Here is a 52141-nt window from a genome sequence, read left to right as displayed (position 1 = left end):
GAGTCAAGCATAACTTCTTGTAAATCAGGATTTTGCACTGACTTAAATAATTTGGAGAATATGTCTTTATCACACCAGTCTTTAAAACGTTTATGTATTGATCTATATTTACCATAATAAAATGGTAACATTCTCCATTGACAGCCTGTACGTAATACATAAAATACTGCTTCAATAAACAATCTTAATTTGTCTTCATCATTGGTATGTATACCTTTTTGTGATTTTAAGAATGATAAAATACTTGACCAGAATACTTCTTTTATATGATAATGCATTTGCTAAACCCTTGATATTTACTGTCTTTCAACTTTTAAATAACAACGGTTTAGCTATTTTCAATCTAATTTATATTTTTTGTGCACAGAACCTAGATTATTGTTAGTATATTTATATAAGTGTGCTGATATATTTAATTTAGTAGAGTTTGGTTTTGTTAAATTTCTCAGAAAAAGAGTTAAAATATTTATTAGAAAATACACCAGATGGGATTCATATCATCGATCAAAAAGGCGATCTTATATTTTTTAGTGAGTCTTTTAAGGATAATCTTGGTTATAATCAAGATGAAATGCTAGATTTGAATGTAGTTGATTGGGATCCATTTGCTCCTAGTAAACAGCTTAACTCTTTGATTTTGGATTTAATTGATAATCCAGAGATATTTATTTCAAAACATAAGAGAAAAGATGGTTCATTAATAGATGTTGAGATAAATGCTAAAGGTGTTATTATTGATAATAAGAAATATCTTTTTGCCTCTCAGAGAACTATTCATGCTAGAAATTCGACACAAGTAGATTTGGCAAATAAGCTCTTAAGTAGAGAAAAAGCTAAATATAAGACCATCCTAGAGTTAGCATCTGATGGTGTTTTTATTATGGATTTTGAGGGTAGGCTTCTTGATTATAGTAAAAAGGCCCAAGATCTTTTAGGATATTCTGATGATGAAATGAAGGACTTAAGTGTCTATGATTGGGATAAGAATATTACTAGAGAAGAGTATACTCAAATTATTTTAGCATTAAAAGAAAGCCCTATAGAAATAGAGAGGATACATACTAGAAAAGATGGTTCTAAATATATCGCTTTTATAACTGCAAATATTATAAATATTAAAGATCAAGAGCTACTTTATGCTTCAGCTAGAGATATAACGACACAGAAAGAAAACCAAAGAGTAATTATTGAACAAAATGAGCAGTTAGAGGCTATATTTCAAACAGCATTAGGTGGTATTAGTCTGTTAAGTTTAGATGGTAAGTATGAATTTGTTAATAATAAATATTGTGAGATGCTAGAGTATTCTAGTAAAGAAATATTAGATAAAAGTACATTTGATTTTACGGATATAGAATCTTTAGATGAATATAAGAATGTATTTAATGAAGTAAGCAAAAAATCAATATATGAAGATTTTGAAAGAGTTTGTGTAACTAAATTAGGAAAATTAAGAAGATTAAGATCATCAATTGCTCTAATGCCCAACAATAGACAACTTCTAATGACAACGGTTGATAATACAGAGCTTTTTAATGCAATGAATATTATTAGAAAACAGACATATACTGATGATTTAACAAAACTTAATAACAAAAGATCATATAATGAGCATATTAAAGAAAACTTAAAACTATATGCTAGATATGAAATACCATTTTCTATGATTATCTTTGATATAGATTTTTTTAAGAGAATTAATGATGACTATGGACATTTAATAGGTGATAAAGTACTTACTGAGTTAGGTAGTTTAATAGCATCGAACATTCGAGGAACTGATACGGCATTTAGAATTGGTGGTGAAGAGTTTGCGCTAATTTTAAAAAATACTTCTTTGAGTAATGCAGTTATTGTAGCAGATAAGCTTAGGAGAGCAGTTAAGCAAGAATTAAATACTATCAAAGATCAAACTATAACTATAAGTTTAGGTGTCACTCAAGTTATAAATGAAGATACCACTGATAGTATTTATACTAGAGCTGATAAATGCCTTTATAATGCAAAAAGAAATGGTAGAAATTGTGTTGTAGCATCTGACTAAAACCTTAGAATCAATTATGAATTCTACTTGTTATATTTGATTACAAACCCACAGCCATATATAAACTATATTTGGTTAGGCTTAATTAAGCCTAAATAATAGTTTACATTTAATTATAAAAAATATAACTTTAAATTATATATATTAGGTTTTAAGAGGGGTCGTGTGGGATTAAATATTGCAATACTTGAGACTTCAAGCTCTGAGTTAAAAGAAAAGTTAAGTGAATTTACTCTTAGAGAATTTTCAAAGTCAGATGATGTCTCTAGAGATTTTGAAGAAATAGATGCTTTTGTAATTGACTATAATAATGAATCAGCTGATCCAGATATTTCAGAGATTATTGAGATTGTTAAAAAAATTAGATCAAGTGTATATGGTTATCTAAAACCTGTATTTTGTAATACTCACGATTTGACTAATTATACAATAGAAGAATTTACAGATGCTAAAGGGGTGGTCAAGTTTATTGAAACTATTAACCAAGAAATAGCTAATATAGAACAAGTTATCAAAAATATAAATAATGTAGTAAATGATTGGCAAGCTCGATTTTTGGTGTATCTATGTACGCGAAAAGCAGCTAGAGACTTAACTCCATATAAAAATAACTCTAAAGAAACATGCTATAGTTATCCAGTTTTAGATGTATTTATCCAAGATGATGATTTTAACTATATTGACTGGATAAATGAGCTTAAAAACTTAGGTATTGTTAAATTTAAAAAATTAATAAAATCATTTTTATATTGTTCTAAATGTACATCGACGCATACATTATTCTCTAAGAGGTGCCCAGAGTGTCATAGTGAAGATATAATTTTTGGAGCTGATAGTAAGCTGCCAGAAAGCTATTCTTGTAGAGTTTGTGAAAGCATATTTGTTAAGCCAGAGTTTGTCTCAGAATGTGTAGAATGTGGTACGGTAGTATCTATAGAGCAGATGCGCAGACATAACGTTATCGAGTATACACTTACTAGTAATGCTGAGCATCATATAAAAGAGAATTTATTAAATTATTCGGTACCGGTATATGATGAAATAAATTATATTGTTCCAGAGTTTTTTTACAGCTTAGTTGATTGGGCATACTCTATGCAAAATAGAGACCCTGCGTACGAGTTTTCACTAATACATATTAATATATTTGATTATATTGGAGCTAATGATATTGAAGCTATATCTAAGGCACTAAAGGAAGTATTACGAAAAACGGACATGCTCACTAGAATGTCTCAATCTGATATATGGCTATGGCTACCAGGAACTAACGTTGAAGGTGCTGAGGTAGTTGTAAAAATGATTAAAGATACTCACCTATCTGAAAAAGATAAAATTGAGGATCTAATCAATATAGACGTTTTTCATTCTAAATCATTGGAGAATTTCTCTACTACAGAAAAGCTTCTACAAGGTTCGTCAGCGAAAGAATAATTATATTTCTCAAGGTTTTATTCTATCATTTATAAATGATTATATGTTTATTGTCATATGCATTTATATTTAGGAAAAGTTCATTACTTGACTAAATAGCTATAGTTGAAAAAAATTTAACCCATGTTTAGTGTAAAATATATTGTCTGTTGTATCTGTCGAAATTATAATCAAAATAATAATTACATTGAAATCTATCTCAGATTTTAAATTTTCTATAAAAGATTTTTTATGATGTATATGAAGAAATATACGAGTAGGCTAAATATCTAAAATAGCTGTAGTCAGTCAACTAACTTAGAGAGGGTTGCTATGAGCAAATCAATAGTTACAGAAGGAAAAGCAAATATAGTAAGCATAGACCTAAAGAAATCTATGAATAATCTTAAGTATAAATTAGCTACTTTTAGGCTTGATAATAGGCTTCTTAAAGAATTCTCAGATAAACTTCTTAAAAAACCAAAACCACATTTTGATACTGATGATTTTAAAGAGTATTTATCAAGTAATGGTATATTATTTGATGATTTATCTAGTGAAGATGTAACTAAACTTATAATTACTTACCAAAAAGAAAATTTAAAAAGGTAATAAAATTAAATAATTTATTTTTTATTATTTTTTACTACCTCAACAGGGCCATGATCATCACAGTGATCGCCATGAGGGTGGTGAAGTCTACCATCTACAATATAATCAATATGATCACCATGAGGAACAGCTTCGTGTCCGCAGTTTGGTCCATGAACATGATCACAGCATTCATCTTTGATAGGTTTGCACCCCTCTGGATTCTTTTCTGATACTTCTAAAGTATGCTCGTCATAGTGGCCTTCATGTTTGTGGTGCAGATGTCCATCGTGTAAGTAATCATAATGATCGCCATGCTTTACTTTTGTATGACCACAGCCATCTTTATGTTCATGATCGTGATTTTTATGAATTTTACATTTGCTCATAATGCTTCTCCTTTTATCTTATTAAATAATATCTCTATTTTTATTTTAACAGCTTTTGTCTTAAACCTTCAAATAAATAGATAGTTGCTGCTTGAGCAACATTTAAAGATTCAATATCACTAAGTGTAGGGATCATAGTTTTTTCACCAACTGAAAAATCTTGGATACCATTAGCCTCTTCGCCTAAAATTAGTACACTATTTTTTAGCTTAAAGTTCTCATCATAGCAAGAGATACCTTCATGAGGAGTAGTTAACCAAATTTGATGATTTTTAATTTTTGAAATATTTTTTAGCTCCTTAAGATCGTCAATGTAGTTAAAGTTTAAGCCAAACTGAGCTCCCATTCCCGCTCTGATTGCTTTAGGGTTAAATGGATCTACAGTTCCATTAACAAGAACTACTTCTGTTAACCCGACAGCTATTGCTGTACGCAATATCGTTCCAATATTCCCTGGATCTTGGATTCTATCTAAAACTAATATGAAATCATCATTAAACGTAAGATTATTAAACCCTTTTTTATAGGCTAAGATCAAAACTCCCTGTGAATTTTGAGTTTGTGAGAGCTCACTGATATCTTTTTCAGAAACGATGTATTTTTTATCTATAGGGTATGAGTCGCTATCTGATTTTTCAGTCACTATTATTGTATGTATATCTGAAGATGGAAGTCTTTGGATAGCTTCTTGACAACATCTTAGACCTTCTATCACATAGTAGGAAGATTTTTTTCTACCTTGAGATGTATGGAGTTTTTTTATTTCTTTATGTAGCTTTTGTGTAAGAGTTCTCATTAAAATTACGTAATATAAACTATTGTCTATATTCTATGTTTTTTATAATGATCTTTAAATAAGAAAAATATCTATTTTTGATATATGTAAAAAGACATGTTATGTTAAGTAGCTACTAGTACTAAGAAATATGACATTTATGCAAAGAAAAAAAGGGGCGTATGCTCCAGTATTTTATCCTGCAATTATTTTAGCTTCGATACTAGCATTATTAGGTATTATCTTTCCAAAAGATTTTGCTAACTATATGTCGATTGTTCAAAACCTAATTTTAGAAAAATTTGGCTGGGCATATATCTTAGCTATGAGTATTTTTGTTTGCTTATGTTTAATTTTAATGTTTGGTAGATTTGGTGATATTAAACTTGGTCAAGAGCATGATTTACCTGAGTATAGTAATATATCTTGGTTTGCGATGCTCTTTGCAGCTGGTATGGGTATAGGTTTGATGTTTTATGGTGTAGCAGAACCATTAAAACATTTTTTATCTCCACCAAGTATCTCTAATGACCAATTGGAAATAGTTAAGCAAGCAATGAATACTACATTTTTTCATTGGGGTATAGAAGCCTGGTCTGTATACGTCATAGTAGGGCTATCTCTGGCATATTTTGCCTATAGGCATGATCTGCCTCTATTACCTCGATCTGTTCTTTATCTTATATTGTGAGATAAAATCTATGGCCCTTTAGGTCATGCGATAGATGTATTTGCAATTCTAGGGACATTGTTTGGGGTTGCAACTTCACTTGGTTTTGGAGCTATGCAAATAAGTTCAGGAATCAGTTTCTTAACAGGACTTCCTGATACTATAAATATGCAAGTAATCTATATTATATTCATTGTTGCATTAGCAACACTATCTGTAGCATTAGGTCTTGATAAAGGTATTAAATTTCTAAGTAACTTTAATATAGTATTAGCAGTGTTATTGTTGGTTTTTATATTATTTCTTGGCAATACAACAGGACTGATACAAGATTATGTTCAGAATATAGGGTATTATTTAAGTACTTTGGTTAATCAAACCTTTAACTTATACGCTTATAATAAAGAAAGTCAAGAGTGGTTAAGAAGTTGGACTTTATTTGGGCTGGTGGATAGCTTGGTCTCCTTTTGTTGGTATGTTTATCGCCAAAGTCTCTAAAGGGAGAACTATTCGACAGCTTACTATAGGAGTTTTGTTTATCCTACAGGTTTTACATTTTTATGGATGACTATATTTGGTAACTCAGCTATTAATATTGTTATGAACTTTAATGCTCAAAATCTTATAGATGCGGCTAATAATAATATTCCAGTTGCTCTTTTTGAGTTTTTTCAGTATTTTCCTTTCTCTACACTACTTTCAATTCTAGCAGTATTCTTGATAGTTACATTCTTTGTCACATCTGCAGATAGTGGAGCATTAGTTATAGATATCTTAGCTACAGGAAATGCTAAAAAATCAATAACTATGCATCGTATTGCTTGGTCAGTTTTATGTGGGTTATTGGCTATCTCACTTATTTTTGCTGTTTACAATCAGCAACTATAATTAGTGCATTTCCCTTATTATTTATCCTGTTTTTAATGTCTATTTCATTAATTAAATCATTAAGATTAGACTATCTAAGACTCAAAAGTATTGAAACACACTCTACAGTTGTACAGTATGTAAAAGCAAATACCTCTTGGCAAAAAAGGTTAGAAGCTATAGCTTATAAACCATCAAAAGATCAAGCTATTAGTTTTTTACAAAAAGATGTTACAACCGCTATTATAGAGGTTGCAGATGAGATGGAAAAAAATGGTATAGATACTCAAGTTTTAAGAGACCATGATAATATACAGCTGACTATATCGATAGAAGATAGTGAGGACTTTGTTTATAGCGTGATTCTAAGAACTTATCAATCTAAAAATAATACTACATATAATAGAGTAGAGGTTTTACTAAGCCATGGTGGGCAATATTATGACATTATGGGATATTCAAAAGATCAAGTAATCGCTGATATTGTTAACCAGTATGATAAGCATTTACATTATTTACATTTATCTGTAGCAGATAAAGATATTGTTAATTAATAACAACATAACTGAGATTTAGTATCCAAGCAAAGCTTATCCATATAAGATATGGTATAAGTAAGTATCCAGCAGTTTTACTGATATTATTAAATATTCTAATATTCCAAGCTAGGAAAATCCACAATATAGTCATCTCTAATAATGCTAACCCTAGTTCGTGCCAACAGAAAAATATAAAACTCCATAAAAAATTAAGCCCTAGTTGGATAGCATAAACAATAAAAGCTTTTTCTCTAAGTTGTCCTTTTAAAAACACTAACCATCCTGAGATAGCAATCATTATATATAAAATGCTCCATACTGGCGCAAATAACCAATTAGGTGGTGCAAAAGAAGGGCTATTTAGGTTCTCAAACCAAGTTGGTATATTATGTGCGGTTAAGGCACCAACTAGCATACCGATTCCTAAGATTATAACTATAAATATAGCTAATGATATATAGTCCTTAAGACCTATATTGTTATTCATTTTTGCTCCTATATTTGCTAAAAAACCTTTTAATATCTTCTAAATATTGTAGATTAGAATATACTTTTGCAAAAGTTTGTATAATAATTATTAACAATATTTAATACATAGAGGTGTTAGAGTGCTTAAAACAAAAAGTTTAACTCCAAAAGAGTACGAGATTATAATCAACAAAGATACTGAGCAGCCATTTACAGGTAGATATAATGATTTAGATCAAAAGGGTGTATATATCTGTAGAAATTGTGCGACACCTTTATTTAAAGCTGATAGTAAGTTTATTTCAACTTGTGGTTGGCCTAGTTATGATATTCATATAGGTAATAATGTCAAAGAACTTCCTGATGCTGATGGTAGAAGAACTGAGATTCTATGTAATTCATGTGATGGACATTTGGGACATATTTTTCATGGTGAAAACTACACAAGTTTAAACACGCGTTACTGTGTTAACTCTGCATCTGTTGATTTTATTGCTAATGAGAATTTTGGCGAAACTGAAGAAATAATTGTTGCAGCAGGATGCTTTTGGGGCGTTGAATATTATATGAAAAAACTTGATGGAGTTTTATTTGCTGAGTCAGGTTACTGTGGTGGAGATCAACCGTACCCTAATTATAAAGAAGTTTGCAATGGTAATACGGGATATTTAGAAGTTGTTAGGATAATTTTTGATAGATCTAAACTTACTTTAGAGTCATTGCTTAAACATTTCTTTGAAATTCATGATTTTGAGCAAACTGATGGTCAAGGTCCTGATATTGGAGAACAGTATAAATCTGCTATATTTTATTATGATGACAAGCAAAAGCAAATTGCGGAAGATGTAAAAGATATTTTAACTGAGAAGGGATATAAGGTAGCTACAGAAATTAGAGAAATGAAGCCTTATTATGTAGCTGAAGATTATCATCTAGATTATTATATGAAGCAAGGAACACTACCTTACTGTCACACACATAAGAAAATATTCTAATTAAGCTTTTACTGGAAATAATCTATTTTTAATCACCATAAAAATAAGTATAGATAAAATTACAAATCCTAATTGTTGCACAGGAATTTCTATCATTAAGTTAGAAACAGATGAAAAACTAATAAGAAACCCAGCAAAACCAGCTGCTATGAATCTTAGTAATCTTACAATGGCATTCCCGGCTGCAAAACCTTCTTTTAACAAATCAATAGCTTTTGTTGTTGTGATAATGTTTATTAAAGAAAAGCTTACTGTTGCAAAGGCATTTAAAATAATAAAGAGATAAATATTATTAAGGTAAGTTGAGCTTATAATATTAGCAATTAATATTACAATTACAGAAGCATAGCCCATAAAAATAAAATATTTTTCATTAGAAGAATTTATTTTATTTTTTATATAATAACTAGCTAATACAACACCGCAGATATTTAGGGCAAAAAGTATACAGAATCGAATATATCCTAATTTATAATATCCAATAATCAAATTAGAAGATGAGCTAATGAAGCTAAAAAATGCCCCAAAGCAAAGACCACTAGCTACTGAGGTTATTATAAATGGAGGATTTATTAAATGTTTAAAATAAACTTTGAAACTATATGGTAAGCTCTTTGATCTGTTTTTTGACATAAGAGTTTCAGGTATTGCAAATGATATTATAAGTAGGATAATTCCATAGATAGTTAAAAAGTGAAAAATATCTTGCCATCTTCCTGTTGTATATATAATTATACTTCCAATAATTGGGGCAACTATTGGAGCTATCATAAATATCATAGCCATCGTAGCCATCGTAGCCATCATTTTTATGAGTTTCTGTCCTCTATAGCAATCTTTTAGTATAGCAGATGCAGCTATAGAAGCAGGAGAGTCTCCTAAGCCTTGCATAAATCTCATAAATATCAACATATCGAAATCATGGGTGAACGAGCATAATATAGTACTTAGTATATATATAAGCATCCCAATGATAAGTATGTTTTTTCTTCCAAACCTATCTGATAATGCTCCCCAAAAAACCATACCGACACCAAAACCGATAAGGTAAGTTGAGATTGTAATAGATAGAATGCTAACATCTACTTGAAAGAAACTACTAATACTTCCAAATGCAGGAATATATGTGTCAGTAGCAAAAGGTGGTAATGCAACAAAGATTACCACAAAGAAAACAAGGTATTTACTACCTTTTCTTAGCTGGTACATTTTTAATATTAATTATTTAATAATTTAGAGAATATTATTATAGCAAATAAATTTGTTTTATAATTTTTAAATTTAGGATTTCAAAAAAGTTGAATATTAGATAAGTTTAGAGTTATTAAGCTTGGCTTGAAGTAGTAGCTGTCGTTGCTGTTGCTTTATTATCGCTCGCTTTTTTAGCCTTATCTATTGCTTGTTGGATGTTTGAGGCACTTGTATAACCACCTATTACAGTAGTGTTATCAGCATTAGCGCCTTTAAGCGGAGCAATTACAAGGAAAGGAGTTCCTTGGATATCAAGGTCTTTGAAGCCCATTTCTAAAGTAGATTTTAAATGTGCTGCTATCTTATTATCTTTAATAGCTTTTTTAACAGCATCAAGCTTAGCTCCAGCTTGTGTAGCTACTTTATTTACAGTTGAATCTGTTAGTTTACCTTCATCTTCTCCCGTAGCAAATATACCATTATGATACTTAACATAAGTGTCTGCACCATATAGTTTATATATAGCAGTACCGACTTCAGCAGCGTACTCTGATGCAGGAGATCTTTGACCAAAGATAGGGAATTCACCAAAGACGACTTGAGTATCACTATTATCTTTCATGATTTTCTCAATTTCAGGAGCTAGCTTTGAGCAGTACATACATTGATAATCAAAGAACTCATATACCACAACATTTGGATTTTTAACATCAGACTTAGGAGTTAAATCAGAGTTGTACATACTATCTTTTATTTTTAGGAAGCTGTCTACTCTTTTTTGGCTCATTTCAGTCATCATCGCTTGACGAAGTGAATCCATATTGCTTTTTATATCTTGCTCGGAGATTTCTGGCTTCTTAGCTTTCATAGCATCTTCAAATCCTGCTATTACTCGATCTTTATATATGCCGTAGCTTTTTAAATTTGGATCTTGAGCGATACTAGAACCCATGCCGTAACCAATAGTGTAGCTAGCATTAGATTTAACATTATCGTTAGTTGTATCAGTTGTTTTTTGAGTAGTTGTTGCTACTGTAGAACCAGAGCCTGTGTTAGTGCTAGCAGCTGAAGAAGCACTATTGCCACTATCATTAGAACAAGCAACCAAACTAGTTGTAATTGCCGCTACAGCTAGCGCTTTTAAAAGTTTTTTCTTAGTCATTTTTTACTCCTTTAGCTTCAATTACTTACTTTGAGTTTTTTTGTGCAGCCATAGCTTGTTTTTGGAAAGCCATCATAGCACTTTGCATTTGTTGAGGAGTTAGTTTTGGTTTTTTTGCATTAATGCCATCTTTTAAACCATCAATAATTTGTTGATTATCAGCAGTAACATTATTTTGTTGCATTTGAGCCTGTAGAGTCTTAGCCATTGTATATCCGACTGAGTAACTTATGTTAGATTTTGTATCTGTTGCTGCAAAACTAGAACTAATCAAAGCTCCAGCTACTAATGGAGCTACAAGTAGAGTCTTAGTTAATTTCATTATTGATATTCTCCTTTGTTTTTATAAAAGTATTCTCTAGCAATTCTAACAAACAATACATAAATCACAATCATTTATGTTCTTTTTGAGCTAATCTTTGTTGTTTGTCTATAGCCCAGTCAAGGTGTTCTAATAATAATAGGTTATTACTAAACTGATCTTTTTTAGTTATTAAGGCTTGGATATTTCTTTCACTATATGGCGAATTCCCTATTGCAATAGCAATATTTCTCATCCATGCATCATAGCCTATTCTACGAATAGCTGATCCTAGAGTATATTTATCAAAATCATCTTGTGTCCATGAAAATAGTTCTAGTAAAGGCTTATTTACCAAAAAATCTCTTTGTTGGAAATCTTTTTCGGTCGTTGTTGGCGTATCATCATTAAATGGACAAACTAGTTGACAATCGTCACAGCCATATATTCTAGTTCCTATTTTATCTCTAAGCTCTAGTGGTATGGCATTTTTATTCTCAATTGTTAAATATGAAATGCACTTGCGAGAGTCAATCATTTTTCCTGGTTGTATGGCTCCTGTAGGGCAAAGCTTGATACATGCTTGGCACTTTCCACATGAGTCAACGTGTTTAGTTTGATTAGGAAGGTTAGATAGGTCTAAATTACTATATATAACACCAATGAAAAAGAACGATCCTTGAGTCTTGTTCATTAACATTGAGCTTTTACCTTGCCAACCAAGACCAGCTTTTTCAGCTAAAGGTCGCTCTAATACAGGAGCACTATCTGTAAATACTCTAAACTGGTGACCACCTGTTAGCTCATCAATATATTGCCCTAATTTTTGTAACTTTTTTTTCATTACTTTATGGTAGTCTCTACCGTGAGCATATATTGAAATATCAGCAATATTATCTATAGCTCTTAATTTTTTGACTTCAGATTTTATTGATACTGGTCGATTAAGATAGTTTAGTGTAGCAACTATAACACTATTTGTACCAGGAACTAACTCGTCAGGAATATATCTTTTTGAACCATGCTTAACCATATAATCAAGATCTGCATGGTATCCCTTTTCTATCCATTGATTATAGTATGGTATATATTCAGAAAGATCACAGTCAGCTTTTGAGATTGATGATAAGTTTAACTCGTTAAGGGCGTAGTCTTTAACTTTCTGCCACTGTTGTAAAGAAAGTTCAAGCTTCATAATTAGCTGTCAGTACGTTTGATGTCCCAAAGTTTTTCTAAAGCATATAGGTTTCTAGTTTCTTCAAGCATTATATGAGCTACAATATCACCAGTATCTACTAAGATCCAGTCAGATTTATTGTCCCCTTCAATACCTAGTATAGATACCTTGTTTTTTTTAAGTTCTTGTTCAAGATTTTTAGAAAGGGCCTTAGCATGAGTAGTTGATGAGGCTGTACAAATTACAACTTTGTCCATCATATCTGTTAGATGTTCTACATCTATAGTTTGGATGTCTAATCCTTTTAGATCATCTAGTGCTTCTGTCACAATATGTAATCTTTGATCCGTTGTCATAAATTTAAATTAGTTTTAAGTTCTATAATTTTGATCTAAGATTATAACACAAGTTATAACTGAAGTTACGCACTAAACATAAATTTGAGCATAAAGACAAAGTATTATATGCAAGGCAGGTTTTTATTAGCATAGCAGTAGCTATGGTGATAAAGTTCTAACGCAGTCAGATGACACTTAGATTTTTGTCCTTTGGATGATATAATTTGCATTAAATAACGTCGTCACCAAGATTTGAAGCTACTAGTAGCTCTTGATCTTGTTTCCTAGTTCTTTAACGCAACTTATAACACTCAAAATATATTTAGTGCGTAACTTCAGTTATAATAAAATAATGGTATCATTATCTAAGTTAAGATTTTAGGAGTAAAGGCTATGAATAGGAAAAGCTTATTTTTATTTTTATTACTAGTAATTCTGGTGGCTATTGGTTTGTTTTTGTTTTATAGATTTGCTCAATGGTATGAACAACTACTTGGATCAATTTTCTCTTATATTGTTATGGTCAGTTTAGCTTTATTTATATTTACACCATTTAGATATATAAAAGATAAAAAGGCAAATATAAATGTATTTAGCTATATTAAATACCTAGGCGTTACAGTGTTAGTGCTAGTTAAATTTGTAGTTAATGTATTAAAGGAAATTGTTCTAACATTTAGCTATATAGTCTCAAGAATCTTTACAAACAAAAGTTTTTCTCAGCCCAAAAAAGAATCTTCTGAAAAAATAGATCAAGAGTTACCACAAGAATAAATGCAATATACATCTGAACAACAAAAGATTATTAATCATAATATAAAAAAGCATGCCTTAGTTTCAGCAGTTGCTGGTAGTGGTAAGACACAAACACTTATTGCTAGAATTGAGCATCTAATATCTAAAGGAATCAATCCTAACAAAATATTAGTATTAATGTACAACAAATCTGCGCAACTTGACTTTGCAAATAGACTTAAAAAAGTCCTTAGGCCCGAAATATCTAGATCAATCAATGTGCGAACTATGCATTCTCTAGGTAATAGCTTTTTACAAGCTTTTGCCAAGGCAGGTTATGTTAATATAGAAAAAATTCTTAAAGAATACGAAGTTGATAATATTATTCAAAAATTATTAAAACTATATCAAAAAGAATTTAAAATAACTAAAGATATTGATAATGAAAGGGTAGAGAATTTTAAAGAGTATATTTCATTACTTAAATCTGACCTTACTTTGAATAATCAAAGAATAAAAGATCTAAGTGCAAAAGAAAAAAAGCTTCTAGATAAGGTTTTTGTCGAGTTTAATAAAGAGTGTGAAACGCAAAAGGCAATAACATATGATGATATGATATATTTGCCAGCAAAGTTATTTGAAAAAGATAGCTCAAGTGTAGCTCGGGCAAATAATTTATATTCGTATATTATCATTGATGAGTATCAAGACATAAATCAAGCACAGCAATTTTTTCTAAAATGCTTAGTTGGTGATAATACCTATGTAATGGCTGTTGGTGATGTTGATCAAACTATCTATCAGTGGCGTGGTTCAACACCTTACTATATGTTAGAAGGTTTTAAAAAAGATTTTAAAAATGTAACACAATATCAGTTATCTTATACTTTTCGCTACGGCGATTTAGTATCTCTTATGGCAAACAATATTATTACTAATAATAAGAAGCGTCATAATAATCTCTGTATAACTTATCCTAAATTAGAAGATAAAACTACAGATATTAGTATCTTGGATAATACTGACAAGGTTGTTTTAAAGTTAAAAGCTTTGATTGATAGTGGTGTAAGAGCAGATCAGATTGCAATATTAGTTCGTAAATATAATTCAACCACAGTTTTTGAGCTAAGTTGTTTGTATAATGATTTGGCTTATAATGTTGTTGCAGATAAAAATATTTTTAGTGAGAATCTTTTTAAAGCAATATATGGTTATTTGATGCTGTTTAATAAGGGGTATGGTTTTGAAAAACATACTATAGAGCAGCGTGTTGAGTTTATAAAATCAATGCTAGATTATCCATCGCTGTATCTAAAAAAAGATGCTAAGCAAAAATTAGCTCAAGAAATAGCTAAAGATGTTTCTCAAGCAATGAGTTTAATAGCAGACCTTACACAAACAGTGGATAAGCCTTTTAAAGAAAAAAATATATTAGCAGTTTCAAGTAGTTGGAGAGCTATTTTTAACAACACTAAGATAAAAAGATCTGAACGTGCAATAAACTTTATTTTGGAAAATCTAGATTTAGAAAAGCAAATTTCTAAAGTATCTGGAGAGACACACTCAAGTAAATCAAAACTTCAAATCATAGATGGTATAGCTAGTTTTGCAAAAAGTAAAAAAAACTCTTTAGTTGAATTTATCGAGCTACTACATAACCTTTATCTTAAATCTAATCAGCAAGATAGTAATGATCCAGATCAAATCCAGATAATGTCAATGCATAGAGCAAAAGGTCTTGAGTGGGACTATGTGGTAGTTCATGATGTTACAGAGGGTGGTTTTTTTGGTGATAAGAATACTAAGGTTTCAGATGATGTTATTGAAGAGGAGAGAAGGCTTTTTTATGTTGCTATTACTAGGGTCAAAAAACACTTATTCATAGTTTCTGCTGATGATATCAGCAGGTTGTCTGCATGGTATCAAATTAAGAAGAACTCTTATCCAAAAGATTTAAAATGTAAAAATAGTCTAAGATTTCTCTATGAAGGGAATTTGGTTGAAAGTGAGAGTTATTTAGAGAATTTTGGCTCTTTAGAAAATACTGATATAAAAAATAAAATTATAAAAAAATATCATCAAAAAGTTTCAAACCTTTAGTTAAGTTGAAGGCTGTAAATTAGCTTCATAATCATTGGTTTTATCTTCTTGTAGCTTAGGTTTAGGTTCTTTAGTATTTGGATCAAAAGGTTTTTCTGATATTTGTAAAGATGGCTTAGATATTAGTTTCCCATCTTTCATTTTTCCTATCCAGCTGCCATCTTTTGCTGTTTCTGGCTTAAAATCTTTCATAATTTCAAGATACTTTTTCCAGCATTCTGCTTTGTATGTGACTTTTTGTCCATTATTTATAACTTTTTTAACCCAGGTTTTACCTTTATCTGTAGATACCTCATATGTCATAAGACAATAGCTTGAAGGTTTAGGCATAGCTGCAATTTCAGCCGCTTTTTTTGCTTCTTCTTGTTTTTTTATAACCGATTGATGATAGAAATAATACCCTGTCGAGGATATTAATATCAATATGATTAATATGATAAAGATAACTATACTTTTCTTTCTTATATTCTTCTTTTTCTTCATTTTAAGATCTTAAAATAACGATATAGTCAAGATTATATATGTAATTATGGGTAAATGCGATCAGTAGAGTTTATTTTATTTAGTAAAATAGTTTATAATATTGTCTGTTTTATTTATTTTAATTAAGAAACCTATAGGGATATCTTTGAAGGTAAATCATGATTACTACTAAAGAGTTACGTAATAAATTTATAAATTATTTTAAAGCTAAAAAACATTCGCATCAACCAAGTTCATCATTGATTCCATTTGGTGATGAAACTCTACTTTTTACAAATGCAGGAATGGTACAGTTTAAAGATGTTTTTCTTGGAGCTGAGAAAAAAGATTTTTCTCGTGCAGTGACTGTACAAAAATGTTTAAGGGCTGGCGGTAAGCACAATGATTTAGACAATGTTGGTTATACTGCAAGGCATCATACATTCTTTGAGATGTTAGGTAATTTTAGCTTTGGAGATTATTTCAAAAAAGAAGCTATTGAGTTTGCTTGGGAATTTCTAACTAAAGAAATTAAACTACCTTCTGATAAGCTATGGGTAACTATATATGCTACAGATGAAGAGGCTTTTGATGTTTGGCATAATGATATTGGCTTGCCTAAAGAGAGAATCATTCGTATAGACAGTACTGATAATTTTTGGTCAATGGGAGATACAGGTCCATGTGGGCCATGTACAGAAATTTTTTATGATCATGGAGAGGATGTCCCTGGAGGTTTACCAGGAACTCCTGAAGAAGATGGTGATAGATATATTGAAATATGGAATATTGTATTTATGCAATATAATCGCCATATTGATGGTAGCACTACGGATTTACCACGACCGTCAGTGGATACGGGAATGGGGCTTGAGAGAATAGCAGCTGTTTTACAGGGGGTTCACAATAACTATGAAATAGATCTTTTTCAAGCACTAATTAAAAAGGCTCAGCAGATTACAAATGCGAATAGTAGCAGCTTAGCATCATTGAAGGTTATTGCAGATCATATCCGTTCATGCGCATTTTTAATTGCTGACGGCGTTTTGCCATCTAATGAAGGTAGAGGATATGTTTTACGCAGGATTATTCGTCGTGCAATCCGTCATGGTAATAAGCTTGGTGCAAATGATGTCTTTTTTTATAAGCTTGTTGATGAGTTAATTTCTCAAATGGGTGAAGCTTATCCGCAATTAATTCAAAAAAGAGATCTTATAGAAAAAACTTTAATTAAAGAAGAAGAGCTTTTCTTAAAAACTATCGAGAATGGCATAAAAATATTTGAGTCAGAAATAGAAAGTTTGAAAGGTAATATCATCTCTGGTGATGTTGCCTTTAAACTTTACGACACTTATGGCTTTCCTTTAGATTTAACTGCTGATATGGCAAGAGAAAATGGCTTGAAAGTTGATGAGGCTACTTTTCAAAAGCTAATGCAAAAACAAAAGCAAAGATCAAAAGATGCTGGTAAGTTTAATATTGATTATAATAATCTTATTAGCTCTCAAATCAAATCTGAATTCAAGGGATACTCAACTCTAATAGAGGATGCAAAGGTTCTTGAGATTTATCAAGAAGGAAATGCTGTAGATAGTTTAACAGAACATGAAGAAGCTGTTATTATTCTTGATAAAACTCCTTTTTATGCGGAATCTGGTGGCCAAATTGGTGATAAAGGCATTCTTGAAGGAGTTGGTGTAGAGTTTATTGTTGAAGATGTACAAAAATCTGGTAATGCCATTTTACATATAGGTAAACTTTCTAAGGGAACTCTTCGAGTAAATGATGAGATAACTGCAAGAGTAAATGACCAGCAAAGATTGGCTATCGCAGCAAATCATAGTGCAACACACTTATTACATAAAGCTTTGAAAATTGTATTAGGAAATCATGCAGAGCAAAAAGGATCTTTAGTTGATGAAAGAAAACTAAGGTTTGATTTTACTCATGATAAGGCTATTTCTAGAGAGCAAATTCAACAGCTTGAAACTTTGGTAAATAGGCAAATTAGAATGAACTATCCTGTTAATACGATAGAAACATCACAAGACAAAGCTAAAAATATGGGCGCAGAAGCTCTTTTTGGTGAGAAGTATGGAGATATCGTTAGAGTTATATCAATGGGTGACTTCTCAATAGAGTTTTGTGGAGGTACTCATGTAAGTCGCACAGGAGATATTGGTTTATTTAAGATCGTTTCAGAAGGTGGTATCGCTTCTGGTGTTAGAAGAATAGAAGCAATAACTACACAACAGGCTATTGATTATACTTTTGAAGTTGAAAATAAAGTTGTAGCTATTAAAGACTCTTTGAAAGCAAATGATAGTAATGTTTTTGATAAGCTCAAATCATTATTAGAGCAAGTTAAAAACCAAGAAAGACAGATTGCTAAATTAAAAAAAGATTTATTATCTGGGTCAAGCAATGATATCAAAGAGCAAAAGTATGGTGATAAAACTGTTGTTATTGCTAATATTGAAGGTGTAGATGTTAAGACTTTACGTGAAAAAATAGATGATTATAAATCTAAAGATGATAAGATAGTTGTTGTTTTAAGTACGATAAACTCTAATAAAGTTCAGTTTGTAATTGGCGTAAGTAAAGCTCTAACCTCACTAATTAAAGCCGGAGATATTGCGAAAGAGCTTAGTAGTCATATTGATGGTAAAGGTGGAGGGCGCTCTGATATGGCTCAGGGTGGTGGTAATAACTATGCAAATATTGATACTGCTTTGGCTGAGGTTGAAAAATTTATTTGTAAATATATAAAAGAGTAGTATTTTGAAAATAGCACGTAGATATTTATCAATATTGTTAGGTATATCTTTTTGTAGCCTTGGCTTTGCTAATGGCATAGTATCTGACTATAGTACTACAATTAAACAAGCTATAAAAAACTCACCACAGTATAAATATATTGGTTATCAGCTAGATTCTCAACAAATGGATCCAGCTATTCAATTAGGTAAGTTATTACCAAAAATAGATATTGGAGGATCAATAACTGCAGGAGACATATTACAAAATAAAGGAAATGATGGAGGAGATCTAGGATCTGGCCGTTTTAATGGGATAGAAGGTTTACTTACATTAACTCAACCACTGTATGATTATGGAGCATATAAAGATTTACAATCAGCACAAGAGACTGCTCAATTTGCTCAACAAGACTATAGAACTAATTATCAACAGTTTTTATATGATGTTAGTTATGCTTATTTTAATCTGGCAAAAGCTATAAAAAATGTTCAGTATAATTCCTATAACCTAAAATCCAACAAACAAAGCTATAATGAGCTTCAAAATAAATATGATTCAGGGGTTGCTGATATTGCAGATTATGAAACAGCAAAAGCTAACTACTATATAGCACAAGCTGATTATGCAGCAGCAAAAAGAGAACAAAAAGTTGCTCGAGCTCAGTTGCGTAAGTTTACAAATAATGAAGATGATATTGTCTTATATAGCAATAAGTTTAAAATAAAAAATCCATCACCAGAGACAGAAGAGGGATGGGAGGAACTTGCAATGCGAAGTAATCCTTCATACCTTGGTTCTATGCATACTAAAGAGAGTAAATATTATAATTACCAGTCAGTAACAGGTACCTTCATGCCTAAAGTTAACTTTGAAATTAAGTACTCTCCTGGGTTTAATGAGGTAAGCTCATTAGGTAACCCAGTTTTTGATTTTGAGCTACCTTCACAGGGTACAGTTAATGCTTTTTATTTTGGGCTAAATCTAACTTGGAATATATTTGCCGGTGGTACCAACTATGCACAACTTAAAAAGGCAGCATATGATTACCAGTCTTCTGAATTTGATATGATCCAAACAGGCAGGGTTGCTGAGAATGATGCAATGTATGCATTTAGATTTGTTCAGTTAAAAAGAAAAGAGGTTATGAACCTTCGTAAAGGTGTTGTAGCAGCTAAAATAGCTTATGAGAAATATAAACAAAGATATGAGCAAGGTACAACAACAATTACACAGTATTTCATACTATTGAATGATTATTATAAAAGATTAATTCAGTTAAATAATGCTGAGTTTGATTATGTTATGGGATTTTTAAGTCTTTATAAAACAGCTGGTATCTTAACAGCAAGTACAGTACAAGACTTTAATAACTGGCTAATCTTGGATCAAAACGTGGAGCTATAAAAAAATGCATATATCTACAAAGTTGACTTGTTTTACACAAGATAGGGATACAAACTCTTTACCTATATTTTTAATTAAAAAAGAGAAGTTTACTGATTGGTTAAGAGAACAAAGCAGTTTTTTACAAAATTTTGTAAGGCAGTTTGATAGTAAGAAAACAGTTTTAATGATTCCAGATTTAGATGGCAATATTAATAAAGTCATTTGTTTGGTTTCAAAATCTATGTTTAGTATTGCGGATTTACCTGGACAGTTACCAAAAGGTAGTTATCATATAGAGTATTCAGATATTAAAGATTTAAATTTATATTATACTGCATTTGCATTAGCAAGTTATAAATTTGAAAGATATAAGTCAAAAGCATCTGATGTAGAAGTAAAACTATTTTTGCCTCAAGAATATCAACACATTTTAATAACTGCAGAAGCAAATTATCTTGTCAGAGATATGATAACAACCCCGGCTGAAGATATGGGACCAGCTGACATTTCAGCAGTCATAAAACAACTAGCTAATCAGTTTAATGCTAAGTTTGATGAAATTGTTGGTGAAGATCTTGCCAATCAAGGTTATATGGGAGTATATACTGTAGGTAAAGGTAGTCATCGCCCACCACGTTTAGTTAGATTAAATTGGGGCGATGAAAAGCATCCTAAAATATCAATTGTTGGAAAGGGTGTTGCTTTTGATACTGGTGGGGTAGATGTTAAACCTGCAGCAGGAATGCTTCTTATGCATAAAGATATGGGCGGATCTGCAAATGCTATAGGTCTAGCATATATGATAATGAAATATAATCTACCTGTGAATTTAAGCCTAGTAATTCCGACAGTTGAAAATGCTATTGATGCTAAATCATATAGACCTAGTGATATAATTAAAATGAAAAATGGTACTACGGTACAAGTAACAAATACAGATGCAGAAGGTAGACTTATATTAGTTGAGCCTTTACATGATGAAGCTCAGAAGAGACCTGATTATTTGATAGATTTTTCAACCTTGACTGGTGCTGCTAGAGTTGCCGTTGGTACAGAGATATCAGCATTTTTCTGTAATAATGATGAAGTTGCCAATGAGGTTTATAAGTATGGTGAATCTATGCAGGATTACGTTTGGAGATTACCTTTAGCAGATTGTTATAGAAAAAGCCTAAAAACAGAATTTGCAGATATTTCTCACTGTGATTTATCACCATTTGCAGGAGCGGTAAAAGCAGCTTTATTTATGGAGCATTTTGTTGGAGAAGACGATAGCGCACCAACTTGGATCCATTTTGATATGATGGCATGGAATCCTTCTAGCACACCTGGCAAACCTAAAGGTGGCGAGATGATGGCCGCTAGAGCCATGTTTGAATTACTTAAAAATAAATATGAATCTAGCCTATAGTTAGGTTTAGGCTCGTAAAATCTCTTAATATTTATCTTAAAAAAATAGTGATTACTTATTTACTTAAATATATTTCAAACTGTATACTTTAATAATTATGACATAAATTTTATTAGAATATGCAACAGTCAGTATTAGAGCAGCTTAAAAAAGTTACTATGGTAGTAGCAGATACAGGTGATTTTGAATTAATAAAAAAATATAAGCCAGTTGATGCAACTACAAATCCTAGTCTAATTTTGAAAGCTGTAAAGGATAAGAAGTACTCTGATTTAGCAAAACAAACTATTCAGAGTGTTAAAGAAAAAAATCCAAATTTAAATATTAATGAACTAGTCAAAGAAATATTGATAGAAATATTAGTTACATTTGGAGTTAAGATTCTAGAAGTTATTGATGGTAAAGTATCTAGTGAGGTAGATGCTAGAGTATCTTTCAATGCAGCAGAAACGATTGATTATGCTAGAAAAATTATAGCAAAATACGAAGATAAAGGTATTAGTAAAGATCGTGTGCTAATAAAAATAGCAGCTACTTGGGAAGGTATAAAAGCAGCTAAGATTTTGCAAAAAGAAGGTATAAACTGTAATCTGACTCTAATTTTTGATAAAGCTCAAGCTCAAGCCTGTGCAGAAGCTGGAGTTTACTTGATATCTCCATTTGTTGGTAGAATCACAGATTGGCAAATTAAAGAAAATAATTTAGCAGGATTCCCCGATATTAAAGATGATGATGGTGTTAATTCTGTTAAGGCTATCTATAACTTTTACAAAACACATGGCTTTAAGACTATTGTTATGGGTGCAAGTTTTAGAAATGCTGAACAAGTTATAGCTTTAGCGGGGTGTGATGCTTTAACAATTTCTCCAGCCTTACTAGAAGATTTGGAGCAGAGAAAAGAGCCTCTTGAAATAGCGCTAAATGGTGCTTTAGATGTTTCAACACAAGATCCAGAACTTACAGAGTCAAAATTCCGCTGGTTACTTAATGAAAGTGCTATGGCAACTCATAAGCTAGCGGAAGGTATTAGACAGTTTGCAAAAGATACGATCGAGCTAGAAAGTATTATTAAACAAAACTTATAACAAGGAGCTTTGTATGAGAAAAGTTTTATTATCATCAATACTAACTTCAATTCTTATTGCACCGGCATTTAGTGCAATTCCAGTAAATGATTCTAATAATGATGGCCAGATTGATGGTGCAGAATTAGCTCAAACTCCTAATCTAAAAAAAGATTTAAGATATAAGGGTGATTCTCAGTCACAACGACATAGTAACGTAGAAGTGGCTGAAAAAGAAGATCAAGATTTAAAAACTCATACAATGGGAATGCATAGAAAGTATCAAAGTCCTTATACTCAAGCACATGAGTCTTCAGACTCACAATTTGGTAAGGTTGATTATAGTAAAGTTCACCATAAAAAATCTAAAAAAGAAGACTCTGAAGATAACAATCCAAATTTAGCAAACCTTACGACACCAGAGCAAAGCAATTTGTCAGTATCTGATAAAGATAATGCACTAAATAGACAGATGATGCTAAATGGTCCTCAAGGAGGTATACAAAACAATCAACCTCCTGGAATTGGTGGAACTAGCGCTAATTATTAGTCGTATCACTTTAAACATTCTTTGCATAGTTTCTTTAAATATACTAAAATCTACTAGTTAAAATATTCTACTGCAGTTAGGTTTTGTTATGATTTTTCAATATGATAATTTTCAAATATTAGAAGTTAATGGTGTAGATACTAAAAAGTTTCTACAAGGGTTAGTTACAGCGGATCTAAACATATTAACTCAGGATAATAATATCCTATTAACAGTTTTTGCAAATTTAAAAGGACGTATTATCTCACTATGTTTTGCTAAGTATATTGCTGATGATAAATTATTACTTTCTGTTGAAGAGGGAGTTGTTGATGGATTATTAGCATGGTTAAAAAAATATGGTATGTTCTCAAAAGTTACTTTTTCTCTAAATGAGGATTATTCACTATTTTTTACAAAAAATGGTTTTTTAAATCATGATATTTTAGAAAAAAATAGCTTAAGCTCTAATACTAGTTTTGAGCAAGTACAGAAAGAAAATATTATTAATAAACTAGCTACTATAAATTCTCAAAACTTTGAAAAGCTTTTACCTGCTGAGTTAGAGTTAGACAATGTTGAAAATGTCGTTTGCTATACTAAAGGTTGCTATATGGGTCAAGAAGTAATAGCAAGGATGCACTATAAAGCTAAGCTTAAAAAAGAGCTTGCAGTAATAAGGTCTCAATCTAATATTATTGAAACTGACCTAAAAGATGAAAACAATAAACCTTTAGCAAATATTATAAATAAGGTGTTTACTAATGGTGAATGTTATATGCTTGTGGTTTTCCATAAAGAAGCAACAGAGCAGCAGTATCAGCTGAATAATGGGCAAACTATAGTTAAATGCTAGACTATCTAAATCCTCAGCAACAAGAAGCTGTTAGATATACTAGTACACCATTATTAGTATTAGCTGGAGCAGGTAGTGGTAAAACTAGTGTTATTATTGAGAAGATTTCTTATCTTATAGAGGAGTTGCTATATCCTGCAAAAAGTATTTTGGCTGTTACATTTACAAATAAAGCAGCTAAGGAAATGCAAGAAAGAGTTAAATCCCGTTTAGATAAGGAAAAATCAAAAGGTCTTGTTATATCAACATTTCACTCATTAGGTTTATCTATTTTAAAAAGACACTTTTCAGAGCTTGGATATAAGAAAAATTTTACACTTTTTGATAGTCATGATTCAGCAACGCTAATCTATGATATTGCGTATGACCAGTATCAATTACCTAAGCAAAATACAGGGTTTATTCAATCAAAAATATCATTTTGGAAATCTGCTTTATTAACACCTGATGAAGTTCAAGCTAAAGATGATTTAGAAGAGCAAGCAGCATTTGTTTATAGAGAATATCAAAAGTATTTAAGATCATATAATTCATTTGATTTTGATGATTTGATATTCCAACCTATTCAGTTATTTAGAAATAATCATAATATCCAAAAATTATGGTCTGATAAGTTTAGATATATATTGATTGATGAATACCAAGATACTAATGAGTCACAATATCAGCTTTTAAAATATCTAACTCAGAATAAGAATAAATTTACAGTAGTTGGAGATGATGATCAGTCAATATATGCTTGGAGAGGTTCACGTCCGGAAAATTTACGTCATTTGCAGGAAGATTTTCCAAATCTTAAAGTTATAAAGTTAGAACAAAACTATCGCTCAACTGGTAGAATTTTGAATGTTGCAAATAAGCTAATAGAGAATAACAGTCACATTTTTGAGAAAAAACTATGGTCTGCAAAAACATATGGTGAGCAAATAAAAATAATTAGTTTGATAAATGATGAAGATGAAGCTCAATTTATTGCAAGTGATATCTTTTTTGATAGGGTGAAAACTAACTCTAGAAATTCTGATTATGCAATTTTGATCAGAAGTAATTATCAAGCTTATCTTTTGGAAAGGTATATGCAGATGCATAAGATTCCATATACTATAAGTGGTGGAAGCTCATTTTTCTCAAAAACGGAGATCAAAGATATTATTTCTTATCTGAGGTTAATAGTTAACCCTGATGATGACAGAGCATTTTTACGTGTGGTCAATACTCCTAAAAGAGAAGTTGGTAGTGCTACGATTCATAAGTTAGGTGAATATGCTAGTGAGCATCATTGTAGTTTTTTCCATACTTTAAGTAATTTGGAACCTTTTGAAATACGTGAATTTACAAAAAAGAAATTACTAAGCTTTAAAAATTTAATACTTAATACACAGCAAGAGATTGTTTCAAGTATTTCAGAAATAGAGTTAAAAAAAATCTTACATGCATTTATTGATAATATTTCTTATAGACAATGGTTGATTGATTCTAGCTCATCTGAGAAGCAAGCAGAATTTAGATATGCAAATGTGTTAGAAGTATTAAACTGGCTTATTAATCAGTTAGATGAATCATATAATGGACTTGAATCATTATCTTCCGTGCTAAATAAGATGCTTTTGATAGATATCTTAGATAGAGATAATGAGGATAAAAATGATAATCAAGTTCAGATAATAACTATGCATGCTTCAAAAGGGCTTGAGTTTAGAAAGGTCTATATAATGGGTATGGAAGAGGGAATATTACCTCATCAACAAAGTATAGAGGAAGAGTCAATAGAAGATGAACGTCGTCTTGCCTATGTAGCCATTACAAGAGCTAAAGAAAATCTAACTATAACTATGACTAAACATCGTAAAAAGTTTGGAGAGAAACAAGTTTCAACGCCTAGTAGATTCATCGATGAACTACCAGAAACAGATTTATATTGGGTTGGTACAGAAAAAGAGTGTGCAGAAACTCGTAAAGAAAATTCAAAACAAAGCCTTTCAGCTTTGAAAAATATGTTTGGTTAGGTTAGAGGTTAAAATCATCATCAGCAATACTTAGTAAAGTATTTGCTACCCTTGGAAAGCCTGCAAATGGAGTAACAAGTAATAAGGTTTCAATAATCATTTTTTTTGAAGCTCCAATATTTATAGCAGCATCAATATGAGATTTAACTTGCGCATTACAGTCACCAATAGCACAGCATATAGCAATAGTTATTAACTCTTTTGTTAGCATAGGGATTTGACTATTCCTAGCAAATATTTTCTCAAAAGCAAAATTAAAAGTTAGTTCTGAAAAATCAGGTGAGACTTTAGATAAAGCATTAATTAATTGCTCTCCAGCATGTTCACCATGTAATTGATCAAACAGCTCTCTACCATTTTTACTATATTGTGGTGAATTTATTAGAAGCTTAAAATCGTTAGAAACTCTGGTTGGCTTGAATTCTTTAATCTCAAATACTCCTATGTTATTTATATAGTATGGATCATTTTTAACATATTCATTTGCTTGTTTAAAACCCATATTTGAAATTATAAAACCTCCTTGTCTTTCATTATAAGGACCTGATGCTAATATAAGCTCTTTATCATAATAAGTAGATAAATACTTAATATGTTCATCCTTATAATTATCTACAATCTTAAGTTCTTTTATATATTTAATATCTATGAGTATCATATAAATTCCTATATTTGTTTTGTTGGTTTATAGAAATAATACTTTGATTAGTTTATTATTTTAATATCTAAAAAATGAAATGATTGTTTCTATTTTGAGATCAATAAAATGGATTTTTTACACTATAAAATATTTGACAAGCTTGCTAAAAATTTAAACTTTAGAAAGACTGCTAAAGAATTAAACCTATCAATCTCTATTATTTCAAAAAAGATTAAAGAGTTAGAAGAACATTATAATATTAAACTTTTTTATAGAACTACCCGATCTGTTATTTTGACAGAAGCAGGAGCTAATATTCTACCTAGAGTTAAAGATTTAATTTTGATAGGAGAACAGATAGGATGTGATATTAGAGATAATGAAGAGTTTGTTGGCAATTTAAAAATAGGAGTTCCTTTTACATATTTTCAATCAATATTAGGCAAGGTAAAAGCATATACCAGAAATAAAACTTCTACCTATATAGATTGGAGAATAGGGAATCATTTAGCAAATATTTATAGTAATAATTTTGATGCTATTATTTTTTGTGGTTCTCTTCCTAAAGGAGATTTTTATGCAAAAAGAATTTCTAAGTGGAAAAAAAGAGTATGCTTATCTCCAGAGTTTATAAATATGTATGGTGAACCAAAAACTCCTGAAGATTTGAGAAAATTACCGTGTTTAGACCATTCTGATAATTATGAAGAAAGCTGGATATTAGATAAAAAATATAGTATAAAATTACTACAAAAATGTTCTTCTTCGAGTTTACTAGCACAAATGGCAATCAATTCTTTAGGAATTACTTATTTACCATCATTTACTGTAGATAATTATATTCAAGATGGCTTATTAATAGAGGTTTTAAGTGAATATACTACTAAAGATTATGATGTATATTTGATCTCAAAAACTCCATTTTCCCAGAATAAAAAAGCTCAAGAAATATATAGAATTATAAGTTGATAAAAACTACTTAAACAGACTTTGAGACAATAATAATACCACGAGGCTTACCTGAAGAAGAATCTTTAGCTTGGATTGCTTTATATAAGTCAGACGTTTTGATCCAAGCTGGAGGATATTTGTATCTAGCAACATCCATAAGTAACCACATATCTTTGTTAGGATTGTATGCCGCTAATGGAGAGAAGTGACCTCCACCTTGAGCACCCATATCTGCACGACTATAGTTAATAATTATATATTTACCGGCTTTCATACTATTTAGAAGTTTATTTTTAAAGTCCTCTTCATTTGAGAACTTATTAGCATGGATAACTACGGCATAGGCTTTTGCACCTATTGTTTGTTGTTTATTTATTATTTCAGCTGATTGCTCTATAGTAAGTCCACGAGCATATACCAATGCAGGCACTATTTCATCTTTGATTAGGTCTTTGTTATAAAAGATATTGTTTTGATTAAATATGGTATATTGTAAATGCGCAGGAGCTAGAGCTGGCTCTATACCTAAAGCGTTAAGAACCATAACATCTGAAGCTGGCCCACAAAAAGAAACACCATTTTCTGTAGTGAAGTACTTTGCTAGCTGTCAATATTGCTGAGAATATTCTTTCGGAGCTGTTTTTAACAAGTCTTGACCTTCTGGGCTAGAAAAGGCTATTACATTATTTGGTAAAGGTAGTGGTTTTGCATATATATTTGCTGATATGGATATTATAAAAGCAAAAATTGAAATGGTTAATTTTTTCATGCTATCTTAACTTTATATTAAATTTAATCCATTAGATCATATGTTAGAGAGTATGTAAAGTATTTAAAATAGTCAGGATAACTAACTTTAACTTTTTTAAAAATTAATAAAATATGATTGGATTAGTTATAACTATGATAATATTCTTTAGTATTAAGTCAAAAAGGAAATTATTTTGATTTCAATAGGAAAATATAACAATTTAAAGGTTCTAGATAAAAAATCATATTTTTTAGTTTTGGATGCTCTAGAGTTAGGACAAGCAATATTACCGATATCAGAGCTTGAATATACTCCAGAAGTTGGAGATAGTTTAGACGTTTTTTTATATCATAATTCAAAATCAGAGCTTATTGCCACAACTAAAAAGGTTCCTTCAATAGGACAAGTTGCTTATTTACAAGTAAAGAATCTTACAAAAATAGGTGCCTTTTTAGATTGGGGTTTAGAGAAAGATTTATTTGTACCATTAGCAGAGCAACACCGTCCTTTTGAAATAGGTAAGTCGTATCTCGTTTACTTATACCTTGATAAAATTAATGGCCGAATTACAGCATCTTCAAAAATTAATAAATTTATCAAAGATTATGCTAGTGATGAGTTAAAGCCTAATCAAGAAGTAGATCTTATAATTGCCAACTCTACAGATATTGGTTATAAGGCGATTATAAATGATCTTTACTGGGGTATAATCTATAGTTCAGAAGTCTTTAGAAGACTAAGTTTTGGCCAATCTATAAAGGGCTATATCAAAAATATTCGTGATGATGGACGTATAGATCTATCATTACAGTTAGCACATAAAGATTTAGATAAAAATGCCACACTTATTGAAAAGTATCTTATTGATCATGAAGGCTCAGCACCGTTTAATGATAAATCAGATCCACAAGATATAAAAAGAGAGTTCGGTATAAGTAAAGCTGCATTCAAGCGAGCTATAGGTACTCTTCTAAAACAAAAGAAGATTTTAATAAAAGATAATGGCATTTATTTAAATGGTTAGAATTTTATAAATTTTTATTTACTCTTTTTTGCTACTTTACGAGCTTTTTCTTTTGCTTGTTGTTTTTTCAATTTATTTATTTCAGCTAATTTTTTAGCTTCATCACCAACATGAGAGAATCCTCTTTCTGCGGCTAGCTGTGATTGTTTTTCACGTTCTGCAAAACGAGCTTTCTGCTTTTCTGTAGCTTTAGCATAACAGTGGTGACAACTTATTCCTTTCTCATATTCAGGACGTTTTTTATCCTCTTCTGTAATCGGCATACGACAAGCAAAACATTGATCATAATGACCTTTTTCTAAGTCATGATTTACAGCGACTCTTGAGTCAAATACAAAACACTCACCTTGCCACATTGACTCTTCTTTTGGAACTTCTTCAAGGTACTTAAGTATTCCACCTTGTAGATGGTAAACTTCATCAAAACCCTTGGCTTTCATTAAAGCCGTAGATTTTTCACATCTGATACCGCCGGTACAAAACATAGCTACTTTTTTATGCTTTTTAGGATCCAAATTCTCATCAACATATTCAGGAAATTCTCTGAAGTTTTCAGTATGAGGGTTTACAGCATTTTTAAATGTGCCTATTTCGATTTCATATTCATTACGCGTATCAATCAGAAGTGTTTCAGGATCTGAAATTAGAGCATTCCAATCTTTTGGTTTTACGTACTGTCCACAGACTTTATTAGGATCTATTTCATCTATACCTAAAGTAACAATCTCTTTTTTAAGCTTAACTTTTGAACGATAAAAAGGCATTTCTTGATGAAGTGATTCTTTATAATCAATATCTGCTAAGCGAGGGTCAGACTTTAGATATTCTAATAAGGTATCTATACTTTTGCGAGACCCAGCTACAGTACCATTGATTCCTTCATTTGCTAAAAGTAGTGTACCTTTAACGTTATTTTTTATCATTACATCTAGAAGAGGTTGGCGCATCGCCTCAAAATCATTTAAGGTAACAAACTTGTACATGGCACATACAATTATTTGTGACATTTATTTTCCTAGAACTTTAATTAATATTATTGAAGCTTGATATTATACATTAAGTTGCAAATATTAAAATGTTTTTGCTATTATGCTATTCAGTATTTAGTTAATTTTGATTTATTTAATAGTATTTGTATGACTGATTTAAAAAATGATGAAGCAAAAAAAATCAACACTAAACAAGCATTGATAGATGCTGGATTAAAACTTTTTGGAGAGTATGGCCCTGATGCGACATCTACTAGGATGATTGTTGAGCTTGCTAATGTGAATATATCAGCAATTAAATATTATTTTGGTAGTAAAAAAGGCTTATATTTTGCTGTGGTAAAGCATATTGTCAGTAGCATTAGAGACAATAACTCTAATACAATAGATTTAATAAAACAGAAGTTTTACGATAATAATATCTCTGTAGAGGATTCTAAACTTTTGTATAAGAAACTTCTGTTAAGCATGGCAAATTTTTTAATTGGTAATGATAAGTCTCAAGATTGGTCAAGGATAATTATGCGAGAGCAGGCAAATCCAACGGAAGCTTTTGACATTATGTATGAAAGTTATATGAAACAAATTCAAGGTATTTTGATTAAATTAAGCTCAATTTTCTATAATTGTGCCGTAGATGAACCAATATTAGTTATCCGTCAACAAATAATGTTTGGCCAAGTGCTTAGTTTTGTAATTGCTAAAGAAAGCTTTTTACGTGCATCAACAGAAAAAAATATTAAAACTATAAAAAAGCAAGTTATTGATCAACTTTCAATATGTATAGATTCTATAATAGCAACACCTATTTAAAAAATTTCCCATTAATTTAAATCAAACGTTTGATTTAAATTATGGTAATGTGTATAGTTAGAGTATTAGCTCATCAATAAAACACTATTGGCTATGGATAGTTTATTAGAATCTATAATTCTTTCTTTCTCTGGTTTTTTATCAGTTGGATCCATAGTCTTGGTATTGCTACTTCTAATTTCAAATCAAAATATCAAGCAAGCAGCAGCTTTTGTATCTGGATATATTTTTGGATATAGTTTTATTGGAATTATGTATGTTTATGCAGGTTCTAAATTGGTTAAGGGAGGTGAGTTAATTCCACCAGCTTTTGTTTTTGTTGTAGGCTTGCTTTTGATTTATGTGGGATTAAAGAATCTTCTTAAGAAAAGACAAGCTAAGCCTAAAGAAGCAAAAATATTCACTCTTATAAGGAAGCTAACTGCTAAAAGAGCATTTTTGTTTGGATTGCTGATAACTGTAATCAACATAAAAAATTTGGCAATATTTATATCAATAGTTTCAGTAATTAGTGCTTCAGAGGTAGAGTTCTTTACAAAAATATTTGTTGTATTTATAGATACATTTATATTTTGTTTAGCAATGATTATATTGATTTGTATAAGAGCAATTTTGAGAGATTTAGCTACAAGTATTTTGATAAAGATAAAAGCATGGATTGACAAAAATTCAAGGCATATAATGACATTTCTACCAACTGTATTTGGATTGTATTTTATATTTAAAGTGGTATAGGAGCCTATTATGAATGATAATAAATTGATAGTTAGTTTTTCGGATATAAATTCTACAGATATAAGTCTGGTAGGTGGTAAAGGTGCTAACCTTGGAGAAATGACACAGGCTGGATTTGTAGTTCCTGATGGGTTTTGTGTTACAACAAAAGCTTTTGATATATTTATAAAATCTTATACTAAGATGCAAGAGTATTATAAAGAGCTAGCCAATCTTGGTAATGATGTTGAAGCAACTAGAGTACTAGCTAAACAAATACGTGATAGTTTAATAGCTTTAGAGATTCCTAAGGTTATTAAGGATTCTATAGTTTCTGCCTTTAAAAAGTCTGGAGGTGATTTTGCTTATGCAGTTCGCTCTAGTGCTACTGCTGAGGATCTACCAGAGAACTCTTTTGCAGGTCAGCAAGATACTTATCTGAATATTTGTGGTGAAGAAAATATAGTTTCTGCAATCAAAAGTTGTTGGGCATCATTATTTACTGATAGGGCTATTTTATATAGAAATAAAAATAACTTTAATCATCGTGATGTTAAGCTTTCTGTAGTTGTTCAAAAAATGATTCCATCTGAAGTATCTGGAATTATGTTTAGTGTAGATCCTCTTACAGGAAATCGTAATATTATAAACATCGATGCTAGTTTTGGTTTGGGAGAAGCTCTTGTAAGTGGACTTGTTAATCCAGATGAGTATAAGATTGATAAAAATAGTAACACCATAGTAAAATCTAAAGTATCTCAGAAATTATTAGCAATATACTCAAATAAAAATTCAGGAACTTATGAGGCTAAAATACCACCACAATCTCAAAATAAAAAAGTTCTATCAGATGAGCAGATACTTGCTTTAGGAGATCTTGCTAAGAGGCTTGAAAGTCATTATGGCAAGTCACAAGATATAGAGTGGGGTATTTATAAAAACAAAATATATCTGTTACAAACTCGTCCAATAACGTCTCTTTTTCCAATTAGCAACTTAGAAAAAAAAGGGTCTCTGCATGTGTATTTTAGTATGGGGCATCAACAGATGATGACAGACCCTATATCTCCTCTTGGAATATCGACAATAAAAAATGTTTTACCTATAGGAAAACTAGATGATAGAAGAGAATCAAAATTTGTTTTAGATAGTGCAGGAAGACTTTTTGCTGATATTACCGGACTTTTACCAAATCCAATTACTAATAAGGTTTTGATGAAAGTATCTGGAGCATTTAATATATTAGCTCCAAAGATGCTGACACAATTACGAGCAAAGCCGAATTTGGATAAAGCAGAGAAAGTTAAATTTTCATTTAAGGTAATAGCACAAATATTAAATATTTTATCTAAGGTAATGGCGAATCTATTTTTTAAAGATCTGAAAGATATTTCACAGAAGGCAGAAAATAGAATAAATGAAAATGTTGATATAATAAAAGCTAAGCTATTAAAAGAAGATGATATACAACAAAAAGTTAAAATTTCTAAAGAAACTTTAGGTTCACTTTTACCTGTTGTAATTTTTTGGATACCAAGCTATATATCAAGTACTATTGCAGATAGTATCATTCTAAAGCTTACTAAAAATAAAGTCTCAACAAAGGATTTAGATGATTATAAGCTAGGGCTTAAAGGAAATCTTGTCAATGATATGAATTTTGATTTAGGAGCATTAGCTGAAAGTGTTAGATCTACAAAGCAACTTAGAAACTTTCTAGAGAGTGACTTTTTAGTAGAAAAAAAAGCTGATATTAATAGTGCAAGGAAGTTCGATGATGCAAAAGATTTTTTTGAAAAATGGGATAGTTTTATAGATAAGTATGGTGCGCGTGGTTCTTCAGAGTTTGATATAGCTAGAGAGAGGTGGTATGAAAATCCAACAGCATTAATCAAAGTTATTGTTAGTTATCTACAAAAAGAGCCTAATCAATATTTAAAAACACATAATGATTTACTAAAGAGACAAGAAGTAGCTAAAAATAATATTATTAACACTGCTAATTCAGGGATATTTAAGTTTTTCAAAGCTAAATTAATAAAAAGAATGTTATATGTAGTTGAAAATGCTTCTGTACTTAGAGAACATCATAAATTTTTAGCAGTAAAAGTTATGCAAATTATAAAACAAGATTTAACTATAATAGCTGATAAACTAGTTAATAGAGGTATGCTTGAGTCTCGGGAAGATATTTGGTATTTATCATGGTATGAGCTAGGTAATTTAAGTAAAGTCTCAGATAACCTAAAAAGAAATATAATAGCAAGAAAAAATAACTATAAAAGGTATCAAAAACTTAAACCACCTTTGATAGTTACTAGTGAGGGTGAGACACCTATAGTTAAGCATGATTTACAAAATATTCCAGATAATGCATTTGTGGGTCAGGCTGTATCAGCTGGTGTTATCGAGGGTATCGCTAGAGTCATAACAGATCCACTTAAAGAAAGCCTTAAAAAAGGTGAGATTTTAGTTGCTCCATTTACTGACCCTGGTTGGACACCATTATTTATAAATGCAGCGGGTTTAGTAACAGAGATTGGAGGTAGCCTAACTCATGGTTCAGTTGTTGCTAGAGAATACAATATCCCAGCAGTCGTAGGAGTTACTGATATAACAAATAATATAAAAACTGGTCAAAAAATAAGAGTAGATGGAAATACTGGAATTATAGAAATAATTGAACTTAATTGATGTTTAATCAAATTTTATATTCTACTTTTATAAAGGATGTTTTATCATATTCTAAATTTGTTTAAGTTAATTGATATATGTTTTTTAAAAATCTTACAGCATTTAAAATCTTAGATATTAATATGGATGTCTTTGAACAGTCTATAAATAAGTTAAATTTTGTTTCTTGTAGTAACTCTCAAAAGTCTTCTAGAGGGTTTGTAAATCCTTTTATAAAAGAAGATGATAATGTTTTATTTAAATTTAACCATCTTGCAGCATTCTGCCTTCTTAGTGAGGAAAAAATACTTCCTGCTCAAGTTATAAATCAACAAGCACAAGAATATATAGAAGAGCTTGAATTAACTCGATATGTTAGTAAGAAGGAAAAAACTCAGATTAAAGAAGATATGGAACAACGTTTGTTGCCTCAAGCCTTTAGTAAATTTAAAAAGATTTTTGGTTATCTAGATTTAACTAATAATCATCTTGTTATTGATAGCATTTCAGATAAGCAAATAACAGAAGTTTTAGATTTATTGCAAAGGTGTGAAGCTAGATTTGAGCCAGTAATAAAGGAAGAAACAGATATATTAACTGATTGGTTAGTAGAAAATACACATCCTTTAGATGTAGAAATAGCAGAGAAATGTAAGCTAACTAGCGCAATAGGTGATAGTATCGCTAATATATCATGCCAAGGAAGCTCAATGCTAAATGATAATATTAAATCTTTTATCGAAAGTGGTGGATATATTACTGAGCTAGCGATAATCTGGCGTGAACAATTAGCAATGACAGCTAATACTAAGCTACAATTTAAATCGATCAAATTCTTAGAAGGTATTAAAGATTTAAATAAAGAAGATAATCATGGTCATGAAGTTGATTTATTGTTAATGGCAGATATATTCTCAGAACTTATAAATATTATGCAAGACTGGGTAGTAGAAGAAGAGCAAATATAATATAAAGAGAAAATATGATACTAAATGATAAGCAATTAAAAGCATATGAATATGGGTTTAGCACATCATCCTAATTTAAATCAAAACAGTAAGGTATTTTTAGAAAAAATATTTTAAAAATAGAATTAGTTCAAAATAATCACAATAAGGTAAAACTGTTTAAACATGATAATACTAAAGCAGGATTAGTTGAATTGCTTAAAAGTAATGAAGTTAAGAATCTGCTTGGTTTTGATTTTTCTAATCTAATCGCTATTATGTGTATCAGATAATTTTAGAAAAATATGTTAAATTAGTTAATATTTAAAATTTTAAGAGTCAAATAATGCAATATATTTCAAAAGAAAGGATTAAAGTTAGCCAAGCATCAACTGGCAAAGATATATTTATAGAAAAAATTACAATAAAAGGTTCAGATCCTCAAGCTCCGAGTGTATATATGCAAGCAAGTATGCATGCATCAGAATTACAAGGGAATGCTGTAATGATTAAACTTTTAGAGCATTTTAAAAAATACCAACCTAAAGGAGATATTTGTCTAATTCCACAATGTAATCCTATTGGAGCAGATAACTTTATCGGAGCAGGTCATCAAGGAAGATTTGATTCAGCAACAGGAGATAACTGGAATAGATACTATTTTAATCCTAAAATAGACTATAAAGCTTTTGTAACAGAGCATTTAAACTCATCAACTGCTGAATATAAAAAAGCTTTTGAGAAACTATTAGCAGAAGCTATAGATAAAGAGCTTGAACAAGAGTGGTTCTTATCTCGCGCAAAACGACTAAACTATACAGTCCAAAAAGAAGCTCAAAAGGCAGATTATGTTTTAGATTTGCATACTGATACTGATGCAACTACATATATTTATACTCCTGAGTTTGCTAAAAAAACAGCTGAGCTTTTTGGTTATAAGCATACGCTAGTAATTCCTAATGAGTTTACAGGAGCACTAGACGAGGCGATTTTTGTTCCATGGTGGAAACTTCAAGAAGAGTTTCAAGCACAGAGTAGGCATGAAAATATCCTTAAAGAATGTTTTACTTTAGAATTAGGATCTGAAGAGTATATAAACTTTGATGATGCCACTATGCAGACTCAAGGAGTATTAAATTATTTAAAATCTAAGAATGTGATTGATTCATCTTTTGAGATTGATAGATTACATAAAGATGTGTTACATCATGATATTTCTAATTATAAACCAATTAGAGCTATTGAGGGTGGTTTGTATGAGTGGTTTGTAAAAGCCGGTGATTATTTTAAAGCAGGTGATGTTGTTGGGCAATATATACAAACTTCAACAATGGAAGTTAAGCCTCTTAAGTTTCCTTTTGGTGGAACAATAATTAGTATTCATATTAAGGGCGCTGTTTGTCAAGGTACTCAGCTTTTAAATCTTGCTATTCATTAAAAAACTATAAAGATTTTATTTAAAATATTTACTAAGCTTAAATCATATAAGAGTTTGCAATTTATAAGCTTGTTATTGATAAGTAGTCATGATTTAATTTTCTTATTCTTAATTATAAATTAATGCTTAAATGAGAAAGATTTTATCAACTCTACTACTAGTGTCATTTTTTATGGTTAACTATGGGTATGCCTCTAAATTATTTCTTATAGGTGGTGATTTGGATGGGAACTATCCACAGATTTATAATGATATGGCTAGTATTATCGGTTTTAAACTTGATAGAAGGGTTGCCTGTGGCTCATGGGATACATCAAAGTGTCCGAAAGTTGCAATAATTACTTCAGCAGCGGATAGCTCTGCAGATGGTGATAAGCTTTCATACTCTTTCTATAAGAAGCTTTTTGAAGATAATGGTTTTGTAACAGCGCATGTTTCAGCTCATATAGATAATTATAAAAATGCTACTAATTTGTCAACAGCTGCAGGCAAGAGAAATGAAAAAATAATCAATCAAGCTAATATAATATTTTTTAATGGAGGAAATCAAGCATTTCATTCAAGAACATGGCTAAATAATGACGGTTCTTATAATCAGCTAATGCAAGTTATACATAAGAGATTTGATCAAGGTGTTTTGGTAGCAGGAACCTCTGCAGGGATGGCTGTTCAAGGTCAAGTTACATTTGGTGGGGCAAATGATTCAGATAGTAACTCTTTTGGAATTATATATTTTCATACTAGTCAAGGGCTAGCTAAAAAGCATGTTATAGATGGAACTATAAATGGCACTAGTTTTAATGATACGAGAGTTAATCCTAATCCAAGCTTAGTTGAGTTGCAACAAAAGCAAAATGGTGGGGATATGCTAGGCTTTTCATTTACACCAAATAATGTAATCTTAGATACGCATTTTGGCATACGAGGTAGAATTGGTAGATTAATTTCTGCGATGATAGATACAAATAAAAGTATAGGTATAGGGATTGATCAGGAAGATACTGCATTATTATTAGAAAGTGATGATAGTAAAAACAATAAATTTACTGCGAGAGCTTATGGTAAAAATGGCGTTTATATCTTCTCTACAGCCAACTCAAAAATTGCTAGTAAGGATGGTTTTCTTAAGGTAAGTAATATTACTATGGATTATTTAAGTGCGGGAGATAAGGTTAGTTTTAATAAAAATAAATTAGGAGTGATTAGTGCAAAAAACAAGCATAAAATTAATCCAGCTTTTAATTTACCAATTGCTACAGAAAATATACTTGCACCATATAATGTTTTTAATACTATTTCTAAATTAGCTAAAGATAAAGTGAATGTAGCTATTGGTAAAACAAAAACACCTCCTGGTTATCCAGCAAGCACACCTATATTTAAGTTTACTTTCCGTAAGGGTAAAGATTGGCAAGCTTATTGTATTATAGATAATAATAAGTGTAAAAATGGCTATGGGGATTACACTATTAAAGATTTATCAGTAAGTATAGAGCCTCAGTAAGGTTTAATCGTATATTTACATTAGTTTTTTAAAACCTTACTAAATATATATTTTGCTGTTAGAATATATTTTATTAGATTAACTTGTTTTATATGGAATGACTAAAAAATATTTATCAGTTATAGCAATATTGTTTTATTCAACATCTTTTGCAAATATATATGAGTCAAATAATAATGGTGTACCAACTTTTTCAAACGTTGATACTAAAGGAGCTAAGCAAGTAAGTGTTGAAAAGCCTCAAGTGGTCGACTCGTATAATCAAATATCTAATGGTCCATCTGTAAGTAGTTATAAACAAAGAAGAAATGAAATTATTTGGAATAACCAAGGATCATCTGAGGAAAGACCAAGTCAAGATTTAAGGAATCTTGAAGGCTCACTAGAAAGTTTTGCAAGAGATTATCAAAGCCAAGATCAGCCCAGAAGATAAGTTATAATTTTGAGATTAAGTAAGTTTATTATAAAAGTGAGAACTGAGATTCTTCTTTACTTTTATTATTTTCTTTAGCATTACGTCTTTGTTGAACAGCTTGAGATAACATTTCAAGCATTTTGATAGTATCATCAAAATCAACACACTTATCTGTAACACTTTGACCATATGTTAATGGTTTTTTGTTGATATCCTGATTTCCGGCAACTAGGTTACTTTCGATCATTATACCGAAAACATCATTACTAGTTTTGATTTGTTCACAAATATCAGCTAATACTGAGATCTGTTTTGTATGATCTTTTTGGCTGTTACCATGGCTACAATCGATCATAATCTTTGTATCTAGATCGGCTTTTTTAAGTTTCTCAACACAACTATCAACATCTTCTTTTTTAAAGTTTGGTCCAGAAGCTCCACCGCGTAAGATTATGTGGCCATTTTTATTACCATTAGTTGCAAAAATAGCTGTTGAACCAGATTTTGTAGTACTTAAGAAATGATGTGGGTAAGTAGCAGATTTGATAGCATCTACAGCCACTTGGATATCACCATTTGTAGCATTTTTGAACCCAATTGAAGCTGAAAGACCAGAAGCTAGTTCTCTATGTACTTGACTTTCAACAGTTCTTGCACCGATGGCACCCCAAGTTATTAGCTCTGCGAAATATTGAGGAGTTATAACATCTAAAAACTCAGTTGCACAAGGTAGGCCCATGTTTGTAACATCTGAAAGTAATGTACGAGCAAGTCTTAATCCTTTATTGATGTTATATGAGTTATCTAGATCTGGATCGTTTACAAGACCTTTCCAACCAATAGTAGTACGAGGTTTTTCAAAGTATACTCTCATTATGATTAGAATATCTTTTTCAAACTTTTTAACCTGCTCTTTTAGCCTAGTTGCGTATTCAATAGCAGCTTCAGTATCATGTATAGAACAAGGCCCTACAATAACAGCAACTCTATCATCTCTTCCGTGGATAATATCTGCTACTTCTTTACGAGATTTTTTAACAGTATCATAAGAAGTTTTTAACAGAGGTATATCTTGAATTAGAACTTCTGCTGGAATCAATACTTTTTCCTTATTAATATTTATATTAGAAACTTTATCAAAGTTTTTATCACCTATCATTGACTTAGATATCCTTATATTTTTATATATTCTTTATTTTCTTTTACCTAAAAGGCCAGACATATTACCCATACCTTGCATAGCTGACATGCGTTTCATCATATTTGCCATACCACCTTTTTTACCAACAACACTTTTCATCATTTTTTTCATTTGAGTATGTTGTTGTAGCAGTTTATTTAGATCTTGAATAGTTGTTCCAGAACCTTTAATAATTCTTTGTTTTCTACTATGCTTGATCAACTCAGGTTTTTTACGTTCAAGAGGAGTCATTGAGTCAATCATAGCCTCAATCTTCTTAAACATATCATCCCCAACATTTCCAGGAACTGCAGCAGGCATATTAGGTAGTTTAGACATGATAGAGCCTACACCACCCATTTTTTTCATTTGGGTAATTTGAGCTTTAAAATCCTCTAGGTCAAAGCTTTTTCCGCTTTTTAACTTTTTAGTAAGTTTTTGTGCAGATTTTTTCTCAGTTTTTTGTTCAATATTCTCAATTAAACTAAGAACATCTCCCATTCCTAAGATTTTAGAAGCAACTCTATCTGGATGGAATGGTTCTAATGCGTCTGTTTTTTCACCAACCCCTAAAAATTTAATAGGCTTACCTGTGATTTCTCTAATTGATAGAGCAGCACCACCTCTAGCGTCACCATCAGTCTTAGTCAAAATTACACCAGTTAGCTCTAGAGCATCATTAAATGCTTTAGCCGTAACAGCAGCATCTTGACCAGTCATACTATCAACAGTAAAGAAAGTCTCTATTGGAGTAGCAATTTTATGAATTTGCTTAATTTCGCTCATCATATTTTCATCAATGTGTAGTCTACCTGCAGTATCGATGATTAGTACATCAGCTAGCTTTGTTTTTGCTGATTTGATTGCTTCTGTAACTATGTAATCAGGCTTTTGGCTTATATCTGATTCAAAAAATTCAACATCTAAACTATTTGCTAAAGTTCTTAACTGGTCAATAGCAGCAGGTCGATAAACATCGGCACTGACTACCATAACTTTCTTTTTATGTTGTTCTTTTAAGTATTTAGCAAGCTTTGCCGTAGATGTAGTTTTACCTGCACCTTGTAAACCAGCCATTAATATAACAGCGGGAGGCTGTGTTTTAAGGTTTATAGGTACAGCTTCTTCACCAAGAGCATTTTCAAGCTCCTTTTTTACAAAAGATATAAATGTTTGATCAGGAGTTAAGCTCTTTTTAACTTCTTCACCTATCGCTTTTTCTTTTATATTAGCTATAAATTTTTTAACAACAGGTAAAGCAACATCAGCCTCTAATAGTGATACTCTAATATCACGTAAGGCTGACTGGATATTTTCTTCTGTAAGAGATGTTTGTCCTTTTATCTTCTTAAAAGAGGACTGTAATTTATCCGATAAACTAGTAAACATATGTCTATAAGCTTTCCAACTCTTTATGAGTAAATTATTACGATAAGCGAAATATTAACATTTTTAGCTGCAATATACTATCTAACAAATAATACTTATTAAGATTATTATGAATAAAACTAAACAAATTGTGATGTAGGTATAATTTTTTTCTTTTATGAAAAATATTAACTCTAAGAAAATTCTTAACAATGGTGAAATAATAATAAGTAGTATCCCAAGATTTATAAGCATAAATGATGAACCATGACCTTGAGAAATTCTATATACTGCACCTATAATTAAAGCTAGTATAGCAATGCCTAAATTTAACTTCAATATCTTATAAGTAGCTATATTTTTCAATTTATTCTCAAGTTGTAAGATACTTAACTTATAAAGTTATTATAACTATATTTTGGCAATATACTACACTTAAAATCTGCTTTAATATGAGCTTGAGTAGAAACTTGCATAAATATTGTTTACTCAGTGAGATTCTGGTGATATAACTAATGTATAAGGTTAACAAGGAGATGCTTATGAAAGAAGTGATAATATTAGGTGCCGGTAGGGTTGGTTCTTTGACTAGTTGCTTACTAGTTGAGAGTGGTAATTATGTAGTCCATCTAATGGATAAAACTATTCCAGATAATAAACCTATCTTAGAAAAAAATGAAGGGAATCTCAAATACGTTGAGTTAGATGCTACAGACTCGGTTGAGCTAGAGAAATATATAAAGCATCATAATATTAGAACTATAGTATCTTGTTTACCATTTTTCTTTAATAAAGGTGTTGCTCAATTAGCAAGTAAGTTAGAGATAAATTATTTTGATTTAACTGAAGATGTTGAAGCAACTAATTATATTAAAGATATAGCAAGTAAATCAAAAAATAATTTCTTTGCACCACAGTGCGGTTTAGCTCCAGGGTTTATTAGTATTGTATCTAATAACCTTATGAAAGAATTTGAGTCAATTGATACTGTGCGTATGCGTGTAGGAGCGCTACCTTTAAATGTTTCAAATACTCTACAATACGGATTGACATGGTCGACAGAGGGTTTAATAAATGAATATGCTAAACCTTGTGAAGGTGTTGTTGATGGTAAAAAAAGAACTTTAGCACCATTAGCAGATGTTGAAGAAATAAAGATTGATGGTCTTACATATGAGGCATTTAATACTTCTGGTGGTATTGGTTCAATGATAGAGACTTATGCAGGTAAGATCAAAAATATTAATTATAAGAGTATTCGTCATCCAGGACATTGTGAGAAAATGAAATTTCTAATGCAGGATATGAAGTTAGGTGATGATTTAGATACTATGGTTAAAGTTATGGAAAATGCTATACCAAGAATCAATCAGGATATCGTTTTAATTTATGTATCTGTAGATGGTATTCGTAAGGGATTAAATGCTGAGAGGCATTTTGCCCAAAAATATCCATCAAAAGTCATGTTTGCTAAGCACTTTTCAGCTTTACAATTAACAACTGCAACAAGTTTATGTGTAAGTATAGATTTGTTACTTAACTCTAAGGATAATCCTAGTGGTTTTATAAACCAAGAGTCTATATCTTTAGAAGATTTTTATAATAATCAGTTTGGTAAATACTATAGAGATTCTGGACTTCTAATACAAGCAGATTAATAAGGATTCATAAAAGGTGGACAAATGAGCATTTTAAAAGAGTTAAATTTAGGTTTAGAAAAGTATATCAATAATAGTATCAGTAACGCTATAGAAACATATAGCCCAGCAGATGGTAAGCTTTTAGCAAATGTCGAAAATCACGGCATAGAAGTTATGCAGGAAGCTATATCAAAAGCTACGGAAGTTGCTAAGGGATGGCGTCAAGTCCCTGCTCCTAAAAGAGGTGAACTAGTACGCTTAATAGGTGAAGAGCTGCGTAAAAATAAAGACCATCTCGGTAGTTTAGTTTCTTTAGAGATGGGTAAGTCTAAACAAGAGGGTGATGGTGAAGTCCAGGAGATGATCGATATGGCAGATTTTGCCGTTGGTCAATCAAGAATGCTATATGGCGCGATGATGAACTCTGAGCGTGATGAACATCGTATGTATGAACAGTGGCATCCTTTAGGAGTTGTCGGCGTAATCTCTGCTTTTAATTTTCCAGTTGCTGTATGGTCATGGAATGCATTTATCGCTGTGATTTGTGGTAACACTGTTGTTTGGAAGCCATCTGAGAAAACTCCGCTATGTTCTATTGCAGTACATAATATTTGTCAAAAAGTGATTAAAGAGCATAATTATCCTGAAATTTTCCACACAGTAATTTCTAAAGAGATCGAAGTATCAAAGCTTTTAGTAAATGATGATAGAGTTAACTTGGTATCTTTTACAGGTTCGACACGAGTTGGACAAGATGTTGGGCAACAAGTAGCTAAAAGATTTGGTAAGAGCCTTTTAGAGTTAGGTGGTAATAATGCTACTATTATTGATGAAACAGCTAATTTAAAGCTTGCTATACCTGCTGCAGTATTTGGTGCTGTTGGAACTGCTGGACAAAGATGTACTTCTCTAAGAAGACTATTTGTGCATAAAACTATCTATGAGTTAGTAAAAGAGAAAATGGTTAATGCTTATAAGCAAATAAAGGTTGGTGATCCATTAGATCAGAATAATTTAATGGGGCCTGTAATTGATCAAGCATCAGTTGATAATTTCACAAGAGCTGTAGCTGAAGCTGTTAATCAAGGCGGAAAGATTTTAACAGGCGGTAAGAAAATTGAGAAAGAAGGTTTTTTTGTTGAACCAACGATTATTGAAGCTAGGTCAGATATGCCAATAGTAGCAGAAGAAAATTTTTGTCCAATACTGTATATAATGCCTTATTCAAGTATTGAAGAAGCTATAGAGTTAAATAACTCAGTCAAATATGGTTTATCAAGCTCTATATTTACAGATAATCTCCAAAATGCTGAAAAATTTCTATCTAGTTTAGGTAGTGATTGTGGTATCGCTAATGTGAATATTGGAACTTCTGGCGCTGAAATTGGAGGTGCTTTTGGTGGTGAAAAACATACTGGAGGAGGTCGTGAGGCAGGTTCAGATGCTTGGAAGGCGTATATGCGTAGACAAACTAATACTATTAACTATGGTAAGGATTTACCATTAGCTCAGGGCATTAAGTTTAATCTAGAGGAGTAGTACTATGAGTGTAGATATTTTAGAAAAATTATGGGATCAATATATGACAGATAACCCTCATGCAAAAGATATCTATGATCTTTTTGTAAAAAATGGGGAAAATCCTGAAAATGACCATATTGCTCTAAGAACTTTAGACGATGATAGGATAAATATTCATAAGCTAGCACAAGCATTTATCTCTAAAGGATATAAGGTTTGTAATGATTATGATTTTGAAGTCAAAAAACTAAAAGCTATACATCTTGAGCATAGTGATGAGAGTCAACCTAAGGTTTTTATTAGTCAGCTTTTGGTAAAAGAATTTTCTGATGAGCTGCAACAGGTACTTAATAAATGTGTTGATTTAATTCCACAGGCTTTAATAGATAATCCAGAAAAACTTTTACTATCTGGTGTAAGTTGGAAGATTAACTATGAAGTATATAAAAAGCTTTTAGATGAATCTGAGTATGCTGCTTGGTTTTATGCTTTTGGCTTTAGAGCAAATCACTTTACAGTTTTCATTAATCAGCTTAAGAACTTTAATCAAGTTGTTGAAGTTAATGATTTTCTTAAACAAAATGGCTTTAAACTTAACTCTTCTGGTGGAGAGATCAAAGGTTCTCAAACTGATTTATTAGAGCAATCAAGTACAATGTCAGGACTAACAGAAGTTAATTTCTCAGATGGTAAAAAACAAATTCCATCCTGTTACTATGAGTTTGCAAAACGCTATAAAGATAGTGATGGCAAACTATATCAAGGTTTTGTTGCTAAGTCTGCTGATAAAATATTTGAGAGTACTAACACTAAATAGTGTTGTCATTTAGTTAAAGTTTTTAGTAACTATTTTTACTAACTTATCAAAAAGATCATCATAAACAGAGCTTTTTCTCATAACTAAATCTATTTCTCGATAAAACTCGGCATTATCAATAGTTATATATTTAATATTTTCTGTTTTAGTACAAGCTATTTTAGGTATTAATGTTACTCCTTCATCAATAGAAACCATCTGTCTTAATGTCTCTAAACTACTACCTTTAAAGTCTCTATTATTAAAATCATCTAGTTCACAAAGCTTTAACGTTTGATCACGAAGACAGTGACCTTCATCAAGAATCATAAGGTTTTCTTTAACTAGATCTCTAACACAAATACTCTTATTTTTTGATATTGGATTATTCTTAGCTACAGCAGCAAAAAACTTATCTTTAAAAACAGTTTTTCTTTTAAATTGGTAGTTGTCTGTTGGTGTTGCTAAAAGGGCAAAGTCGATTTTTCCTTGATCAAGCATATCTACAAGGATATCGGTTTTTTCTTCAATTACGGAGATACTTATATTTGGTATTTTTTGTTTTATTTCAGGCAATATCTTGGGCATTAAATATGGGCATAACGTTGGAAAAGCACCAATAGAAATAGTTAGTTTATCATTCTCAAGTAATAGCTTTGATATTCTTTGTAGATTGTTTACCTCATCAAGAATCTTATATGCTTGATTAATTATCTTTATCCCAGGTTTTGTTATTAAAACTTGTTTAGAACCTCGTTCAAATATCTGTATTCCAATATATTCCTCAAACTTTTTTATTTGCATACTTAATGCAGGTTGACTTACAAAACATCTTTCAGAAGCTGTAATAAAGCTTTTAGTTTCATATACTGAAATGATATATTCAAGTGTACGAGTATTCATATAAGCAAATCTTATTGTAATGATAAGTATTATATATTTTAAATTATGTTTTATACTTATACAATATATAGTGAATCTTAACAAAGCAAGGAGCTAAACATGACTAAAAGAGTACCTAATGTAACTTTTAAAACTAGAGTTAGAGATGAAAGTATTGGTGGTTCTAATCCATTTAGATGGCAGGATGTGACTTCAGCAGAAATCTTTGATAATAAAAGAGTAATAGTATTTTCATTGCCTGGTGCATTTACGCCAACTTGCTCTACATATCAGTTGCCTGGATTTGAAAATAATGCAGCTAGATTTAAAGAGCTTGGTATACAAGAAATTTATGTTTTATCTGTAAATGATAGTTTTGTTATGAATAAATGGATCCAGGCTCAAGATGTTAAAAACATTAAGCCAATCCCAGATGGTAATGGGGAATTTACTCAAGGTCTAGATATGCTTGTAGATAAATCTAACCTTGGTTTTGGTAAAAGATCATGGAGATACGCTATGATCGTAAATAATGGTGAAATCGAAAAAATGTTTGTAGAGCCAGGTAAACGTGATAATGCTGAAGATGATCCATATGGTGAGTCTTCTCCAGAAAACTTATTAAAATACTTGGAGTCTAAATAATAATGAAAAAGGTCATTTTAATAGGAGCTTCAGGAACAATTGGTTCTGCAACATATAAAAGTCTGAAAGCGGCCGAATATGATGTTGTTACAGCTAGTTTCTCTGGTGAAAAGACTGATTTTTCTGTAGATATACAAGATCCTAAATCTATTAAAAACCTATTTGAAAAAGTGGGTAGTTTTGATGCTTTAGTTTCTACTACAGGAAAGGTTGCTTTTAAAGCTGTACAAGAGATTGAACAGCAAGATTGGGACTTAAGCTTAAGTAATAAACTTCTAGGACAGATAAATCTTGTTCAAATTGGATCAAAATATATTAATGAGGGTGGTTCTTTTACATTAACTACTGGAATATTAAATGTTGAACCAATAGCTATGGGAAGTATAGCTGCAACAGTTAATGCTGGTTTAGAAGGGTTTGTTAAAGCTGCCACTTTGGAATATAAAAATTTCCGTATAAATACTGTAAGTCCTACAGTAGTTGAAGAGGCTTTAGGTAAATATGGAGCATTTTTTGTTGGCTACAAACCAGTAAAAGCTGAAGAAGTTGCTCAAGCTTATTTAAAATCAGTTGCAGGCATTGCAAATGGCCAGGTTATAAAAGTAGGTTTTTAATAATCTTTTCTAAGAATTCCCTAATAAATTAATATTTTTAAATTTATTAACTAGACTATATCTTTGATACTACTGTATTAAAGACTTCTTTTATAGATAGATTTGATGTATCTATAATTATCGCATCATCAGCAGGTCTTAGGGGGGCTGTTTTACGATTACGGTCTTGGAAATCTCTTTTTTCAATATCTGCTAAGATTTTATCAAAATCAGGATTTAACCCTTTAGACTCAAGCTCATCAAATCTCCTTTTAGCAGTAATTTTTGTATCAGCATCAAGAAAGAATTTATATTTAGCCTCAGTAAAGACTACTGTACCCATATCTCTGCCATCAGCAACTAACCCTTGCTCTGTTGCAAACTCTCTTTGCTTATCTAATAAAATTTCTCTTACAGAAGGGTAAGCTGCAACTTTTGAAGCAAGCATACCTGTTTGTTCAGTACGAATCTCTTTTGTTACATCTTCATTATTAAGAAATGCTTTAACAATATCATATTCGATTTTAAAGCTTATACTTAAATTTTTTAAGGTCTGATGTACGTTTGATTCATTTTCAAGGTCGGCATTATTTTTATAGCAATGAAGAGCAGCTAATCTATAAATAGCACCACTATCTAGTAACTTATAATTTAGATGCTTAGCTAAAGCTTTTGCTAAAGTACCTTTACCAACACCGCTAGGTCCGTCAATTGTAATAATTTTAGAATTGTTCATTTTCAAAATCCTGCATAAATTTAACTAATTTTCTAACATCTTCAAGAGATACCGCATTATATAAACTTGCTCGGCAACCACCTACATTGCGATGTCCCTTAAGTCCATAGAATCCTTTTTTATCAGCAGAGGATAAAAACTTATCGGTTAACTCAGTAGTTGGTAAGTGGAAGATAACATTCATATTTGAGCGGTACTCTGGCTTAATATCATTCTTGTATATTTTTGAATTATCTATAGCTGAGTAAAGTAAATCTGCTTTTTGATTATTAAATTCTTCAACCTTATTTAAGCTAGCATAGCTCTTAATTAGATATTCTAATGTAAGCTCAAATGTCACCCATGATATGACGGATGGTGTGTTATAAACTGAATTTGATTTCTTAGTAATAAAATAATCAAAAACCACTGGTATATTTGCTTTTTGCTGGATTAAAGAATCTTTAACAATCACTATTGTTAAACCAGGAATACCAGCATTTTTTTGGGCTCCTGCATAAATTAAGCCATAATCAGCAACATTTATAGGTTTTGATAAAAAGCTTGATGACATATCACAAACGAGCTCTGTATTACATGATTTAGCCAATTTATTAATTTGGAAGCCATCTACAGTTTCATTATCAGTATAATATATATAATCATACTTATTAGAAGTGAATTTTTTAGCTATATTTTCATCATATTTAATAGCTGTTACATCAATAAATTTATCAGCTTCTTTAGCAGCTTTTTCAGACCACTGGCCACTACATACATATAGTGCTTTATTATATCTATTTGATAAGTTCATGGGGATCGCAGCAAACTGAGCAGTAGCTCCAGCTTGCATTAGCAGTATCGAATAATTATCTGGAATTTTTAATAAGACTCTTAAGTTTTTTTGTATAGCTGCATGAACTTCATCAAAAACTTTATCTCTATGAGATATAGATAATAAGGAAACACCGGTATCTTTATAATTAGACATCATTTGCTGAAGAGTCTGTATAATAGAATTAGGTACAACCGCTGGACCAGCACAAAAATTTATTTTCATTTAGTGAAGTCATAATTAAATATTTTGAGGTTAATTGTAACATAACTAATATGGCTTAATATATATAAAAGTATTATCTATCTTAGGGTTATTCGGTTTTGATATAATCTTGGAAAGAGCTACTGTTAGAAGATATAGCTTTTATAGTCGAGGATTTTTGTTTGTTAATTATTAGGAGGTATTATTTAACCTTAGTTTTTAACCAGTCTTTTGGTTTGATATATTCATATATTTTAGCTTCCTCAGAGTTTTCTTCAGGATGCCAGTTGTATTTCCAAGTGGCCATAGGAGGCATTGAAGATAATATAGATTCTGTACGTCCACCACTTTGTAAACCAAATATAGTACCTCTATCAAATACTAAATTAAATTCTACATATCTACCTCTACGATAAAGTTGGAAATCTTTATGTTTTTGAGTGTATTCAATGTTTTTTCTTTTTTCTATTATAGGTAGGTAAGCATCTAAATATGAATTTGCACAGTCAGTTACAAAATTAAAGCATTCATCGAATGATTTGTCATTTAAATCATCAAAAAACAATCCTCCAACGCCACGACATTCATCGCGATGTTTTAGATAAAAATAATCATCACACCATTCTTTAAATTTAGGATAGTAGCTTTTATCATGTTTATCACAAGCATCTTTAGCCGTTTGGTGCCAATGTATAGCATCCTCTTCAAATGGGTAGTAAGGGGTTAAGTCAAAACCACCTCCGAACCACCAAATAGGATTATCAGTATCAGCTCCAGCAACAAAAATTCTAAAGTTTGCATGAGAGGTTGGTGCAAAAGGGTTGCGAGGATGTATAACAAGAGAAACTCCTGTTGCAATAAATGATTTGCCAGCAAGATCTTGTCTTTTTGCTGTAGCTGATGGAGGTAGGGCGTCACCGTGAACTCTTGAAAAAGCAACTACACCTTTTTCAAAGATATCTCCTCCCTCAATTATCATTGAATTACCATAACCTTTAAGTTTTTGATCAGGAGTATTAGGTTTTTGCCATTTATCGTTGACGAATTTTGCATCATTTGTTTCATACTTTTCTAATGCTGTGGTAATATTTTGTTGAAGTTGTATTAAAAAATTTTCAAATTTTGAGATTTTTTCTTGCATTACTTTAACCTTATAATTGGATTGCTATTTAGTAAACTCAATAGCAGAATGGTTAGGGTTAGCTTATAGTACTATTTTACCAGTAGGGGAGTAAAATTGCTTGTAAAAAATAAAGGCTTTGGAACTAAAGAAATTATATTGTTAGTTATATTTGTAATAATAATTATTGCTTCAATATTTTTTGTTTATTTGAAACATAATTATACAACAAGGCTATCTAATGAGATATCAAGGCTTGATTTATTAAAAACTAGAGTATCTACCGAGTTGATTTACGGCAATGGTACTGTGGAGAAGCAAAGTTCAAAAAATGGTTTATATGCTCTTGTAAACATTTCAGCTAATAAAAGCTATGAGGATATTAAGTCACAAAATACTTATATAAGAAGCAATGGTCAGATTATAGCAAGACTAGATGATAGATCTTTAGGTAAAGGTAGTATAGTGTTGACGCCATATGTTAAGTCTAGGCATAAAGTAGAAGACCCATATATAATCTGGGATTGTTTAATTATTACAAATAAAAATATTCCACAGTTTTTGATGCCTGATAATTGTATCGTAAAATCTACTTTGGAGTAGAGTCTATATAAGAACTATTAAAATTTAATAGTGTTTGTTAAAAATAAATAATAGAGCATTATTGTGAAGACATATAATATATTCTAAGACGAAGTTGACTTTAATGGAGGATGTCTTGTGTTTAAGTTTAAAGGTATTAGTTTACAGGTACTATTATTTCTTGTTAGTTTGAGTGTCGCATCTGCATCCAATACTATGAATTTAATAAAAGTTAAAGAGAGTGGTATAAAAAGCATTGCCATAGAGGATGGTAAAAAACATGAGGTGTTTTTTTATAAGAAAACACCTTACGCATTATGTAGTAAAGCATTGTGTACTTGGAAAAATGGAGAAAAGGCAACATGTTTCTGTCCTATAATATATCCTGAGAAATTACAAAAAGAAGATGCTTGGATGGGCGCATCACTATCTCCATATGATTCGGAAAAAACTAGTAGCACGTATAAAAATGATAGAATAACTACTGTTGTTTCAACATTCTCATTAGCAAACATTATAAGTATAGGAAAGATATCTGCTTGTCCAGCTAAAGATGATTTAGAATATTCTTGGGCTGATTGTTTTGGTGTTCGATGTGATGTTACACAAAATCCGAGTGTGGCAGATTGTAAATGTCCTATTAAAAAATCTAAAGACTATATATCTATGGGGGTTAAATCTGAAAACTTATGTTTTACAGGAAAACCTAATCCTAAAGGCTATTCATTTGGATGGTCTGCCGAGTCTTTAAAAATGGGATCTAGAGATCAAGATATATTAATAAGCTTTTATAAAAAGTATTTCCCAGGTACTCCTCCTACTAAGGTTGATTTTAAAAAGTAAGCTAATGAAGTTATTTTTTATGAAAAAAATTTTTAAAATATTGGTCTTTATATTAACCTCAGTTCGATAATTACTTCATGTCTAAATATTTATAATTATTGATTTTAATTGGAGAAATAATAAACTGAG

The 52141-nt window shown here is 30.9% G+C and carries 49 protein-coding genes and 4 pseudogenes; 32 read left to right on the top strand and 21 right to left on the bottom strand.

The genetic code is table 11. From position 1 onward, the window contains the following. Positions 1-278: transposase (locus AB8E56_RS01945; RefSeq protein ID WP_329477402.1), on the bottom strand; the 278-nt coding region annotated here is incomplete at its 3' end. A 155-nt stretch (positions 279-433) separates the two neighbouring features. Between AB8E56_RS01945 and AB8E56_RS01940 the strand changes: the two genes are divergently transcribed. From AB8E56_RS01940 to AB8E56_RS01930, 3 genes are all read left to right on the top strand, one after another. After that, entirely contained in the window at positions 434-2044 is a 1611-nt protein-coding gene (locus AB8E56_RS01940) for a diguanylate cyclase (protein WP_329477400.1), read from the top strand. A 165-nt stretch (positions 2045-2209) separates the two neighbouring features. Further along, positions 2210-3478, top strand: coding sequence for a hypothetical protein (locus tag AB8E56_RS01935; protein WP_329477398.1), 1269 nt, complete (start codon positions 2210-2212; stop codon positions 3476-3478). A 312-nt stretch (positions 3479-3790) separates the two neighbouring features. Then, positions 3791-4069, top strand: coding sequence for a hypothetical protein (locus AB8E56_RS01930; protein WP_329477396.1), 279 nt, complete (start codon positions 3791-3793; stop codon positions 4067-4069). A gap of 14 nt (positions 4070-4083) precedes the next feature. On the opposite strand, the gene AB8E56_RS01925 is transcribed toward AB8E56_RS01930, so the two are convergent. Then, entirely contained in the window at positions 4084-4437 is a 354-nt protein-coding gene (locus tag AB8E56_RS01925; RefSeq protein ID WP_329477394.1) for a hypothetical protein, read from the bottom strand. Between the two features lie 40 nt (positions 4438-4477). Beyond that, entirely contained in the window at positions 4478-5233 is a 756-nt protein-coding gene (locus AB8E56_RS01920; protein WP_329477392.1) for an RNA methyltransferase, read from the bottom strand. Positions 5234-5363: 130 nt separating this feature from the next. On the opposite strand from AB8E56_RS01920, the pseudogene AB8E56_RS01915 reads away from it, so the two are divergent. Together AB8E56_RS01915 and AB8E56_RS01910 are read left to right on the top strand one after the other, a co-directional pair. Further along, a pseudogene (locus tag AB8E56_RS01915) lies at positions 5364-6770 on the top strand (BCCT family transporter). Positions 6771-6805: 35 nt separating this feature from the next. Further along, a complete protein-coding gene (locus AB8E56_RS01910; RefSeq protein WP_329477390.1) occupies positions 6806-7303 on the top strand; it encodes a hypothetical protein in 498 nt (165 codons plus the stop codon). On the opposite strand, the gene AB8E56_RS01905 is transcribed toward AB8E56_RS01910, so the two are convergent. After that, the gene (locus AB8E56_RS01905; RefSeq protein ID WP_329477388.1) at positions 7296-7775 is read right to left on the bottom strand and encodes a TspO/MBR family protein; all 480 of its coding nucleotides are present in this window, start codon (positions 7773-7775) and stop codon (positions 7296-7298) included. The two genes, AB8E56_RS01910 and AB8E56_RS01905, sit on opposite strands and share 8 nt — an antisense overlap. Before the next feature lie 121 nt (positions 7776-7896). On the opposite strand from AB8E56_RS01905, the gene AB8E56_RS01900 reads away from it, so the two are divergent. After that, a complete protein-coding gene (locus AB8E56_RS01900) occupies positions 7897-8751 on the top strand; it encodes a bifunctional methionine sulfoxide reductase B/A protein (RefSeq protein WP_329477386.1) in 855 nt (284 codons plus the stop codon). On the opposite strand, the gene AB8E56_RS01895 is transcribed toward AB8E56_RS01900, so the two are convergent. The 5 genes and pseudogenes from AB8E56_RS01895 to rsfS all read right to left on the bottom strand — a co-directional run bounded on the left by AB8E56_RS01895 (position 8752) and on the right by rsfS (position 12938). Continuing rightward, positions 8752-9960, bottom strand: a complete 1209-nt coding sequence (locus AB8E56_RS01895) for an MFS transporter (protein WP_329477384.1) — start codon at positions 9958-9960, stop codon at positions 8752-8754. It abuts the gene before it with no gap. A 124-nt stretch (positions 9961-10084) separates the two neighbouring features. Then, positions 10085-11104 (bottom strand): annotated as a pseudogene (locus AB8E56_RS01890) (thioredoxin domain-containing protein); the annotation flags it as partial. Positions 11105-11129: 25 nt separating this feature from the next. Then, on the bottom strand, positions 11130-11426 hold the full coding sequence (locus tag AB8E56_RS01885; protein ID WP_329477382.1) for an FKBP-type peptidyl-prolyl cis-trans isomerase N-terminal domain-containing protein: 297 nt from the start codon (positions 11424-11426) through the stop codon (positions 11130-11132). A gap of 70 nt (positions 11427-11496) precedes the next feature. Then, a complete protein-coding gene (queG, locus tag AB8E56_RS01880) occupies positions 11497-12600 on the bottom strand; it encodes a tRNA epoxyqueuosine(34) reductase QueG (protein WP_329477380.1) in 1104 nt (367 codons plus the stop codon). 2 nt (positions 12601-12602) lie between these two features. Next, the gene (gene rsfS / locus AB8E56_RS01875; protein WP_150468296.1) at positions 12603-12938 is read right to left on the bottom strand and encodes a ribosome silencing factor; all 336 of its coding nucleotides are present in this window, start codon (positions 12936-12938) and stop codon (positions 12603-12605) included. A gap of 375 nt (positions 12939-13313) precedes the next feature. Here rsfS and AB8E56_RS01870 point away from each other — a divergent pair, with 375 nt between their 5' ends. Both AB8E56_RS01870 and AB8E56_RS01865 read left to right on the top strand, forming a co-directional pair. Next, positions 13314-13694: a hypothetical protein gene (locus tag AB8E56_RS01870; protein ID WP_329477376.1), complete on the top strand. Its 381-nt coding sequence runs from the start codon at positions 13314-13316 to the stop codon at positions 13692-13694. Continuing rightward, entirely contained in the window at positions 13695-15755 is a 2061-nt protein-coding gene (locus AB8E56_RS01865; RefSeq protein WP_329477374.1) for an ATP-dependent helicase, read from the top strand. On the opposite strand, the gene AB8E56_RS01860 is transcribed toward AB8E56_RS01865, so the two are convergent. After that, on the bottom strand, positions 15756-16238 hold the full coding sequence (locus AB8E56_RS01860; protein ID WP_329477372.1) for a hypothetical protein: 483 nt from the start codon (positions 16236-16238) through the stop codon (positions 15756-15758). It abuts the gene before it with no gap. 158 nt (positions 16239-16396) lie between these two features. Here AB8E56_RS01860 and alaS point away from each other — a divergent pair, with 158 nt between their 5' ends. From alaS to AB8E56_RS01825, 7 genes are all read left to right on the top strand, one after another. Then, a complete protein-coding gene (gene alaS / locus AB8E56_RS01855) occupies positions 16397-18994 on the top strand; it encodes an alanine--tRNA ligase (protein WP_329477370.1) in 2598 nt (865 codons plus the stop codon). Positions 18995-18998: 4 nt separating this feature from the next. Next, positions 18999-20381 carry a TolC family protein gene (locus AB8E56_RS01850; RefSeq protein ID WP_329477368.1) on the top strand — a complete coding sequence of 461 codons (1383 nt, stop codon included), beginning with the start codon at positions 18999-19001 and terminating at the stop codon, positions 20379-20381. Positions 20382-20385: 4 nt separating this feature from the next. Further along, positions 20386-21774: a leucyl aminopeptidase family protein gene (locus AB8E56_RS01845; protein ID WP_329477366.1), complete on the top strand. Its 1389-nt coding sequence runs from the start codon at positions 20386-20388 to the stop codon at positions 21772-21774. A gap of 119 nt (positions 21775-21893) precedes the next feature. Next, on the top strand, positions 21894-22859 hold the full coding sequence (tal, locus tag AB8E56_RS01840) for a transaldolase (RefSeq protein WP_329477364.1): 966 nt from the start codon (positions 21894-21896) through the stop codon (positions 22857-22859). 13 nt (positions 22860-22872) lie between these two features. Continuing rightward, positions 22873-23388, top strand: a complete 516-nt coding sequence (locus AB8E56_RS01835; protein ID WP_329477362.1) for a hypothetical protein — start codon at positions 22873-22875, stop codon at positions 23386-23388. 88 nt (positions 23389-23476) lie between these two features. Further along, a complete protein-coding gene (locus AB8E56_RS01830) occupies positions 23477-24223 on the top strand; it encodes an amino acid transporter (protein ID WP_329477360.1) in 747 nt (248 codons plus the stop codon). Beyond that, positions 24217-26229 carry a UvrD-helicase domain-containing protein gene (locus AB8E56_RS01825; RefSeq protein ID WP_329477358.1) on the top strand — a complete coding sequence of 671 codons (2013 nt, stop codon included), beginning with the start codon at positions 24217-24219 and terminating at the stop codon, positions 26227-26229. The genes AB8E56_RS01830 and AB8E56_RS01825 overlap by 7 nt, the downstream gene beginning before the upstream one ends. A 1-nt stretch (position 26230) precedes the next feature. Here AB8E56_RS01825 and AB8E56_RS01820 read toward each other — a convergent pair whose 3' ends face one another. Then, positions 26231-26887, bottom strand: a complete 657-nt coding sequence (locus AB8E56_RS01820) for a carboxymuconolactone decarboxylase family protein (RefSeq protein WP_329477356.1) — start codon at positions 26885-26887, stop codon at positions 26231-26233. Between the two features lie 108 nt (positions 26888-26995). Between AB8E56_RS01820 and AB8E56_RS01815 the strand changes: the two genes are divergently transcribed. Beyond that, positions 26996-27838 (top strand): LysR family transcriptional regulator, encoded by an 843-nt coding sequence (locus tag AB8E56_RS01815; protein WP_329477354.1) that lies wholly within the window; start codon positions 26996-26998, stop codon positions 27836-27838. Positions 27839-27848: 10 nt separating this feature from the next. On the opposite strand, the pseudogene AB8E56_RS01810 reads toward AB8E56_RS01815, so the two are convergent. Together AB8E56_RS01810 and AB8E56_RS01805 are read right to left on the bottom strand one after the other, a co-directional pair. Beyond that, a pseudogene (locus tag AB8E56_RS01810) lies at positions 27849-28415 on the bottom strand (phytochelatin synthase family protein); the annotation flags it as partial. Between the two features lie 12 nt (positions 28416-28427). Next, positions 28428-28589, bottom strand: a complete 162-nt coding sequence (locus AB8E56_RS01805) for a hypothetical protein (protein ID WP_329477352.1) — start codon at positions 28587-28589, stop codon at positions 28428-28430. Between the two features lie 175 nt (positions 28590-28764). On the opposite strand from AB8E56_RS01805, the gene AB8E56_RS01800 reads away from it, so the two are divergent. Then, positions 28765-29595 (top strand): S1-like domain-containing RNA-binding protein, encoded by an 831-nt coding sequence (locus AB8E56_RS01800; protein WP_329477349.1) that lies wholly within the window; start codon positions 28765-28767, stop codon positions 29593-29595. Between the two features lie 14 nt (positions 29596-29609). Here the strand turns inward: AB8E56_RS01800 and AB8E56_RS01795 are convergent, their stop codons facing one another. After that, a complete protein-coding gene (locus AB8E56_RS01795; protein ID WP_329477347.1) occupies positions 29610-30602 on the bottom strand; it encodes a rhodanese-related sulfurtransferase in 993 nt (330 codons plus the stop codon). A 129-nt stretch (positions 30603-30731) separates the two neighbouring features. On the opposite strand from AB8E56_RS01795, the gene AB8E56_RS01790 reads away from it, so the two are divergent. The 8 genes and pseudogenes from AB8E56_RS01790 (at position 30732) to AB8E56_RS01755 (ending at position 39106) form a co-directional block, all read left to right on the top strand. Further along, the gene (locus AB8E56_RS01790; RefSeq protein WP_329477345.1) at positions 30732-31397 is read left to right on the top strand and encodes a CerR family C-terminal domain-containing protein; all 666 of its coding nucleotides are present in this window, start codon (positions 30732-30734) and stop codon (positions 31395-31397) included. Positions 31398-31490: 93 nt separating this feature from the next. Beyond that, positions 31491-32132 (top strand): GAP family protein, encoded by a 642-nt coding sequence (locus AB8E56_RS01785; protein WP_329477343.1) that lies wholly within the window; start codon positions 31491-31493, stop codon positions 32130-32132. A 9-nt stretch (positions 32133-32141) separates the two neighbouring features. Then, positions 32142-34805 carry a phosphoenolpyruvate synthase gene (locus AB8E56_RS01780; RefSeq protein WP_329477341.1) on the top strand — a complete coding sequence of 888 codons (2664 nt, stop codon included), beginning with the start codon at positions 32142-32144 and terminating at the stop codon, positions 34803-34805. Positions 34806-34882: 77 nt separating this feature from the next. Continuing rightward, the gene (gene rdgC / locus AB8E56_RS01775; protein WP_329477339.1) at positions 34883-35752 is read left to right on the top strand and encodes a recombination-associated protein RdgC; all 870 of its coding nucleotides are present in this window, start codon (positions 34883-34885) and stop codon (positions 35750-35752) included. A 14-nt stretch (positions 35753-35766) separates the two neighbouring features. Continuing rightward, positions 35767-36024: pseudogene (locus AB8E56_RS01770) on the top strand (hypothetical protein). A gap of 50 nt (positions 36025-36074) precedes the next feature. Next, positions 36075-37169, top strand: coding sequence for a succinylglutamate desuccinylase/aspartoacylase family protein (locus AB8E56_RS01765; RefSeq protein WP_329477404.1), 1095 nt, complete (start codon positions 36075-36077; stop codon positions 37167-37169). A gap of 130 nt (positions 37170-37299) precedes the next feature. Further along, a complete protein-coding gene (locus tag AB8E56_RS01760; RefSeq protein ID WP_329477337.1) occupies positions 37300-38673 on the top strand; it encodes a cyanophycinase in 1374 nt (457 codons plus the stop codon). A gap of 97 nt (positions 38674-38770) precedes the next feature. After that, on the top strand, positions 38771-39106 hold the full coding sequence (locus AB8E56_RS01755) for a hypothetical protein (protein WP_329477335.1): 336 nt from the start codon (positions 38771-38773) through the stop codon (positions 39104-39106). A gap of 28 nt (positions 39107-39134) precedes the next feature. Here the strand turns inward: AB8E56_RS01755 and AB8E56_RS01750 are convergent, their stop codons facing one another. The 3 genes from AB8E56_RS01750 to AB8E56_RS01740 all read right to left on the bottom strand — a co-directional run bounded on the left by AB8E56_RS01750 (position 39135) and on the right by AB8E56_RS01740 (position 41975). Further along, positions 39135-40247, bottom strand: a complete 1113-nt coding sequence (locus AB8E56_RS01750; protein ID WP_329477333.1) for a 3-deoxy-7-phosphoheptulonate synthase — start codon at positions 40245-40247, stop codon at positions 39135-39137. A 33-nt stretch (positions 40248-40280) separates the two neighbouring features. After that, entirely contained in the window at positions 40281-41657 is a 1377-nt protein-coding gene (gene ffh, locus AB8E56_RS01745; protein ID WP_329477331.1) for a signal recognition particle protein, read from the bottom strand. A gap of 81 nt (positions 41658-41738) precedes the next feature. Continuing rightward, the gene (locus AB8E56_RS01740; protein WP_329477329.1) at positions 41739-41975 is read right to left on the bottom strand and encodes a DUF1634 domain-containing protein; all 237 of its coding nucleotides are present in this window, start codon (positions 41973-41975) and stop codon (positions 41739-41741) included. Positions 41976-42178: 203 nt separating this feature from the next. Here AB8E56_RS01740 and AB8E56_RS01735 point away from each other — a divergent pair, with 203 nt between their 5' ends. Genes AB8E56_RS01735 through AB8E56_RS01725 form a run of 3 tightly spaced genes read left to right on the top strand, consistent with a single transcriptional unit; the run spans position 42179 to position 45614 of the window. Beyond that, positions 42179-43294 (top strand): saccharopine dehydrogenase C-terminal domain-containing protein, encoded by a 1116-nt coding sequence (locus AB8E56_RS01735; protein WP_329477327.1) that lies wholly within the window; start codon positions 42179-42181, stop codon positions 43292-43294. Positions 43295-43318: 24 nt separating this feature from the next. After that, positions 43319-44815, top strand: coding sequence for an aldehyde dehydrogenase family protein (locus tag AB8E56_RS01730; RefSeq protein ID WP_329477325.1), 1497 nt, complete (start codon positions 43319-43321; stop codon positions 44813-44815). A 4-nt stretch (positions 44816-44819) separates the two neighbouring features. Then, a complete protein-coding gene (locus AB8E56_RS01725) occupies positions 44820-45614 on the top strand; it encodes a DUF1338 domain-containing protein (protein ID WP_329477323.1) in 795 nt (264 codons plus the stop codon). Positions 45615-45623: 9 nt separating this feature from the next. Here the strand turns inward: AB8E56_RS01725 and AB8E56_RS01720 are convergent, their stop codons facing one another. Beyond that, positions 45624-46496, bottom strand: a complete 873-nt coding sequence (locus AB8E56_RS01720; RefSeq protein ID WP_329477321.1) for a LysR substrate-binding domain-containing protein — start codon at positions 46494-46496, stop codon at positions 45624-45626. Between the two features lie 99 nt (positions 46497-46595). On the opposite strand from AB8E56_RS01720, the gene AB8E56_RS01715 reads away from it, so the two are divergent. Beyond that, a complete protein-coding gene (locus tag AB8E56_RS01715; protein ID WP_329477319.1) occupies positions 46596-47120 on the top strand; it encodes a peroxiredoxin in 525 nt (174 codons plus the stop codon). A 2-nt stretch (positions 47121-47122) separates the two neighbouring features. After that, positions 47123-47734 (top strand): short chain dehydrogenase, encoded by a 612-nt coding sequence (locus AB8E56_RS01710; RefSeq protein ID WP_329477317.1) that lies wholly within the window; start codon positions 47123-47125, stop codon positions 47732-47734. A 55-nt stretch (positions 47735-47789) separates the two neighbouring features. Here the strand turns inward: AB8E56_RS01710 and cmk are convergent, their stop codons facing one another. The 3 genes from cmk to hemF form a co-directional block, all read right to left on the bottom strand. Next, complete coding sequence (cmk, locus tag AB8E56_RS01705) at positions 47790-48449, bottom strand: (d)CMP kinase (RefSeq protein WP_329477315.1); 660 nt, start codon at positions 48447-48449, stop codon at positions 47790-47792. Next, complete coding sequence (gene serC, locus AB8E56_RS01700) at positions 48436-49488, bottom strand: 3-phosphoserine/phosphohydroxythreonine transaminase (RefSeq protein WP_329477313.1); 1053 nt, start codon at positions 49486-49488, stop codon at positions 48436-48438. Before serC ends, cmk begins: the two co-directional genes overlap by 14 nt. 181 nt (positions 49489-49669) lie before the next feature. Continuing rightward, positions 49670-50608: an oxygen-dependent coproporphyrinogen oxidase gene (gene hemF, locus AB8E56_RS01695; protein WP_329477311.1), complete on the bottom strand. Its 939-nt coding sequence runs from the start codon at positions 50606-50608 to the stop codon at positions 49670-49672. Positions 50609-50704: 96 nt separating this feature from the next. Here hemF and AB8E56_RS01690 point away from each other — a divergent pair, with 96 nt between their 5' ends. Together AB8E56_RS01690 and AB8E56_RS01685 are read left to right on the top strand one after the other, a co-directional pair. After that, the gene (locus tag AB8E56_RS01690; protein WP_329477309.1) at positions 50705-51190 is read left to right on the top strand and encodes a transposase; all 486 of its coding nucleotides are present in this window, start codon (positions 50705-50707) and stop codon (positions 51188-51190) included. Positions 51191-51307: 117 nt separating this feature from the next. Next, positions 51308-52012: a hypothetical protein gene (locus AB8E56_RS01685; RefSeq protein ID WP_329477307.1), complete on the top strand. Its 705-nt coding sequence runs from the start codon at positions 51308-51310 to the stop codon at positions 52010-52012. Positions 52013-52141 lie beyond the last annotated feature (129 nt).

Origin of the sequence: Francisella sp. 19X1-34 (assembly GCF_041102755.1) — a bacterium.
GTDB lineage: Bacteria > Pseudomonadota > Gammaproteobacteria > Francisellales > Francisellaceae > Francisella.
This window is presented reverse-complemented; position numbering and strand designations above follow the sequence as displayed.

Coding starts and splice junctions, on each gene's coding strand:
- AB8E56_RS01815 (WP_329477354.1), top strand. CDS start 26,996: ATGGATTTTTTACACTATAAAATATTTGACAAGCTTGCTAAAAATTTA.
- AB8E56_RS01790 (WP_329477345.1), top strand. CDS start 30,732: ATGACTGATTTAAAAAATGATGAAGCAAAAAAAATCAACACTAAACAA.
- alaS (WP_329477370.1), top strand. CDS start 16,397: ATGATTACTACTAAAGAGTTACGTAATAAATTTATAAATTATTTTAAA.
- hemF (WP_329477311.1), bottom strand. CDS start 50,608: ATGCAAGAAAAAATCTCAAAATTTGAAAATTTTTTAATACAACTTCAA.
- AB8E56_RS01925 (WP_329477394.1), bottom strand. CDS start 4,437: ATGAGCAAATGTAAAATTCATAAAAATCACGATCATGAACATAAAGAT.
- cmk (WP_329477315.1), bottom strand. CDS start 48,449: ATGAACAATTCTAAAATTATTACAATTGACGGACCTAGCGGTGTTGGT.
- AB8E56_RS01865 (WP_329477374.1), top strand. CDS start 13,695: ATGCAATATACATCTGAACAACAAAAGATTATTAATCATAATATAAAA.
- AB8E56_RS01835 (WP_329477362.1), top strand. CDS start 22,873: ATGAGAAAAGTTTTATTATCATCAATACTAACTTCAATTCTTATTGCA.
- AB8E56_RS01715 (WP_329477319.1), top strand. CDS start 46,596: ATGACTAAAAGAGTACCTAATGTAACTTTTAAAACTAGAGTTAGAGAT.
- AB8E56_RS01755 (WP_329477335.1), top strand. CDS start 38,771: ATGACTAAAAAATATTTATCAGTTATAGCAATATTGTTTTATTCAACA.
- AB8E56_RS01735 (WP_329477327.1), top strand. CDS start 42,179: ATGAAAGAAGTGATAATATTAGGTGCCGGTAGGGTTGGTTCTTTGACT.
- AB8E56_RS01860 (WP_329477372.1), bottom strand. CDS start 16,238: ATGAAGAAAAAGAAGAATATAAGAAAGAAAAGTATAGTTATCTTTATC.
- AB8E56_RS01785 (WP_329477343.1), top strand. CDS start 31,491: ATGGATAGTTTATTAGAATCTATAATTCTTTCTTTCTCTGGTTTTTTA.
- ffh (WP_329477331.1), bottom strand. CDS start 41,657: ATGTTTACTAGTTTATCGGATAAATTACAGTCCTCTTTTAAGAAGATA.
- AB8E56_RS01895 (WP_329477384.1), bottom strand. CDS start 9,960: ATGTACCAGCTAAGAAAAGGTAGTAAATACCTTGTTTTCTTTGTGGTA.
- AB8E56_RS01920 (WP_329477392.1), bottom strand. CDS start 5,233: ATGAGAACTCTTACACAAAAGCTACATAAAGAAATAAAAAAACTCCAT.
- AB8E56_RS01760 (WP_329477337.1), top strand. CDS start 37,300: ATGAGAAAGATTTTATCAACTCTACTACTAGTGTCATTTTTTATGGTT.
- AB8E56_RS01720 (WP_329477321.1), bottom strand. CDS start 46,496: ATGAATACTCGTACACTTGAATATATCATTTCAGTATATGAAACTAAA.
- AB8E56_RS01910 (WP_329477390.1), top strand. CDS start 6,806: ATGTCTATTTCATTAATTAAATCATTAAGATTAGACTATCTAAGACTC.
- serC (WP_329477313.1), bottom strand. CDS start 49,488: ATGAAAATAAATTTTTGTGCTGGTCCAGCGGTTGTACCTAATTCTATT.
- AB8E56_RS01885 (WP_329477382.1), bottom strand. CDS start 11,426: ATGAAATTAACTAAGACTCTACTTGTAGCTCCATTAGTAGCTGGAGCT.
- AB8E56_RS01805 (WP_329477352.1), bottom strand. CDS start 28,589: ATGAAAAAATTAACCATTTCAATTTTTGCTTTTATAATATCCATATCA.
- tal (WP_329477364.1), top strand. CDS start 21,894: ATGCAACAGTCAGTATTAGAGCAGCTTAAAAAAGTTACTATGGTAGTA.
- AB8E56_RS01780 (WP_329477341.1), top strand. CDS start 32,142: ATGAATGATAATAAATTGATAGTTAGTTTTTCGGATATAAATTCTACA.
- AB8E56_RS01730 (WP_329477325.1), top strand. CDS start 43,319: ATGAGCATTTTAAAAGAGTTAAATTTAGGTTTAGAAAAGTATATCAAT.
- AB8E56_RS01870 (WP_329477376.1), top strand. CDS start 13,314: ATGAATAGGAAAAGCTTATTTTTATTTTTATTACTAGTAATTCTGGTG.
- rsfS (WP_150468296.1), bottom strand. CDS start 12,938: ATGACAACGGATCAAAGATTACATATTGTGACAGAAGCACTAGATGAT.
- AB8E56_RS01845 (WP_329477366.1), top strand. CDS start 20,386: ATGCATATATCTACAAAGTTGACTTGTTTTACACAAGATAGGGATACA.
- AB8E56_RS01930 (WP_329477396.1), top strand. CDS start 3,791: ATGAGCAAATCAATAGTTACAGAAGGAAAAGCAAATATAGTAAGCATA.
- AB8E56_RS01830 (WP_329477360.1), top strand. CDS start 23,477: ATGATTTTTCAATATGATAATTTTCAAATATTAGAAGTTAATGGTGTA.
- AB8E56_RS01750 (WP_329477333.1), bottom strand. CDS start 40,247: ATGATAGGTGATAAAAACTTTGATAAAGTTTCTAATATAAATATTAAT.
- AB8E56_RS01820 (WP_329477356.1), bottom strand. CDS start 26,887: ATGATACTCATAGATATTAAATATATAAAAGAACTTAAGATTGTAGAT.
- rdgC (WP_329477339.1), top strand. CDS start 34,883: ATGTTTTTTAAAAATCTTACAGCATTTAAAATCTTAGATATTAATATG.
- queG (WP_329477380.1), bottom strand. CDS start 12,600: ATGAAGCTTGAACTTTCTTTACAACAGTGGCAGAAAGTTAAAGACTAC.
- AB8E56_RS01905 (WP_329477388.1), bottom strand. CDS start 7,775: ATGAATAACAATATAGGTCTTAAGGACTATATATCATTAGCTATATTT.
- AB8E56_RS01710 (WP_329477317.1), top strand. CDS start 47,123: ATGAAAAAGGTCATTTTAATAGGAGCTTCAGGAACAATTGGTTCTGCA.
- AB8E56_RS01795 (WP_329477347.1), bottom strand. CDS start 30,602: ATGTCACAAATAATTGTATGTGCCATGTACAAGTTTGTTACCTTAAAT.
- AB8E56_RS01725 (WP_329477323.1), top strand. CDS start 44,820: ATGAGTGTAGATATTTTAGAAAAATTATGGGATCAATATATGACAGAT.
- AB8E56_RS01825 (WP_329477358.1), top strand. CDS start 24,217: ATGCTAGACTATCTAAATCCTCAGCAACAAGAAGCTGTTAGATATACT.